Origin of the sequence: Lujinxingia vulgaris (assembly GCF_007997005.1) — a bacterium.
In the GTDB taxonomy this organism is placed as follows: Bacteria; Myxococcota_A; Bradymonadia; order Bradymonadales; family Bradymonadaceae; genus Lujinxingia.
In genome coordinates this window covers 115,344-173,014 of sequence record NZ_VOSL01000044.1, presented here as the reverse complement: position 1 = coordinate 173,014, position 57,671 = coordinate 115,344, and the positions used below count along the sequence as shown (strand labels likewise).

General features: G+C 66.2%; 35 protein-coding genes (2 of these 35 cut by a window edge). 26 read left to right on the top strand and 9 right to left on the bottom strand.

What is annotated here, in order from left to right; translation table 11 throughout:
* Positions 1–437, top strand: the 3' end of a protein-coding gene (locus FRC96_RS09930) for a penicillin-binding transpeptidase domain-containing protein (protein ID WP_146974339.1). Its footprint begins 982 nt before the window's first position; only the last 437 of its 1,419 coding nucleotides appear in the window; its start codon lies beyond the left edge, outside the window; its stop codon occupies positions 435–437.
* Positions 438–544: 107 nt separating this feature from the next.
* Here FRC96_RS09930 and FRC96_RS09925 read toward each other — a convergent pair whose 3' ends face one another.
* A complete protein-coding gene (locus FRC96_RS09925) occupies positions 545–2,536 on the bottom strand; it encodes an ABC-F family ATP-binding cassette domain-containing protein (RefSeq protein WP_146974338.1) in 1,992 nt (663 codons plus the stop codon).
* 206 nt (positions 2,537–2,742) lie between these two features.
* On the opposite strand from FRC96_RS09925, the gene FRC96_RS09920 reads away from it, so the two are divergent.
* On the top strand, positions 2,743–3,822 hold the full coding sequence (locus tag FRC96_RS09920; protein ID WP_146974337.1) for a hypothetical protein: 1,080 nt from the start codon (positions 2,743–2,745) through the stop codon (positions 3,820–3,822).
* Positions 3,823–3,962: 140 nt separating this feature from the next.
* Here FRC96_RS09920 and FRC96_RS09915 read toward each other — a convergent pair whose 3' ends face one another.
* Entirely contained in the window at positions 3,963–5,831 is a 1,869-nt protein-coding gene (locus tag FRC96_RS09915) for a HEAT repeat domain-containing protein (protein WP_146974336.1), read from the bottom strand.
* A gap of 249 nt (positions 5,832–6,080) precedes the next feature.
* The gene (locus FRC96_RS09910; protein ID WP_146974335.1) at positions 6,081–6,371 is read right to left on the bottom strand and encodes a polyhydroxyalkanoic acid system family protein; all 291 of its coding nucleotides are present in this window, start codon (positions 6,369–6,371) and stop codon (positions 6,081–6,083) included.
* 310 nt (positions 6,372–6,681) lie between these two features.
* Between FRC96_RS09910 and FRC96_RS09905 the strand changes: the two genes are divergently transcribed.
* Positions 6,682–7,434, top strand: a complete 753-nt coding sequence (locus tag FRC96_RS09905) for an AMIN domain-containing protein (RefSeq protein ID WP_146974334.1) — start codon at positions 6,682–6,684, stop codon at positions 7,432–7,434.
* A gap of 22 nt (positions 7,435–7,456) precedes the next feature.
* Entirely contained in the window at positions 7,457–9,661 is a 2,205-nt protein-coding gene (locus FRC96_RS09900; protein ID WP_146974333.1) for a hypothetical protein, read from the top strand.
* A 3-nt stretch (positions 9,662–9,664) separates the two neighbouring features.
* On the opposite strand, the gene FRC96_RS09895 is transcribed toward FRC96_RS09900, so the two are convergent.
* A complete protein-coding gene (locus tag FRC96_RS09895; protein ID WP_146974332.1) occupies positions 9,665–10,402 on the bottom strand; it encodes a tetratricopeptide repeat protein in 738 nt (245 codons plus the stop codon).
* Positions 10,403–10,511: 109 nt separating this feature from the next.
* On the opposite strand from FRC96_RS09895, the gene queA reads away from it, so the two are divergent.
* The 11 genes from queA (at position 10,512) to FRC96_RS09840 (ending at position 38,508) form a co-directional block, all read left to right on the top strand.
* Positions 10,512–11,675 carry a tRNA preQ1(34) S-adenosylmethionine ribosyltransferase-isomerase QueA gene (gene queA / locus FRC96_RS09890; RefSeq protein ID WP_146974331.1) on the top strand — a complete coding sequence of 388 codons (1,164 nt, stop codon included), beginning with the start codon at positions 10,512–10,514 and terminating at the stop codon, positions 11,673–11,675.
* A 37-nt stretch (positions 11,676–11,712) separates the two neighbouring features.
* Positions 11,713–12,861: a tRNA guanosine(34) transglycosylase Tgt gene (gene tgt, locus FRC96_RS09885; protein ID WP_146974330.1), complete on the top strand. Its 1,149-nt coding sequence runs from the start codon at positions 11,713–11,715 to the stop codon at positions 12,859–12,861.
* A gap of 232 nt (positions 12,862–13,093) precedes the next feature.
* A complete protein-coding gene (gene yajC, locus FRC96_RS09880) occupies positions 13,094–13,447 on the top strand; it encodes a preprotein translocase subunit YajC (protein WP_146974329.1) in 354 nt (117 codons plus the stop codon).
* A gap of 147 nt (positions 13,448–13,594) precedes the next feature.
* Positions 13,595–15,409 carry a protein translocase subunit SecD gene (gene secD / locus FRC96_RS09875; RefSeq protein WP_146974328.1) on the top strand — a complete coding sequence of 605 codons (1,815 nt, stop codon included), beginning with the start codon at positions 13,595–13,597 and terminating at the stop codon, positions 15,407–15,409.
* Positions 15,410–15,492: 83 nt separating this feature from the next.
* Positions 15,493–16,683, top strand: coding sequence for a protein translocase subunit SecF (gene secF, locus FRC96_RS09870; RefSeq protein ID WP_146974327.1), 1,191 nt, complete (start codon positions 15,493–15,495; stop codon positions 16,681–16,683).
* Positions 16,684–16,893: 210 nt separating this feature from the next.
* Entirely contained in the window at positions 16,894–18,648 is a 1,755-nt protein-coding gene (recJ, locus tag FRC96_RS09865) for a single-stranded-DNA-specific exonuclease RecJ (RefSeq protein WP_146974326.1), read from the top strand.
* A 22-nt stretch (positions 18,649–18,670) separates the two neighbouring features.
* Complete coding sequence (locus FRC96_RS09860) at positions 18,671–19,036, top strand: hypothetical protein (RefSeq protein WP_146974325.1); 366 nt, start codon at positions 18,671–18,673, stop codon at positions 19,034–19,036.
* Between the two features lie 410 nt (positions 19,037–19,446).
* Positions 19,447–27,384: a PPC domain-containing protein gene (locus tag FRC96_RS09855; protein ID WP_146974324.1), complete on the top strand. Its 7,938-nt coding sequence runs from the start codon at positions 19,447–19,449 to the stop codon at positions 27,382–27,384.
* A gap of 370 nt (positions 27,385–27,754) precedes the next feature.
* Positions 27,755–36,457 carry a PPC domain-containing protein gene (locus FRC96_RS09850; protein ID WP_146974323.1) on the top strand — a complete coding sequence of 2,901 codons (8,703 nt, stop codon included), beginning with the start codon at positions 27,755–27,757 and terminating at the stop codon, positions 36,455–36,457.
* 873 nt (positions 36,458–37,330) lie between these two features.
* Positions 37,331–37,528 carry a ChaB family protein gene (locus FRC96_RS09845; protein WP_146974322.1) on the top strand — a complete coding sequence of 66 codons (198 nt, stop codon included), beginning with the start codon at positions 37,331–37,333 and terminating at the stop codon, positions 37,526–37,528.
* A 152-nt stretch (positions 37,529–37,680) separates the two neighbouring features.
* Positions 37,681–38,508 carry a metallophosphoesterase gene (locus FRC96_RS09840; RefSeq protein ID WP_146974321.1) on the top strand — a complete coding sequence of 276 codons (828 nt, stop codon included), beginning with the start codon at positions 37,681–37,683 and terminating at the stop codon, positions 38,506–38,508.
* Between the two features lie 33 nt (positions 38,509–38,541).
* Here the strand turns inward: FRC96_RS09840 and FRC96_RS09835 are convergent, their stop codons facing one another.
* Positions 38,542–41,436, bottom strand: a complete 2,895-nt coding sequence (locus FRC96_RS09835) for an ATP-binding protein (RefSeq protein ID WP_230470088.1) — start codon at positions 41,434–41,436, stop codon at positions 38,542–38,544.
* 258 nt (positions 41,437–41,694) lie between these two features.
* On the opposite strand from FRC96_RS09835, the gene FRC96_RS09830 reads away from it, so the two are divergent.
* The 3 genes from FRC96_RS09830 (at position 41,695) to FRC96_RS09820 (ending at position 45,051) form a co-directional block, all read left to right on the top strand.
* Positions 41,695–42,843, top strand: coding sequence for a hypothetical protein (locus tag FRC96_RS09830; RefSeq protein WP_146974319.1), 1,149 nt, complete (start codon positions 41,695–41,697; stop codon positions 42,841–42,843).
* A 141-nt stretch (positions 42,844–42,984) separates the two neighbouring features.
* Positions 42,985–43,734 carry a hypothetical protein gene (locus tag FRC96_RS09825; RefSeq protein ID WP_146974318.1) on the top strand — a complete coding sequence of 250 codons (750 nt, stop codon included), beginning with the start codon at positions 42,985–42,987 and terminating at the stop codon, positions 43,732–43,734.
* Positions 43,735–43,833: 99 nt separating this feature from the next.
* Positions 43,834–45,051, top strand: a complete 1,218-nt coding sequence (locus tag FRC96_RS09820; RefSeq protein ID WP_146974317.1) for a sialidase family protein — start codon at positions 43,834–43,836, stop codon at positions 45,049–45,051.
* A gap of 51 nt (positions 45,052–45,102) precedes the next feature.
* On the opposite strand, the gene FRC96_RS09815 is transcribed toward FRC96_RS09820, so the two are convergent.
* The 3 genes from FRC96_RS09815 to FRC96_RS22005 all read right to left on the bottom strand — a co-directional run bounded on the left by FRC96_RS09815 (position 45,103) and on the right by FRC96_RS22005 (position 46,597).
* Positions 45,103–45,630, bottom strand: coding sequence for a HugZ family protein (locus FRC96_RS09815; protein WP_146974316.1), 528 nt, complete (start codon positions 45,628–45,630; stop codon positions 45,103–45,105).
* A gap of 51 nt (positions 45,631–45,681) precedes the next feature.
* On the bottom strand, positions 45,682–46,335 hold the full coding sequence (locus tag FRC96_RS09810; protein ID WP_146974315.1) for a DUF6498-containing protein: 654 nt from the start codon (positions 46,333–46,335) through the stop codon (positions 45,682–45,684).
* A 118-nt stretch (positions 46,336–46,453) separates the two neighbouring features.
* Positions 46,454–46,597, bottom strand: coding sequence for a hypothetical protein (locus FRC96_RS22005; RefSeq protein WP_230470087.1), 144 nt, complete (start codon positions 46,595–46,597; stop codon positions 46,454–46,456).
* Positions 46,598–46,857: 260 nt separating this feature from the next.
* Here FRC96_RS22005 and FRC96_RS09805 point away from each other — a divergent pair, with 260 nt between their 5' ends.
* Genes FRC96_RS09805 through aroF form a run of 7 tightly spaced genes read left to right on the top strand, consistent with a single transcriptional unit; the run spans position 46,858 to position 55,571 of the window.
* Positions 46,858–47,760: a 1,4-dihydroxy-2-naphthoyl-CoA synthase gene (locus FRC96_RS09805; protein WP_146974314.1), complete on the top strand. Its 903-nt coding sequence runs from the start codon at positions 46,858–46,860 to the stop codon at positions 47,758–47,760.
* Positions 47,761–47,818: 58 nt separating this feature from the next.
* Positions 47,819–49,204: an isochorismate synthase gene (locus FRC96_RS09800; RefSeq protein WP_146974313.1), complete on the top strand. Its 1,386-nt coding sequence runs from the start codon at positions 47,819–47,821 to the stop codon at positions 49,202–49,204.
* Positions 49,201–51,072 carry a 2-succinyl-5-enolpyruvyl-6-hydroxy-3-cyclohexene-1-carboxylic-acid synthase gene (gene menD / locus FRC96_RS09795; protein ID WP_146974312.1) on the top strand — a complete coding sequence of 624 codons (1,872 nt, stop codon included), beginning with the start codon at positions 49,201–49,203 and terminating at the stop codon, positions 51,070–51,072. Before FRC96_RS09800 ends, menD begins: the two co-directional genes overlap by 4 nt.
* Entirely contained in the window at positions 51,069–51,959 is an 891-nt protein-coding gene (locus tag FRC96_RS09790) for a 1,4-dihydroxy-2-naphthoate polyprenyltransferase (protein ID WP_146974311.1), read from the top strand. The genes menD and FRC96_RS09790 overlap by 4 nt, the downstream gene beginning before the upstream one ends.
* A complete protein-coding gene (menC, locus tag FRC96_RS09785) occupies positions 51,956–53,110 on the top strand; it encodes an o-succinylbenzoate synthase (protein ID WP_146974310.1) in 1,155 nt (384 codons plus the stop codon). The genes FRC96_RS09790 and menC overlap by 4 nt, the downstream gene beginning before the upstream one ends.
* Complete coding sequence (locus tag FRC96_RS09780; protein ID WP_146974309.1) at positions 53,107–54,654, top strand: class I adenylate-forming enzyme family protein; 1,548 nt, start codon at positions 53,107–53,109, stop codon at positions 54,652–54,654. Before menC ends, FRC96_RS09780 begins: the two co-directional genes overlap by 4 nt.
* Positions 54,655–54,692: 38 nt before the next feature.
* Positions 54,693–55,571, top strand: a complete 879-nt coding sequence (aroF, locus tag FRC96_RS09775; RefSeq protein WP_146974308.1) for a 3-deoxy-7-phosphoheptulonate synthase — start codon at positions 54,693–54,695, stop codon at positions 55,569–55,571.
* A 114-nt stretch (positions 55,572–55,685) separates the two neighbouring features.
* Here the strand turns inward: aroF and menH are convergent, their stop codons facing one another.
* Positions 55,686–56,675 (bottom strand): 2-succinyl-6-hydroxy-2,4-cyclohexadiene-1-carboxylate synthase, encoded by a 990-nt coding sequence (gene menH, locus FRC96_RS09770; protein WP_146974307.1) that lies wholly within the window; start codon positions 56,673–56,675, stop codon positions 55,686–55,688.
* Between menH and FRC96_RS09765 the strand changes: the two genes are divergently transcribed.
* Positions 56,674–57,671, top strand: the 5' portion of a protein-coding gene (locus FRC96_RS09765) for a hypothetical protein (RefSeq protein WP_146974306.1). 547 nt of this gene lie beyond the right edge of the window; 998 of the gene's 1,545 nt are visible here — the first part of the coding sequence; it begins with the start codon at positions 56,674–56,676; the stop codon falls past the right edge of the window. The genes menH and FRC96_RS09765 overlap by 2 nt on opposite strands.

Genomic DNA, 57,671 nt, shown 5'->3' with positions numbered 1-57,671 from the left:
TGCGCCCTACCCTCATCGATCGCTATGAGGCGCCGGACGGGACGACGCTCTATGAGTTCGAGCCGAAGGTCTTTCGCGAAGTGATGGCACCGGAGACCGCGCGTAAGCTCAGTGAAATGATGGTGACCACGGCCGAGCGTGGCACGGCGCGTCGTTACTTCGGGCATAACCGCCTCTTCCCGCGATCGGTGGAAGTCAGCGGTAAGACCGGCACCCTCTCCAACCAGGATCCCTTCCTGCGCTTTACCTGGTTCGTGGGCTTTGCTCGCCATAAAGAGTGGGATGACGACCGTGGCGTGGCTGTGGCCGGCCTGATGGCCAACGACCCGGCCTGGCACCTCGTGGGCCCGCAGGGGGCCAGCGAGGGGCTGCGTCGCTACTACCAGCTCGCCAGCGAGCGCCGTCAGGATGTCGATGAGGCCGTCGCCTCGCGCTGAACGACGCAGAACCTATCGAACGATCCAAAAAGGCCGGCTCCCAGGTGGAGTCGGCCTTTTTGATTCATGTGCTGTGCCTTTCGCGAAGCCTGGAAAGCGGGTGTGGCTCAGGTCTCTCGCACCGCGGCTTCTTCCTCGGCGTAACGTTGCTCGATGGCCTCGACAGCCGCGCCCTGCTCCTCCCAGGCCATGAGCACCTCGGTGAGCTCTTCCTCCACCGCGTGGAAGCGCTGGTTGATGCGGGCGACCTCATCGCCGGCCTCATAGGTCGCCGGATCGGCGAGCCGAGCTTGAAGTTCGGCGTGTTCCGACTCCAGCGTCTCGATTTTTGCTTCGAGCTTCTTGAGCTGTGCGCGCATCGTGCGCGTCTCGGCGTCGCGTCGTTTGCGAATCTCCGCCAGCGCGCGGCGTTGATCTTTGCGAGAGACCAGGGGGCCATCGGCGAGCAGTGCCGAAGCGCCCGCAATGTTCGTCGCCCCCTGCCCCTCTTCGTCCGTCTCCAGCTCGCGCTCGCGGCGCCAGCGAAACTCCTCGTAGGTGCCCGGGTAGAGCTTGAGCTGGCCGTCTTCGACGAGCACGACCTTGTTCACCACTTCGTTGAGGAAGTAGCGGTCGTGGCTGATGACACAGAAGGCTCCCTCAAAGTGCTTGAGAGCGTGCTCCAGCACCTGGCGCGAGGAGATGTCGAGGTGGTTTGTAGGCTCATCGAGGAGCAACACGCCGGCGGGCTCGAGCAGCATCTTGGCCAGCGCCAGCCGGCCTTTTTCGCCACCGGAGAGCACCGAGATGGGTTTGTAAACGTCGTCGCCGCTGAAGAGGAAAGCGCCCAGAATGGAGCGCACTCGGCTGGCCGACTCCATCGTGGCGCTGGCCTCCATCTCCTGCAGCACAGTGCGGCCCAGGTCGAGCTGGTCGACGGAGTGTTGCGCGAAATAACGTAGCTGCACATTATGCCCCTCAACGACCTCACCATCATCGGGCTGAAGGCGACCGGCGAGCATCTTGAGGAGGGTGGTTTTTCCGGCGCCGTTGGGGCCAACGAGCGCGACGTGGTCGCCGCGTTCGAGCACAAAGTCGACGCCCTCATAGATGATGTTGTCGTCGAAGCGTTTGGAGACCTTTCGAGCCTCCAGGGCAACTTTGCCGATGCGCGGGGGAGCCGGAAACTCAAAGCCGATGGTCGCCTCGTAGTCGGGCGGCACGACGATGCGTTCGATCTTCTCGAGCTGTTTGATGCGGCTCTGCGCCTGGCGGGCTTTGGAGGCCTTGTAGCGGAAGCGTTCGATGAACTCTTCGATCTGGGCGATCTCTCTGGCCTGCTCGGCGGCCGCGGCGACGATCCGCTCGCGTCGCTCGCGGCGCTCTTTGATGAAGGTGTCGTAGTTGCCCTTGTAGAGCTGCACCTGCCCACCGCTGAGCTCGGCGATGGTGTCGACGAGGCGGTTCAAGAAGTAGCGGTCGTGGCTGATGACGATGATTGTGCCCTCATAGCCGCTGAGGAACTTCTCGAGCCACTCGATGCTCTCCAGATCGAGGTGGTTGGTGGGCTCATCGAGCAGGAGCACCTCGGGTCGGAAGAGCAGCAGGCGCGAGAGGAGCGCGCGCATCTGCCACCCCCCGGAGAAGGTCTGAATGGGGGCGTCCATCTCGTCGTTGCTAAAGCCCATCCCGGCGGCAATCTCGCGAGCGCGGCTGCGAAACTCGTAACCCCCGCGCACCCGGAACTGCTCCTGCAGGTCGGCGTAGGTAGCGTTGGCCTGCTCGCTGCTCTCCCCCCTGGCGAGCGCCTCCTCGGCGAGTTGCAGGTCCCGCTCCATGTCGAGGAGATCCTGGCGGCCACCCAGCACAAGATCGAGGACGCTGCCCTGCTCTTCGACAGCGAGTTCCTGGGGCAGGTAGCCCACGCGCACGCCGCGCGGCTGAGTCACCTCGCCGCGGTCGGCGTCTTCCTGTCCGACGATGATCCGAAAGAGGGTTGTTTTGCCGGCGCCGTTGGGTCCGACCAGGCCGATCTTCTGGCCGGGGGAGAGCTGCCAGCTGAGGTTTCGGAAGAGCTCGTCGTGGCCGTAGGCTTTGCTGATGGTATCGAGACGAATCATAGGGGGGATCTCCGCGAGGATGTTCCCGCGAGGTATACCGATGACGCGCGCTCCGGGCAACGTTGCCGGCGAGGACGCCTGACGGCAAATTGACACTCTTTTCAAGCCGCTGGTATCGTCCAGAGCACCTTCAGGATGATCACGTCCGGGTTCAGAGCGCGGCAAGAGACGCGCTCCGATCGGATACTTTGCGCCCAGGAACGACGATGAAACGATGGTTCTCTGGCATCTTCGCCATGGTGATGTGCACCGCCGCCCTGCCCTCGGCTTACGCGCAGGATGCGCCCGCTGAGCCTGCGGAGGTTGTGGTGCTTCGCTTTGCCAACTCCGAGGTGGATCAAGCGGTGATGGACCGCTTTTACACCGAGCTTCACGACGCGCTGGAGGCGACCGAGGCGATGACGCTTGCGCCCGGTGGCGAGGTCACCATCGACGACCTTGTGATGATGGGCGGCTGCAGCACGCCGGATGAAGCGTGCCTGGCCGGGCTGCAGGACTTCGTGGCTGGAGATCGGCTCGTCTACGGCTCGATCCAGCGCAGTGACGATGTGCACATGTTCTCGATGTACCTCTTTGACTTTAAGACGGGCGCGTTTTTGCAGCGCATCGAAGAGAAGACGTTGCGGGGCGATGACGCCTGGGTCTCCCGCGGGATACCGGCGGTGGTCGAGCATTTTGTCTGGGGCGAGAGCGCCGAGGTGGAGATACGGGTCAGCGGGGGCGCCGAGGTGGATGTCAGTCTCGATGGTGAGGTCGTCGGCCAGGGCTCACAGTCCCTCGATGCGGTGGCACCGGGTGAGGCTGTGATCAGCGCGAAGACGCAGGATGGCGAGCAACGCATCGAACGGGTGATCCTTCGCCGAGGCGAGAACCCGGCGGTGTTCTTCACGTTTGAGAGCGCGATCGATGAGGCGTCGGCGGTCGCCTCGCGGGGCTCGCTGCTGCCGGGTGTGGGGCTGGCCGCGCTGGGCGTGGCCGGGGTGGTGTTGGGCGTGGTGGGTCAGTCGCAGCTGAGCGGCCTTGAGGCCGACGCCGAGGCGTTGGTGAACGGTCGACGTGCCCTGGCACCCGGCGAGGTCTCGCGGGCGGAGGAGCTTCAGTCGCAGATGGATCAGGCGCACACCATGCGCGTGATTGGCTTTTCGGCCGGTGGGCTGGCGCTGGCCGCCGGCGGGTACTTGATCGTGCGCGCGCTGGGCGCCGAAGAGAGCGAGCGTGACGCTTTGAGCTGGGATGTTGGCGTGGGGGCCGACCACGTGGGTGCCAGCGTCCGTCTGGACTTCTGAGGCCGCCGTCAACGAGATAAATTAGGGGATGTCGCTCCCCTTATCACCACGCACCACGTACAGAAAAAGCGCCCGCCTCGCAAAAATGCGAGGCGGGCGCTTTTGGTTTCGATGATGCGGTAGCCGTCGCTTGAATCGCCTCAGTCGATGCGCGCCAGACCGTAGGCTGCGATGGCCCGCATCAGCGGGTTGTCGCGACCGAGATAGCCCCGGAAGGACGCCTCCAGGTCGGCCTGCCCTTCTCGCGCCAGCGCCCATGCCGCCACGATCGCTGCGGGCTCTTCACCGAAGAGGCGTACGACGCTCTCGAGGGTCGCGATGTTCTTCGCGTCGCCGGCGCTGGCCAGCTGATAGACGAGCTCGGCGCGCACCTCCGGGTTGATGATGTCCGCCGAGGTGGCCAGGGTCTGGGCCAGGGGCAGCAGCGTCTCCCGGTAGCGTTCCAGCTGCGCGATCGCCGCCTGGCGAACGCGGGACGAGCTGTGGTTGAACATCGCGGTGTAGAGCACCTCGCGCATCTGGGAGCTGAGCTGCTGCGGGTTGAGCGCGTCGGTGAACTGCTGCGGCGGGTTACGAAGCGCGGTGCTGATGTGGCGTTGCGCCGAGTCCGGCGCGAGCTTGAGCAGCCCCACAAAGGCGTCCCATTGCACGTCGAGGTTGCGGTCGCGAAGAAGCATCTCGAGCGCCTGGGAGGCCTCGGGAACGCCCGTGTCGATCAACGAGGCGACAAGCTGGCGCTTGATCTCCGGATCCTGGTCGGTGGTCAGAAAGCGCATCACCTGGACCGAGCCGCGATCTTTAATCTCCCCGAGCGCCTCAACGGCGGCCAGGCGCACCTCTTTGTCCCGTTCGTTGGTGACGGCGCGGCGCAGGCCAGTGAGCGCCTCGGGGTTGGCGATCTGGCCGAGGCCACGTGCGCTGTGAAGGCGAATCTCGCGCTGGCCTTCAAAGAGACCGCGTCCCAGGTGCTCGAGCGCCTCGGCGCGGCGGGTCAGCCCGAGGGCCTGGACGCCGACAAGACGTTGGTCGAACTGGTCACTGCGGAACATCTCCACGAGCTCCTGGTAGACCGCGTCGTCACCGGTGATGGCGGCGAGCTGGTAAAGGAGCTCGCGGTCGCGCTGATCTTCGGTGGCCTCAATCAGCGGACGAATCGCGTCGAGGCGCACGCGGGCGCGGTGCTCCACAAGGAAGCCGAGGATCTCGGCGCGCTCGGCGGGCTCAAGCGCCGAGGCGTGTTTAAAGAGCGGCGCTGCGCCCTGGTCTTCGCCCAGACGCACAAGCTGGCGGGCGGCCTCGAGTTTGACCGCCTCATCGCGGTTCTCAAGGGCGTTGTTCAACACCTCGATCAGCTCGACACGGGCGTCGGGCTTGTCGAGAAACGCCGCGGTGATGGCCGTGGCGTCTTTGCGAACGCCGGCGTCGCGGCTGCGCAGCATCTGCTCGGCAAACTTCAGCGCTTCGGGGCGGGCCGTATACACGGTGGCCACGCGCGCATCTTCGCGCAGTTCAACGTTGGTGCTCGTCAGGGAGTCTTCGAGCAGGCCGAACAGGTCTCCGCTCTGCTGCGCCAGATAGCGGAAGACGTCGCGGCGGGTAGCCTGATCGGCGTCGTCCAGCGTGGCGGCGAGCAGGGTCTGCTGGACCGACGCGGGCAACGCAAAGACCAGCTCACGCAGGTGCGCATAGGTCGTGGCGCTCTCTTTGAGGAGGGACGCGCTGTAAGCGGTCGCGCTGCGATCGCCGGCGAGCATCAGGGCCAGGCCCGCCGCCAACTTCTCGCGCTCAGCCTCGGCGCCCTTTTTGGCCTCGAGATCGCGGCGGCCGGCACGGTCCGCGGTCTCACCGAGGGTGAGCAGCGCGGCGACGCGCACCTGGGGGTTGGCATCTTCCTCGAGCTGCTGCGCAAGCTCGCGGGCCTCATCCCCGAGCTCGGCGGCGTAGCTCGCCGGGGCCGGTGCTACAATGGCGGTCGCCGTCATGGCGGTCAGAGCGTGTTTCCACTTCATCGCTGCGTCCTTTCCAAAACGTGTGCTCAGACAAAAGCGCCGACCCGAAAAAGGTCGGCGTGTGTATGACGCCGTGAGCTATTGTTGACGCCGCGTCTGCTGCATCGAGAGCACCGCGCGCTGCGTTGCAAAGCCTCGACGATGCTAAAGCATCGCCTGCGTCTTGCGCCTTGCCCGCGTCACTCTCAATCTCGCATCCAGCGGCGTCAACTGCTGCTCAAGGCGTAGTGGCCGGCACATCAGGGTGTCTTAGCCGAAGTATTCGTTCATACGGGAGAGGATGCGCTCCTCCACCTTGCCCTTGAAGGGGCGGGTAATGAGGCTCAGGTCGATGTCGATCATCACATCCGACTCGGTCACCTGGAACTGCCCGGTGAAGCCTTTGCCTTTGATCTTGGCGTGCGACTTGTCGTCGTTCCAGCTGATGTTATTGACCAGCGCGGGGAACTCGCCCTCGATGTCGGCGACGATGCCGTGGACTTTGGCTTTGGCTTCTTCGGGGTTCATACCGTGCGGGCGCTTGATGGAGATATCCGACATAGGTCTGGCTCCTTTACTGGCGAGTCGGGTGAAGGCCCGCTCGTCATGGGTTGGATGGCCGAAGTGGCCAGAAATTCAAACGTAAGGCGCGCAGACGGTAGCAACCGGCCTTTTCGCTTGTCAATCTGGCCCTCGGTCGGAGTGGGCCGTTCGACCCTGCGCGCTGCAGGAGCAGCTTAAACGCGACGGAGCTGAAGCCACGGCGTTGGCGCGATGTGCGGATTACTTGCTCCCCCTTTTGATAGGGTGTTAGTTTGACGCGACGTCTTACCCACCGGCTCAATGATGTGCCCCGCTCTTCGAGGTCAGGATGAAAACGCCCAGGATGCTGATGATCGCCGCCACGCTTGCTATGACCGCCGCGTCGGTGGACGCGCAGGCGCAGACGATCAAGCGCTACGATGACGCCGGTGACGGCAGTCAGTCGCAGATTTACATCCCGGGGATGCCGGTACCTCAGCCCGCCCAGCCTGCCAGCGGCGGTGAAGGTGGCGGTGAGGCGCAGGAGGAGGCCGCAGAAGAAGGCGAAGATGTGGGCTCGTACCAGATCTCGCTCTACGGCACGCGTAGCGAGAACATGCGCCGGGCCGAGGCCGCCCAGATGGCCAACCGTCCGGCTGGTGAGCTCTACCGCGGGGTGATTCCCGGCACGCGTGATGAACTTCCGCACCTCTCGGATGCGCGTCGTGAAGGCGCCCGCTCGGATCGCCCCAACCAGCTGACCTGGGTGGGATTTCAGCCGGAGGAGGCGCGCACGCGCGTGTTTTTCCAGAGCCCGCGGCCGATGCGCTACCGGGTCAATCGCGGTGCTGGCGAGGGCCCGTCGGTGGTGCTGGTGTTTGAAAACGCGGAGATTCCGGCGCGGAACTTCAGCCGATTTATCGACGCGAGCTACTTCGGTCGCGAGGTGACCCGCATTGACGCGCGCGAAGTGGGAGGCGATGTCGAGGTGACCATTTCCCTGCGCGAGCAGGTCGAGCCGCAGGTCAACACCCAGGGGGAGTACCTCTACGTCGATTTCCCCTACCAGGGTTCCGAGAGCGAACAGGCGAGCGCGGAATAGTCTCAGGGCCGGGTTCGACACGATGACGCGACGACGGGCAGGGATCGTAGCCGCAGCGCTGGCGCTGAGTTTTAGCCTGGCATCTGCAGCGGCAGCTGAGCAGCCCGAATCCGATCAGGGCGCCGGCGGGCTTCAACTCCCGCCGGCGTTCGCAGTTCTTGAGACGCTGGAACGCGTGCACAACCGCACGCGCTCGGCACTCTGGCGCTGCGCTGGCGAGTCTGAGGCGATCTGCCCCTGCGTCGCCCTCGACAACGAGCGCGAAGATGTGAGCCTGGTGGGGGTCGACGTGCGTGATGATGAGGTTCGCATCGCCGAGCTTCGGGTGCGCTCCCCAGACACGCTGTGGGTGGCGCGCGACGTGGTTTTGGAGCGTGGGCCCGAGAGCGGTACGCGCGCACTTCTGGGCGAGCTGCGCTGGCGGGGGACGCGCGACCCTTCGATCTTCCACGCGGAGCGCACAGTGGCGGACTGGGGGCAGTCGCTCCTGGTGAGCGAGAAGGTGAGCTGGCGGCAGGGCCTCAGCGACATCGCACCGCATGAGCTTTCGCTCTGTGATGCGCAGAGTGTCGGCGCGCTGGATGAGCGATGGCCGGATCGCTCGGGGGTTCGCCTCGATGAGGTTCGCTTTTCGCGCGATGAAGGCTGGGAGCTAAACGGCGCCGATGTAGCCGGACGGCTTCCTGTGGCCCGGCGTCTGCCTCCTGGCGAGCGGGTGGGTGGGCTTGTCCCCCCCGCGCTCCGGGTGGCGCCGGGAGGCGCGCAGCTTGAGCTTGGCTACTTCTTAGCCCTCCCTTCACTTCTGATGCGTGCCTCGATCGACAGCGCTCGTATCGCAGGGGTAGGCCTGAGCCGGGTGGCGCAACCGGTGACCTGCGCGCCGGATCGTTGCCGGTTGCAGGCGCTTCACCTCGACGCGGCGTTTGGCAGCGGGTTGCAGACGGCGGTCGGGCTCGACGGTGAGCTCAGCGTGGGGGATGCGCGCCGGCACCTGGGCGTCTCGCTGGAGACCTGGCGCATCTGGGGCGATTCGGAGGCCGCGGCCTGGCGACGGCGACGACTCGAGCGCAACGCCCTGCTCCGTGACTGGCGCCTGCAGCGGGCCGGAGTGAGCTGGGCCGGTGAAGCCTCCACCCTGCAGATCAGCGCAGCCCACGCCGACCTCCCCTACGCCGGCGCAGACGCCAGTGTGGAGATGCCCGCAGCCTCGAATCTCGACCTCGTCTACGGGGGGCTGGTGAATCTGGGAGCGGCGCGCGCCGATCTTCGCCTTCATCACAGTGAGCGGCGCGACGCGTTGATGGACGGCCGCGTCGGCGGGGCGTTTTTAGGCGTGCACCGCAGCTTCGGCGACGCCGGCCGGGTGTGGGTTCGCCCGCGCCTGAACCTGCATCTGGGCTGGGCCGACGGCGTGCTTCACACCGGTAGCGACTCGCCGACCGGTCCGATCAGCCGGGCCACAGCCGACGCCATCGTGGACGCCGGCATCTCCCTGCGCGCTCGGCATGGCCGGGTCGCCCACGCCCTGGCACCAAGGCTGGTGGTGGGGCGACGCTCCCGCGCCGGCGATCGTCTTGAGTTCGACCGGGTGGCTTCGACCACCGAGGTCCCTGAGCTTCGGCTGACCCAACGCGATGATGACTTCAACCTGGCCGGCGCGGTCGTCGACCAGGCGTTGCTCTTTGGGAAAGGCTGGGCGCTGGCGCTGCCTCTCGGCGTCATGCTCTCCGACGATGGCCGAGGGCAGGACTGGCAGACGACCTACCAGGGGTCGCTGCGTCTTGTGGCGCCGGTGCTTCGCCGTCTTATTGTGCGGGCCGACGCGATGTGCCACGGGCGTTGCGAGCAGCTGAGCTTCGGCGCCCGGGTGGAGATCGCCTGGTTCGGCCCGATTCGCTCCCGCCACGTGCTCTGGCGAGGGCACGGGTATCAGCCGGCGTCGCCCTTTTATGATTCGCGATTTCGCACCGGCTACGTGCAGGGCTGGCAGCCGGAGCTCGCCCGGGAGGATTCGTCGATCTTTCACACCTCAGCCTTCGTCGCGACCTGGCGGCGCTGGGGCGCCGAGCTGCGTCTGCACGGCGACGTGCAGACGCCCACCGAGCGTGGCGGCGAGCTCACCCTGCGCTACGGCTGGCCGGAGCTGGGCTGGGCGTTGAGTGCCAAAGCCGCAGCCTGGCCGGTGGTCGGTCGCTGGGCGGGGTATGTGGGGTTCTCGCTGCTCTAATGCTCAGAGACGCGCGCGTCGGCGCAGGCGCTCCAGCCGCGGATGATCCGGCTTAAGCGTCTCCAGGCGTTCGATGGCGCGGCGGGTCATGGCGTTGTTCTGCGTGTTGATCGCAAAGCGCGCGCAGAGCACGAAGACCTCCGGGTTATCCGGCTCCATGCTCATCGACTGCGTGAGCAACCTGCCGGTCTCATCGACCACCTCCCGGCTGGTCGGATCGAGCTTGAAACGCGTATACGCCAGATTCGCCAGGATGATCCCCCGCGAGGGATCGTAGGCCACCGCGCGCGTGAGCACATCGTTGGCGGCGTTGAAATCACCCAGGCGCAGGTAGGTCAGGCCGTCGCGAAAATAGATGTCCCCCATCGCCGCGGCGTCCGGGTCGACGCCGGGGACCTCGACGCGCGGGGGAGCGGCGGCCGCCGCTTGCTGCTGGGGCTGCTGCGGTGCGGGCTGCTGACGCGACTGGATCTCGACGACCGCGCGACCGATCGCCCGGCGTATGTCGAGCGCTTTGCGCGTCAGGTCCATATCCCCCAGGCGCTGGAAGTTCTCGGCGCGGTAGAAGCGTTCGTAACGCTCGTAGCGGCTGCGCACCTCGTCGATGTCGGAGCCCGGCGCCAGGTTGAGCACCACGTAAGGATCGGCGGTGCTCTGAATGCGCTCGTAGTCCTCATGCACAATCGTCTGGATTCGGCCCAGGCGGCTGGCGCGGTCGTCGCTCTCGTCGGGATTACCCATGAAAATGCACTTTTAATCTGGACGGAAGTGTGTTTTGAGTCCGGAAAAGTCGTCGCTGGCGAGTGTATCAGGAAGAGCGCGCGGCACAAAGGTTGTGGCAGGGAGAAGGATGAGCATCGAGACAAAAAAATCGGGTGAGACCCCCGACATCTGGGAGCGTCCGGCTGGCGAGGTCTCGCTGGGGGACGTGGACGCCTACGATTATGCCCTGCCCCCCGAACTCATCGCCGAGACACCCGCCGCCCGGCGCGAGCACTCGCGCCTGCTGGTCTACAAGCGCGCGGGAGAGAGCCTCACCCACACGCGTTTTGACGGCATCGGCGACCATCTTCGCCCGGGCGACCTGTTGATCTTCAATGACACACAGGTGGTCCCCGCGCGTCTGGAGGCGTTTAAAGAGACCGGGGGGCGCGTGGAGCTCCTGGCTCTGGAGGTGGAGCGGCCCGCCGGTGAGCATCGCTGGAGCTCTCCGGCCGATGGCGAGCTGCGGCTGCGCTGCATGACGCGCAGCTCCAAGCCGCTGCGCCCCGGGATGACGCTGACCGTGAGAGCCGGCGACGACGCCCACCCGGTAAAGCTTTTGGAGGTCTCACCGGGCCGTGCGCTGGTGGCGATCGCGTGGCCCGGCAGCGCGCTGGCCTTTCTGGAGCGCTTCGGGCGTATCCCGCTCCCGCCTTATATTGAGCAGCGTCGTCGCGAGTCGCAGGAGGATGTCGCCGTCGATGATCGCGTGCGCTACCAGACGGTGCTCGCCAGCGAGCCTGGCGCGGTCGCCGCGCCCACCGCGGGACTTCATTTCTCTAAAGCATTACTTCAAGAACTCGAGAAGCAAGGTGTGCAGCGGGCCACGCTCACACTGACCGTGGGGCCCGGGACCTTTAAGCCGGTGACCACCGACACGCTCGACGCGCACCCGATGCACGCCGAGGCCTACCGCATCCCCGAGGGACTTAAAGCAAAGGTTGAAGAGTGCAAGGCCCGGGGAGGTCGCGTGATTGCAGTCGGCACGACCTCGGCGCGAGCGCTGGAGGCGGAGGCCCGCCACGCCGATCCGCTTGTTCCCGGCTGGCGGCAGACGGACATCTTTCTGCGTCCGGGCGACCCGTTGAAGATGTGCGACGGGCTGATCACGAACTTTCACCTCCCCCGCTCCACGCTGCTGGCGCTGGTGACCGCGTTTGTCGGCTACCCGGCAGTTCGCCGCATCTATAACGAGGCGGTCGCGGGCGGCTACCGATTCTACAGCTACGGCGACAGCTCATTGCTGCTCTGAGCCCCCTGCTCTACCGGGCTCGAAGGACCCTGTTTTTATGACGTCGATCTCCAACACAGTGCGTTGCGAGACCTTCTCGTTTCGGGAGGTTGCTCGTGACGGCGCGGCACGCGCTGGCGAGTTAAAGTTGACCCACGGCACGGTGCAGACGCCGATTTTTATGCCGGTGGGCACCGTGGGCACGGTCAAAGCGATGCGCCCCGACGAGCTCGCCAGCCAGGTGGAGGCGCAGATCATTCTGGGCAACACCTACCACCTCTACCTGCGCCCCGGGCTCGATGTGGTGCGCGCCCACGGCGGGCTGCACCGCATGATGGGCTGGGACCGCCCGATCCTCACCGACTCCGGCGGCTACCAGGTCTTCAGCCTCAAAGATCTTCGCAAAATCCGCGAGGAAGGCGTGGAGTTTCAGGACCATATCTCCGGCTCCTACCACCTCTTTACGCCGGAGAAGGTCATCGAGATCCAGGAGACCCTGGGAAGCGACATCATGATGGCCTTCGATGAATGCCCGCCGGCCGGTGCTGAGGAGCGCTACATGCGCGAGAGCATGGCGCGCACCACCCGCTGGGAGAAGCGCTGCCTGGAGGCGCGCACCCGCCAGGACTGCGCCCTCTTTGGCATCGGCCAGGGAGGCACCAGCGAGCAGCTGCGCCGCGAGCATCTCGAAGAGCTCGGCCCCCTGCCCTTCGAAGGCATGGCCATCGGCGGCTTGAGCGTGGGCGAGGAGACGCAGGCGATGTACGACACCGTCGAGTTCACCACGCCGATGATGCCCGACGAGAAGCCCAAATACCTGATGGGCGTGGGCAAGCCCGAAGACCTGGTGGAGTGCATCGCCCGGGGCATCGATATGTTTGACTGCGTGATCCCCACCCGAAACGCCCGCAACGGCCAGTGCTTCACCAGCCGCGGGGTCGTCGTGGTGCGCAACGCCGTGCATAAAGAGGATCTTCGCCCGCTGGACCCGGACTGCGATTGCTACACCTGCCAGAACTTCTCCCGGGCCTACCTGCGCCATCTGCTTAAAAGCGGGGAGATGCTCGGCCCCCAGCTCTGCACCCTGCATAACCTGCGCTACTTCCTGACGCTGGTCGGCCAGGCCCGGGAGGCGATCGTCGAGGGGCGCTTTGAGGCCTTCCGCAAGCGCTTTCACACCCTGCAGGCCGAGGGGGGCTCGCGCTGAACCCGGCCCGGGGAGGATGCACGGAGGTCCTCCCGGGGGGCGCAAGGCGGCACCGGCGCGCGCTTGACCCGCCCCCGGAAGGCTGCTAATTCACAGCGTCCTTGCGAGCCGGAGAAATTGCCCTTTTGCTGCTGCCGGGAAATAAAACCCTCGCCGCGCCGGGCTATGGCCTCGCCATTGCCGCTGGCTCGAACCCTATTCATCTCTCTGCGGTCTGGAGACCTCGCCAATCATGCAAAACCCCGAACTTTTGATACTCGCGCAGGCTGCCGGCGCGCCGAACCCGATGATGAACCTGGTCTTTATCGGCCTGATGGTGCTGATCTTCTGGTTCATTGTGCTCCGCCCCCAGGCCAGAGAGGCTAAAGCGCACCGTGATTTTGTCGCGGGGCTTAAAGCGGGCGATGAAGTGGTCTCCGCCGGCGGGCTCTACGGCAAGGTGGTGAGCATCGACGGAGCCATCGCCCACGTTGAGCTGACCCGGGGGACGAAGGTCCGTTTTGACCGCAATAAGCTGCACCCGATCCCCGGCGCCGCCATCACCGCTGGTGACGCTGAGGCCGATAAGAAGAAGAACGACGACTGAGTGGCGGCGTCTCCGGACGCTGGCCCCAAGAATGTGTCCGGGTCCCGAAGATGGGGGGCCCGGCTCGCGAATTGACGACAGAGCGCGCGTGAACCCCCGGACCAGGACGGCCCGGGAGTCGGCGCGCTCGAACGGAGTTTCGGTTTTATGAAGAGCTCACTGTACCGCTGGGGAGTTGTTGTCGTGGCCTTTCTGGTCGCGCTCTACCTGCTGACCCCCACGATCATCGACTGGTCCGATGGCAAACTCGACGGCGCGCCTGGCTCGACCGATGGCGTCGCCTCGCTGTTTCTGGAGACCAACGAGGCCACCGGTCAGGTGACCTGGGAGGGCATCCAGCCTCTGACCCTGGGCCTGGATCTGCAGGGCGGGCTGCTCTTGCAGTACCACGTCTATGTCGACCGCGCCGTTCAGGACCGGCTCACGCGGATGGCGTCGGACCTGGAGGAGCGCCTGGCCCAGGAGAAGGAAGGCCTCGAGGTCGAAGCGGTCCACCCCCCGGGTGAGACCTACATCGACGTCACGCTGGCCGACCCGGCGGATAAGGATCTCTTCACCGAAGAGTTCATGACCTTCTTCCCCAGCATGTTGCTCACCGACACCGGCAGCAACACGATGCGCCTGGAGATGGACCCGAACTACATCGACGAGACCAAAGACTTCGCGGTGACCCAGGCCATTGAGACCATCCGCTCGCGTATTGACGCGCTGGGTGTGGCCGAGCCTTCCATCACCCGCCAGGGCATGAGCGACATCGTCATTCAGCTCCCGGGTATTCAGGAAGAGAACATCGAGCGCGCCAAGGAGCTCATCGGCCAGACCGCGCAGCTGCGCTTCCAGATGGTCGACGACGACGGCACCAACCAGTTCTTCGGTCAGTTCCGTGGCCAGCTCCCGGCAGGATTTGCGCTGCGCAGCATCGACGGCGGCTACTTCTCGGTGACCCACCAGAGCAAGGACGCGCTCAAGGAGTTCTTCGCCGGCCGCGCCCCGGACGACCGTGCGATTGGCTACCAGTTCCACCCGGTCTATATCGACCGTGAAAACGGCGTCATCGACGAGCAGCAGTCCTACTGGAAGACCTACCTGGTCTACCGCGAGGCGGAGCTGACCGGCGATTACATCCAGGACGCCCGCGTGGCGGTCGACCAGCAGTTCAACCGCCCCTACGTCTCGCTGAACTTCGACGCCAAGGGCGCCGAGCTCTTCGGCAACACCACCACCGAATACACCGGCCAGCGTTTCGCCATCATGATGGACGACGAGGTCAACAGCGCGCCGGTCATCAACGAGCCGATCCTTGGCGGTCGCGCCCAGATCACGCTGGGTTCGATGCAGTCCTACACCGAGATTCAGAAAGAGGCGCAGGACCTGGTCATCGCGCTGCGCCACGGTGCGCTGCCCGCGCCGATCGAGCGTCAGTTCGAGACGATCGTCGGCCCCACCCTCGGTCAGGACTCCATCGACTCCTCGATGCGCGCGCTGATGGTCGGTAGCATCCTGGTCATCCTCTTCATGCTCATCTACTACCGTCGCAGCGGCTTCATCTCGACGATCGCGCTGACGCTCAACCTGGTGCTGATCATGGCCGGCCTGGCCGCCATCGGCGCCACGCTGACGCTTCCGGGTATCGCCGGCATCATCCTCACCGTCGGTATGGCCGTGGACGCCAACGTCATCATCTACGAGCGCATCCGCGAGGAGCTGGTGGTGCGCAAGAAGCCCATCCGCGTGGCGGTCAAAGAGGGCTTCGACCTGGCGTTCTCGGCGGTTCTCGATGCCAACATCACCACCGGTATCGCCGCGCTGGTCTTGTTGCAGTACGGCACCGGCCCGATTCGAGGCTTTGCCATCACCCTGCTCATCGGGATCGTCTCGACGCTCTTTACCGCCGTCTACGTCACGCGCATCCTCTTCGACGACTGGATGCAGCGCAGCAAGAACGACACGCTGAGCATCTGAGCGAGGCCCCTTTTACGCGAACGCGCCGCCTGTCGACTTGAGTCGGCCCCGAGGCGGCGCCCTCGAATAGCAGTGAGACACCCATGAAGATGTTTCAAATTTACCCATACGATGCGCAGAACGACATCATCGGCAAGCGCAAGATCGCCGGGATCATCTCGATTATCGCGATGATCGCCAGCGTGGTTCTGCTGGTGACCATCGGCCCCAAATGGGGCATCGACTTCCGCGGCGGCACCGAGCTGATCATCAAAGTCGACCCCAGCGTCACCGACGATGAGGTGCGCGAGGCGGCTGCCGGCATCGGCCTGACCGATGCCTCGGTTCAGCGTTACGGCGCCGAGAGTGAGGGCCGCTTCATGATCCAGACCCAGGAGGTCTCGGTCGTCGATGAGGTCAAGGTCGAAGAGATCCGGGGCGCGCTGGAAGCCCTCGGTGACCTGGACGCGGCGCTCTGGAATGACGAGCAGCCCGACCGCATGGACCTTCGCTTTAGCGCCCAGAAAGATGTCGCGCAGATCGAAGAGGCCATCCTCGCCACGGGCCTCTCGCGGGTGACCGTGGAGACGGCCGGTCAGGCCGAAGAGGCCTTCTACTCGGTGCGTTTCCAGGATCTGCAGAACATCATCCGCGAGGGCTTCGCCGCAGCATTTGGCGAAAAATTCACCGAAGCCGGCGGCCTGGAGCGCCTGGAGACGGTCGGCCCTCGTGCCGGCGAACAGCTGCGTAACAGCGGACTGGTCTCCATCATCGTCGCCATGCTGGCGATCCTCGTCTACATCTGGTTCCGCTTCGACATCCGCTACTCCCCCGGTGCGGTCGGCGCGCTGGCGCACGACGTCACCATCGCGCTGGGCATGTTTGTCGTGCTGCAGATCGAGATCAGCCTGCCGATCATTGCCGCGGTCCTCACGATCATCGGGTATTCACTCAACGATACGATCGTCCTCTTTGACCGTATCCGCGAAGACCTCGACAACGCCGGCACCAAGCCGCTGATCGAGGTCGTCAACGAGGCGATGAACGAGACGCTCAGCCGTACCCTGATCACCTCGCTGACCACCCTGCTGGCGGTGACGATGATCGCGGTCATCGGCACCGGTCTGATTCAGGACTTTGCCATCGCGCTGATTATCGGCATCGTCATCGGTACCTACTCCTCGATCTTCATCGCCGCGCCTCTGATGGTGCGCATGGACGGCTATCTCAAGGAGCGCCGTAAGGCCCAGGCGCTGCTCGATAAGGCCGACGCCGATGAAGGTGCCATCGTCTGAGGCCATGGCCTGACGCGCACATCGAGAAGGTCCGAGAGCCCCACGGCAGCTGCCGCGGGGCTCTTTTTTTGAGCGCTGAGCCGCAGCGCAAGCGCTGCGCGATGAATGACGTTGGGGGGAAACTTTGTTAGGCTCAGCGTCGCCCGGCGCGCCTTTTTAACGAGTGACCCCGCGCGCCTCTTTATCGCGTAAGCCGCAGGCCCAACGACCATGGAACAGACCTCACCCGAATGGGTTGTCACCCGAGCTCAAGATGTCAGCGCCGAGGCGCTGGCCGGGGAGCTCGGCGTGCACCCGCTGACCGCACGCATCCTCTTGCAGCGCGGCATTGGCGATGTCGACCAGGCCGCGCGCTTCTTGAACCCCTCGCTCAAGCAGATGGCCGACCCTTTTGGCATGAAGGGCATGGAAGAGGCCGTCGTCGAGGTGCTCACCGCCATCGATCGGGGCGAACGCATCATGATCCACGGCGACTACGACGTCGACGGGGTCTGCAGCGTCGCCCTGCTCTACCAGTTCTTGCGCCAGCTGGGCGCTCAGGTGGAGTACACGATCCCCCAGCGCGACCAGGACGGCTACGGCCTCAATGCGCGCAGCGTGCGGCGCTTTGCGGAGCAAGGGGTCTCGCTGGTCATCACGACCGACTGCGGGGTCTCCAACGTCGAGGAGATCGGGCTGGCCCGGGAGCTCGGGCTCAAGGTGGTGGTCGTCGATCACCACACCGTGCCCCCGGTGCTTCCTCCGGCCAACGCGATCTTAAACCCGCTGCAGCCCGGCTGTGACTTTGCGTTTAAGCAGCTGGCCGCCGTGGGCGTGACCTTCTGCCTTGTGGTGGCGCTGCGCGCCACATTGCGCGACCACGGGGTCTTTCAGCATATCCCGGAGCCGGACATCCGCGAGTACCTGGACCTGGTGGCGCTGGGCACGGTGGCCGACGTGGTGCCGCTGGTCGATCTCAACCGCATCTTTGTGCGCCACGGGCTTGAGGTGCTGGCCGGGCGCCGCCGGGCGGGCATCTCCGCCTTGATGGAGCGGGCCCGTGTCGACCAGGGGCCCATCTCACCACAGACCATCAGCTTTCGGCTGGCACCGCGGCTTAACGCCGCCGGGCGTATGGGCGATGCCTCGATCTGTGTGGAGCTTCTGACCACCGAGAGCTACGCCCGCGCCATCGCTCTGGCCCGGGAGCTCGAAGCCCAGAACAAGGCTCGCCAGGGGCTGGAGCGGGAGCTTCTGGAGCTGGCCATCCCCCAGGCCGAGCGGGAGGTGGCCCTGGGTCGCCAGATGCTGGTGGTGGCCGGTCGCGGCTGGCATCGCGGCGTACTGGGCATCGTCGCCAGCCGGCTCGTGGAGCGTTTTCACCGCCCGGTGGCCATGGTGGGTATCGATGAGGAGGGTGTGGGCAAAGGGAGCGTGCGCAGCATCGAGGGCATCAACGTCATCGAGGTGCTTCGCTTCTCCACCGATCTGCTGGAGACCTTCGGAGGGCATACGGCCGCGGCGGGCCTCTCGCTGCTGGAGAAAAACGTTGAGGCGCTGCGCGAGCGCCTCGATGAAGGGCTCTGCCGGGGGCTGGAAGGTCGCGTGCTGCCGCAGCGCAAGCTCACGATCGACTGCGAGGTCTGCCTGGGTGAGCTCGACGATCGTTTCGGGCGAGATTTGAGGCGCCTGGGGCCCTTCGGTACGGGAAATCGGGAGCCTGTGTTGCTCTGCCGCCAGAGTCAGGCCTCGCATGTGCGGGTGGTGGGCAACAACCACCTCAAGGCGAAGTTTCGGGGCGGCGGAAATGCCCTCGACGGCATCGGGTTCTCTATGGCAGAGGAGGCCGCGCTGCTCAATGTGCCGGTCGCCGTAGCCTTCGTTCCCCGCTTTGCCACCTTCCGCGGGCGCACTCGCCTGGAGATGCATATCCGCGGCCTGCGGCGCGCCGACGAGCGCTGCCCCGACCGCGTGCTCACCCCCTGAAAGATCTACCCCGGTTCTCGCTATGCCTCGTTACCGACGCCCTCGAAGGCGTGCGCCCAACTGGCGCGCCGCCGCGGTTCAGATCGCCGTGCTCACGCTGATGCTCGTGGCGCTGCTCTCGTTTAAGGATGTCATCGGCACCGGGACGACCGCCTTTGTGGAGTCACTGACCGCCGAGGACGTGCGGGTCGCCGCCCCTGAGGCGACCGGAGCTGAGGCCCCCGGAGCCAACGCGCCGGGCCGGGCGGATCAGGCGCAGGCCGACGGCGATACGTCCGACTCGGCCGAAACTGCCGACTCGGCAGACCTGGCAGACCTGGCCGAAACTGCCGACTCGGCAGACCTGGCCGATACGCCAGACTCCCCGGGCAACTCCGACACCGACTGAGCGCATCGAGCATCGCCTCGAATCTCCTAAAACGCGACAACGTGGCACAGTCGATGCCCTGCCCCCCCCACCTCAGCGTGGTAATTTGCAACAGTGCATCGCATCGCCCCCCACCTGAGCGTGACATGTTGTCATAGTCGATGCCCTCGCCACCCACCTGAGCGTGGTGTTTTGCAACATGCCATCGCTTCCAGCGCGCTTTTGGCCCGCTGAAGGGCATCCGGCATCGATCCGGACCCGGGTGAGCCCGATGTGGCACGATGCCCCCCCCTCATGCAGACATGGGACGCGATCGACGATGACCGACCGGTCAGCCCTACCTTGACCGCAGAGCGCCTTTTCGCGACGGTGGTAGCGTTTCTTACGTCGATGATTTGGGCGCCCTGCCCGTCGCTTCAAAGGCCTGTGCCATGCGTGTCTGCCGTCTTCTCGTGTTCTTGAGTGTGTGGGTGTTTCTGGTGAGCTGTGGAGGCGACGAGCCGCAGCTGGAGTGCAGCGAGAGCGCGCCCTGTGAGCGGGGCGCCTGCACCTCGGAGAACGTCTGCGACAACGCGCCGGTCTGCGAGCAGCCTCAGGACTGCCTGGAGGGGTTCAACTGCATCGATGGCGCCTGCACCGACGCGGAGGCCGGCCTCTGCGAAGGCGTCAGCTGCGCGCGGGGCATCTGCGACCCCGAGAGCGGCCAGTGCGTCAACGACGTGGCGTGCAGCTCGCTGACTCAGGAGACGGCCTGCCTGGAGGCGCACCTCTGCGTGGAGGGGAGCTGCGTGAGCGAGGCGGATTTCTGCGCCGGGCTGGGCTGTGAGCGCGGCACCTGCGCGATCGACGAGCGCGCCTGTGTCAACGCCGAGCGCTGCGACGGGGATGACGCCCGCTGCCTGGCCGGGTTTTACTGCGCCGACGACGCCAGCTGTCAGCCCAACGTCTGCGACGACGATGGCATCACGTGTGCCCGGGGCGTCTGCGATCCGGCCTCCGGGGAGTGCGTCAGCGCAGAGGCGTGCCAGGCGCAGTCGGAGTGCCTCGACGGGCTCTGGTGCGTCGAGGGCAGCTGCGAGGCACCCGAAGACGCCTGCCGGGGGTGCGCGGGCAACCAGAGCTGTGATGTGGACGGGGCCACCAACGCGCTGATCTGCCGTGAGAACGTGCTCGGCTGCGAGCGCTCGGTGGACTGCCTCGACGGGCGGGTTTGCCGCGCCGGGCGGTGCGCGCCGGTTGAGACGTTGAGCTGCCTTCAGGACGGCTATGAGCCCAACGACGGCACCGACGAGGCCACCGATCTGAAGAGCGCGCAGTCTGATGGTGGCGAGGTGCGGGCGTCGGTCTGCGCGGGCGATGTGGACCGCTTCACCTACAATGTGCAGGGCCAGGGGCTGATCCGCGGCGTGGCGATCTTTGAGCTTCGACTCGTTGCAGAAGACCTGGGCGCGGGCCGCCTCGACGTGCGTCTGCTTGATCCGAATGGCGACGAAGTCACCCGCGCGCAGAGCGACGATCAGGGTGTGGTGCGGCTGGAGAAAGACGTGCGCGCCTTTGAGCTGGGAGTCTACAGCCTGGAGGTCCGTCAGGCCGAAAGCGCGCCGGCCTCCGGGCTTCGCTACAGCCTTTACGGGCGCTTTGTCGAAGAGAACACCGCGGCGTTCTGCGCCGAGGCCGAGACGATTGAGCCAGGCATCCACCCCGGCGACACCACCGACGCCCCTCAGGGCATCGAGGCCGGCGAGTGCCTCGACGCAAGCTCGCCGGCCCGGGCGTACCGCTTTGTGCTGGAGCGTCCGGGGCGCGTGGTGTTGAGCCTGCGCTCGAACTCGAGCGCCGCGCTGGGCCTGGTGCTGCGAGAGGGGTGCGATCGCCCGGACGGAGCGCTGGCGTGTGCGCTGGCGGAGGAGGTCGTGGCCGGTGAGACGCTGGAAATGACCCTGCGCGAAGGGGTCTACCACGCCATTGTCCAGGGGGAGACGGCCACCGAGCGCGGCGCCTACGACCTGACTCTATCCATCGAGGAGCTGCGCTGCACCCCGGGCCAGAGCCGTTGCGTGGGCGATGATCAGGCGGAGGTCTGCCTGGAAGACGGCACCGCCTTCGCGCCGCAGAGCTGCGAGCAGGGCTGCTCCGCCCAGACCGGCGCCTGTGAGGTCCGCGAGGGCGACCGCTGCTCGGCGGCCATCGACGCCACCGGCGGCTTTGAGGGGGCGGTGAGCTGGCGCGATGTCTCGCCAGACTACGATCCGGGCGCAGCGAGCTGCCTGCCGGATAACGCCGCGTCCCGCTCGACCTCCGAGGCGGACTCGGTCTACCGCGTCACGCTCGGCCCCGGGCAGGCCGTGGAGGCGTGGCTCAGCAGCAACGTCGCCAATACCTCGCTCTACGTGATGGAGAACTGCCAGCAGCCCGCCGCAAGCTGCCTGGCCGGGGCGGATAGCCGCCAGGCCGAGCTCAACGGGCGCTTTGAGCAGAGCGTCGTCTACGTCAACCGCTCCGCGGTGGAGCGCACCGTCTTTGTGGTCGCCGACAGCGGTGAGGCCCAGATCGCCGAAGAGGCCCCGCTGCGCATCCTCGCCGGCAACGTGATCTGCGAGCCGGGCGCGACCCGCTGCGACGGCGACAGCCTGCAGGTCTGCAGCCCCTCGGGCGTGGCGTATCTGACCGAGCGCAGCTGCCCCTTCGGCTGCCAGGAAGCCACCCTTCCCGACGAGCTGACCCGCTGCGCGCCGATGCAGAACGACGTATGCAAGGGGGCCGTGGCGCTTCGCGACGGCTCGATCTTTGAGGCGTTGATCGACGACTACGCCTCCAGTGTGGGCGCGCCGGGCTGTGACGTCGGGCTCGAAGGCCCCGGCGCGCTCTTCTATGCCGATTTACAGTCCGAGCAGGTGCTCGACCTGCACCTCGACGCGCAGTTTGAAGCGGCGATCGAGGTGGCCACGCGCTGCGATGATTTCGCCGGGAGCTGCGCCGCCTCCCAGCTCAACGCGATACCCGGGGAGCAGGAGCTGCGCTTTGTCGCACCGAGCTCCGGCCGCTACTTCGTGCGTGTTGGCGCGCAGCAAGGGGCGGCCGCCGGCGCGTTCACCTTGAGCGCAACGGTGCGCTCTCCGAGCTGCGCCCCTGGCGAGCTTTTGGGCTGCGTCAGCCCCACCGAGCTCGGCTTCTGCGACGCGTTTGGCCAGCCCCAGACCTACGCCTGCGTGGGCGGCTGCGACCAGGGCGCGTGCGCTGAGCCTTCCGGCGATATCTGCGCCGACGCCCGCGTGATCGACGTTGGCGAGCAGGTCACGGGCGACTTCCGCGGCATCAACGCGCTGGATCTGGGCACCGACGCGGTGGGCAGCTGCCAGCTCGACGCGTCGGGGGCCGGCCCCGAGACGATCTTCGCGGTCGACGTGCCCGCCGGGCAGCGTCTGGACGTCGAGATCGCCTCGGAGAACGCGTTTACCCTGGCCTACCTGATGACCAACTGCGAGGTCGCCGCCAGCTGCCAGGACGGCAGCGGTCAGGGCCGCGACCACACGCTCTCGTATGTGGCCGGCAGCAGCGATGAGCGCGTCTTCGTGGTCGTCGACCGGGTGATCGGCGCGCCGAGCTCCTCGGAGTTTGAGCTGACGACCTCCTTGCAAACGCCGGGTTGCGCGATGGGCGCGGTGGCCTGCATCGACGACGCCACGCTGGGGGTCTGCGACCCGTCCAACTTCTATGAGCCCTACCGCTGCGAGGGGGGCTGTGTGGATGGCGCCTGCGCTGAGCCCCGCGGGGACATCTGCCAGGACGCGATCGTGCTCAGCGATGGCGAGTCGGCCACCGGCACCTGGGTGGGAAGCGACAGCCTCAACCCCACCGAGGGTTGTGACGAGGTGGCCGGAGAGGCGGTGGGCGTCGACACGCTCTACGCCGTTGATCTGCAGGCCGGCGACGTGCTTCGGGCCGAACTCGACACCACCGCCACCACCGCCCTGCTCTACCTGGTCGACGGTTGCGCCGGCACCTCGAGCTGCGTGAGCGCGGCGTCCGCAGCCGATGACTTCTTGTATCACGTCGCCGAGGAGGCCGAACGCGTCTACCTGGTGGTCGACCGCACGGTGGCAAGCCCCCTGACACAGAACTTTGACCTCTCAGTAAGTGTGGAGCCCCAGGTGTGTACGCCTGGCACCCAGACCTGCCGCCCGGATGGGGCGACGCTGGCCTACTGCAACCCGTACGGCACCTACGACGAGTACCGCTGCGGGGTGGGATGTGCGGAGAGCGCCTGCACCTTCCCCACCGGGACCTCGTGCTGGGAGCCGGTGCCCCTGACCGACGGGGAGGTCGCCACCGGCGATCTTGTTGGCGAGAGCGACTTCGATCTCGGCAACGATCCACCCGCCGCCTGCATCGGAGGTGGGTACAGCCGGGCAACCCCGGGGGCCGATCGTTTCTGGGAGTTAAGCTTACGCGCCGGCCAGACCCTGACCGCTTACTTCGAGAGCCCGGCAGCCGACGCCACCCTTTACGTGCTCGATGACTGCCGCAGCCCGGCCGGCTGCCGCGCCCGCAGCCAGACCAACGGCCGCCGCGGCGAGCTGCGGCTGACGGCGGAGCAGGACGAGACGATCGTGATGGCGCTCGACCGCACCTCCACCTTCCCGAGTGGGAGCGCCCCCTTCACCTTCTATTACACCTTGGAAACCGGCCCCTGCGCCATCGGCGCCCCGGTGTGCGTAGGCGACGACGTGCTCGCCTACTGCGACGCGCAGGAGCGGCGCCTGCGGGCCATCCCCTGTGAGAGCGGCTGCTCCGAGGGCGCCTGCACGGTGCCCGGTGGCGATATCTGCCAGGACGCGATCCTGATCGGCGCCAACACCACGCTCAGCGGCGACTTCTCGGGCACCAACCACATCGATCCGCCCGAAGAGCAGGCCGGCCAGTGCGACGTCGGGACCGGCGGGACCTCCGGCGTCGATACGATCTACGCCATCGATCTGGAGGCCTCCCAGGTGCTTCGGGCTTCGCTTACGTCGTCGGCCTTTGGCGAGACCCTCGCGATCCTGGAGAGCTGCGACCGCGGCGCCAACGCGTGCCTGCGCTTTGAGAGCGGCTCAAACCCCGACCTGGAGTTTGTGGCTCCCAACGCCGGGCGCTACTTTTTGGTGGTCGACCGCACCTCCACCTCCTCCACCACGCTGACCTTTGGTCTTGAGGTCGAGGTGCTCGACCCGCAATGCACCCCGGGTCAGGAGCAATGCTCGGCGGACGCCAGCGCGCTGGAGCGCTGCGGGGCCAATGGCCTCTGGGAGAGCTACCCCTGCTCGGGGGGCTGCGCCGACGCGCGCTGCACCGCCCCCGATGGCGCAAGCTGCGCGGAGGCCATCGCCCTGACGAGTGGCCAGGTGGTCAGCGCCTCCTTGGCCGGAACATCCGCCATCACGCCGGGCACCGGAGAGGTGGGCCAATGCGACTTCGGCTTTAACTCCGGCGCGGGCCCCGAGGGGGTCTACACCGTCTCGCTGAGCGCTGGCGAGGTGTTGCGCGCCGAGCTCAGCACCACCCTGACCAGCGCGCTGCTCTATGTGCTCGACGACTGCTACGACGCCTCAACCTGCCTGAACAAGCTGGCCGACGCCGGGCCGGGCACCCTCTACTTCCAGGCCCCGGAGAGCGGCACCTACACGCTGGTCGTCGACAGCCGATTTGCCAGCACCACCGCCGACTACACCCTGGCGGTCGACGTGCAGTCGCCGGGCAGCTGCCAGCCCGGCTCCACCACCTGCGCCGACAACGACCAGAACCTCGCCATCTGCAACGCGCTGGGCGTCTACGATTACATCGGCTGCGACGGAGGCTGTGTGGATGGCGCGTGCGTCAATCCCACCGGCGACCGCTGCATCGATATGATCGACGCCACCGCCGGCGGCACCTTCAGCGGCGGCTGGGCCGGCACCGTCGACATCAGCACCCCGGAGAGTCAGGTGGGCCTCTGCGACTTCGAGAGCCGCCCCCCGCGCGGTCGCGACACCTACTACCGCGTCTCGTTGCAGGCCGGTGAGGTGTTGCGCGCGAAGATGACCACGACCAACGCCTCCGCCCTGCTCTACCTGCTGGAGAGCTGCGGCCAGATCGAGAGCTGCCTCTTCGCCGAGCCCAACCCCCGCGACAACGAGCTCTTCTTCGTGGCTCCCGAAGCCATGGAGGCGGTGCTCGTGGTCGACACCACCAGCAGCTGGTCGAGCAGCGCGACCTACGAGCTGACCATCAGCACCGAGGTCCCCGGCTGCACCTACGGTGCGCGACAGTGCAGCGCCGATGCGGGCTCGGTGGAGGTCTGCAACGCGTACGGTGTCTGGGAGTCCTTTGACTGCACGGGACCTTGCCTGGGCGGTTTTTGCGAGGTCCCCTCGGGCGATATCTGCCTCGACGCCATCGCGCTCAACCCGGGCGATGAGTTCTCCGGGGAGTTCATCGACTTCAGCGCGCAGATCGACCCGCGCGACGCGGACTGCCTCTACGCGCAGGCCACCGGCGGCGCGGGGCGAGATGCGGTGTTTGCGCTGGACTTAAACGCCGGCGACATCCTGGAGGCCAGCGTGGTCAGCCCGGTGAGCAACCTGAGCCTCTATCTGCTCGGCGACTGCCAGCAGTCGGTCGATGAGGCGTGTGTGGTCGGTCGCACCCGCACCTCCCGCGAGTCGTTTACCATCCCCGAGAGCGGCACCTACCACCTGGTCGTCGACACGCCCTACACCTGGTCGAGCGGCGCGTTCACGCTGCGCACCAGCATTGTCAGCGGCGGGGGCATCTGCCAGCCGGGCCAGCCCTACTGCCAGCCGGACGGCCAGACCCTGGCCTTTTGCAACGATCGCGGCACCCAGATCGACGCGCTGGTGACCTGTGAGTACGGCTGCGACCGCGGGCGCTGCGCCTCACCGCCCATCGAGGAGCTCAATGACAGCTGCGATGTGGCGATGGTCATCGATCAGTCCCAGCGCGTCAGCGACACGCTCACCCGCTTTAGCGACGCACTCACCCTGCCCTCGTCGAGCTGCACCGGCATCAACAGCTACGGCAACGACGCGTTTTACGCGGTGCCCCTGGAGGCCGGTGAGGTTTTGAGAGCGTCGATGAACGTGACCAGCGGCTCGGCGATGCTCTACCTCTTTGAAGACTGCGCCGACGCCGAGGCCTCCTGCCAGTCGGCCAGCGGTATGGGCACCCAGAACGTGGTCGAGTACGCCGCCGACAGCGCGCGCACCGTCTACGTGGGCGTCGATACGACCTTCTATGCGTCGGTGTTCTACACCCTGGATTTTGAGATCGGTCAGGCCGAGTGCGTGCCCGGCCAGAACGTCTGCGAAGACGGCGACACCCTCCAAGTCTGCGATGGTCTGGGGCGCTATGAGGAGCAATCCTGCTACTTCGGCTGCGCGTCGGGCGCCTGCCAGCCGCCTCCCAACGACAGCTGCGCCGAGGCCATCGACGCCACAGAGGGCATCGGCTTCGTGGCGGACCTGGGTGCCTACACCCCCCTCTACTCGCCGCAAGCCGCTTCGAGCTGCACCGGCAGCGAAGAGCTCGGACCGGAGGCGGTCTTCTCGGTCGACGCTCAGGCCTATGAGCGCATCATCGTGGCGATGCTCTCCGATCAGGCGGACCGCTCGCTGTGGATCAGCCAGGGCTGCGCGATCGAAGGCGACGCCGGCGGTGAGTGTGTTGCCGGCGTGCGCGGCTCGGCCGCCGGAGAGGTCCAGATCATCGAGTTCCTGGCGCGCGAAGCTGGCCGCTACTACATCTACGCCGACGCCGGCGCTCCGGCTGCCACTGGCGAGTTCAGCGTGGACATCTGGGTGGAGAGCCCTCAGTGCCAGGCCGGTGAGACCGCCTGCGTCGACGCACAGACCCTGGGCGTCTGCAACGACGAGCGCAGCGGCTTTGTCGACTACGCCTGCGAGGGGGGCTGCGTCGAGGGCGCCTGCACCTCCCCGCGCGGCGACATCTGCGATGATCGGATCACGCTCTCCTCCTCCGGCACCACCACCGGCGATCTGGCCACCCTCACCAACACCCTCAACCTGGCCTACCCCAGCTGCACCGGATTCGACACCCCGGGCCCGGAGGCCCTCTTCGAGCTGACGCTTCAGGCCGGCGAGGGCGTCGACGCCGTCGCCCGCAACATCGAGGGCGCTCAGGCCGACCTTGCCCTCTATGTGCTCGACCAATGCGGCGACGCCGAAAGCTGCCTCGCCGGCCAGGATGCCTTTGGCGGGGTCGATGAGACGCTGAGCTTCACCGCCCCGGAGAGCGGCACGTATATCCTGGTGGTCGACAGCTACGACGCCGAGACCGCCGGACGCTTTGAGCTGGAGGTGTCCTTCTTCTAAGGCTCTCACGACGCCTGGGACGCGATGCGTTTTATGCGCTCCGATGCGCCGGCGAGGGATCGCCGGCGCAATTTTTTTCCAGCGCTTCTTTACAAAACATCACATCACCCCCTTCCCCGACCTCGCGCCCGAGCGCACTTTCGCTGCGTACTACGGTGGGATCGGCGGGATCGCGTTACGTTATTCCTGTAAAAATACGTCAATACTGCAATCCCCTTGACATGGATATTCAATTTCCTCATCGTATTCGACGCGACGTATTCCCGCTAACATAGCGAAAGTTAAGTGTTTCACAGGTTCTCTGGCGAGCAGGCTTCCCCCTGCTCGGCGATTTGTGGTCACAGGCGCACCCTTTACGTGAGGAGTCAACATGCAGCGGCCCCCCCTTCGGAACTGGACCCCGGACGCGCAGAATCTGCGCCGGTGGTTCACGCTCGTGATGCTGAGCAGCTTCACGCTTTTTGCCGCAGCCTGCGGCCCCGACGACGACCCCCAGGTGACAAACCTCTGTGAAGACGTCACCTGTGAGCGTGGCGTCTGCGAGGCCGGTGAGTGCGTCAACGCCGGCGAATGTGCCATCGACGAGGACTGCGTCGATGGCTTTTTCTGTGGCGACGAAGGCGTCTGCCAGGAAGCCAGCTGCGAGGACGTGACCTGCGATCGCGGACAATGCTCCGAGGCCACCGGCCGCTGCGAAAACGCCCCGGCCTGCGCCATCTCCACCCAGGACGAAGACTGCCTCGACGGCTTTGTCTGCGCCGAAAACCTCTGCGTCACCGAAGAAGCCTTCTGCGAAGAGCTCGCCTGTGACGAAGGGCGCGGGGTCTGCTCGGTGGAAGAGCGCGCCTGCGTCAACGCCGAGAACTGCGAGGGCTCCGATCAGAACTGCGCCGACGGGTTCTTCTGCGCCGAAGACAACACCTGCCAGGCCAACCTCTGCGACGAAAACGACGAATGTGCCCGCGGCGTCTGTGACCCCGCCAGCGGCCAATGCGTCGACCCGGAAGTCTGCGCGGAAGCCGACGACTGCACCGATGGCTCCTTCTGCGTGGCGGGCAGCTGCCAGCCCGAGGCCGACGCCTGCGCGCCCTGCGAAGGCAACCAGATCTGCGATTACGACGCCGACGCGCTGAGCGTGAGCTGCGAAGAGAACCCCGCCGGCTGCTCCAGCGCCTTTGACTGCGCCGGCGACCGCGCCTGCCAGGGCGGCATCTGCGTCGACCCGGTGGCCTGTGTGCCCGACGCCCTTGAACCCAACGACGACGCCGAGAGCGCCACCGACCTGGCTCAGGCCGAAGAGGGCGTGACCGCCGCGGGCATCTGCGCGGCCGATGTCGACGTCTTCACCTTCAACACCCTGGGGCGCGGCCTTGTGCGCGGCACGCTCGTGGTGGACGTGCGCACCGCCTCCGAAGATCGCGGCCTGGGCCAGCTCGAAGTCGCCATCTTCGGCGTCGACGGCGCCGAGCTCAGCCGCCAGACCACCAATGAGGTGGGCGTGGCCTCCTTCGCCCGCCTGCGCAACGCCGCCCAGATGGGCGTGCACCGCATCGAAGTTCGTGACGCCGGTGAGGTGCGCGACCCGGGCGTGCGCTACGAGATTTTTGCCGACGTGGTGCCCGAAGCCGTCGCCAACGTCTGCGCGGCCGCCGTCCTGCTCGAAGACGGCGACACCGCCAGCGGCGACACCTCCGACAGCACCAGCTTCCAGATCCAGCCCACCTGCGCCGAGGACGGCAGCACCGCTGGCGAGCGTATCTTCACTTTTGAGGTCGAGGAGCGCAGCCGCGTTGAGCTCAACCTCCGCCCCTCCTCGATGGTCGAGCTGACCCTCTCGCTTCGCACCACCTGCGAGTCCGCGTTCAGTGAGCAGGCCTGCCAGTTCACCCCCGGCGCCGGTGTCATCCAGCGCATCCGCCAGACGCTCGCCCCGGGCACCTACTTCGCGGTGGTCAAGGGACCGGCCAACAACACCGGCGGCGGCTTCAACATCGACCTGAGCATCGACCCGCTGATCTGCTCCCCGGGCGCGGCCGTCTGCCTCGACGAGGGCACCTCCCGGGTGTGCAACGCCCAGGGCACCGGCTTTGAAGAAGAGACCTGCCTCGACGGCTGCGTGGCCGAGAGCGGGCTGTGCGAGCGCCCCGACGGCGACACCTGCCTCAACCCCATCGACGCCTCCGCCGGCTTCAGCGGCATCATTGACTGGGCCAACTACGAAGACGAAGTCAGCCTGGACGGCGGCGACGTCGAAGCCGGCGAGAGCTGCCTCAGCGTCGCGCAGAGCTCGCGCACCTTTGGCCCCGAGGTCGTCTACTCGGTGAACCTCCCCGCCGGCCACGCCCTGCAGGCCAACCTCATCAGCAACAGCGACCACGCCGCCCTGCTCGTCGTCGAAGATTGCGCCGACGCCGACCTGAGCTGCCTCGCCGCTCAGGTTGACGCGACGGAACTTCTCGACGGGCGATTTGAGCAAGAACTCGTCTACACCAACGAGACGACCGGCATTCAGAACCTGCTGGTCGTCGCGTCGTCGTCGACGACGCCGACCGGTGACTCGGAGATTCACATCACCTCGGGTGAGGTTGTGTGTACGCCCGAAGAAACCGCTTGTGACGGCGATGCCTTTGTGCGCTGCAACGCTGCGGGAATTGAGTTGGAAACCGTGCGCGAGTGCAACTTCGGGTGCAATCCAGACGCCGTCCTCAAGGAAGCTACCGAGACCGATCCGGAAGAACGTGGTCCCGCCTGCAACCTGGGCACCAACCAGGTTTGCCGCAACGCCATCGATATTCTCAATGAGGGCGGCAGCTTTGAGGGCGAGATTCTGGACTACACCAACGACCTCGACCCGGACGACAGCGCCAACCCCACCGGCTGCACCGGCCGCCGGGCCACCGGGGGTGACGCGACCTTCTTCGTCGACGCCTCCGCCGGCGACGTAATCACCGCGCGTCTCAACACCGAGTTCGACGCCTCGCTGTGGATCACCACCGACTGCAGCCGCGCCGCCGAGCGTTGCCTCGCGGGCAGCGACTCCGGCGTGGCCGCCGAAGAGTTCGTTCAGCTGACCGCGCCTCAGGACGGCCGCTACTTCATCATCGTCGACTCGCAGTCGGGCGAAGAAGGGCTCTTTAACCTGGAAGCCACCGTCGCCCTGCCCACCTGCACCCCCGGCGAGCTACTGGGCTGCGCCGACGCCGACACCCTGGCCTACTGCGGCCCCGAAGGCGCCCCGGCCAACTTCGCCTGCGTCGGGGGCTGCACCGGCTCGACCTGCAACTCGCCGCGCGGCGATGCCTGCTTCGACGCCATCCCGGCCGCCGACGGTGACGTCTTTGCCGGCTCCTTCAACGGCCGAACCAACACCCTGGAGATTCCGGGTGAAGTGCTCGGCGCCTGTGACTTCTCCAACGCCGACGACACCTTCTACGCCGGCGACCCCGTGCTGGGCCCTGACGCCATCTACTCGGTGGACCTCGAAGCCGGTCAGGCCCTGGAGGTCGCCGGTGTGAACAACTCCTTCAGCGGCGTCTACTACATCCTCACCGAGTGCGGCGCGGCCGAGAGCTGCGTGGACAATTCCGTACGCGGCGAAAACCCCAGCCTGGTGCACTTCGCCGAGCAGGATGAGACGGTCTACGTCGTGGCGTCACGCTACAACCAGCGCACGAGTGCCTCCGAAGGCTACGTCCTCAACTTCAAGGTGGTCGACGTGACCTGCACCCGTGGCGAGCGTCGGTGCATGGACAGCGTCACCGCCGAGGTCTGCACCGCCGCCGGCTACTGGGAGAGCTACGACTGCCCCACCGGCTGCACCGATGGCGTCTGCTCCAGAGCCCCGGCCAACTCCTGCAACACGGCTCAACTTGTGACCGAAACCAGCACCTTCACCAACAGCTTCGCGCAGCTCGAGAACGCCACCGAAGAGCGTTTGCGCGACGCTCCCGAAGGCTGCTTCGACGAAGTGACCTCGTCCCTGGCGACCAGCGGTCCTGACGCGTTCTACGAAGTGCGCCTGAGCGCCGGTGACAAGCTCGATGTCCAAAGCTCCGGCGGTTCGCACTACCTTTACGTGCAGAGCACCTGTGGCGAGCTCAACTCCTGTCTGGCGAGCAACGCCGGCGCATTTACCTCGCTCAACCAGAACCTGACGTATAAAGCCGAGCAGGACGAGACGGTCTTTGTGGTGCTGGATACGTCCATTAGCTCCACCAGCGATTTTGAGGTCTACTTCGGCATCACCCCGACCGGCACCGGCTGCACCACGGGCGACGCCTACTGCATGGCAGATGGCGAGACGCTGGCGGTCTGCGACAGCAACGGCGACTACAACGCCTACCGCTGCACCGACGGCTGCGCGAACGATCGCTGCGGCACCCCTGACGCGCGCATCTGCGAAGATGCGGTGATGCTGACCGCCGGTCAGACCTACCGCGGCGACTTCAACGGAACCGCGTCGGTGCCCCTTGACCTCGCGGCGCAGGGCCAGTGCGACTTCACCTCACTCGTTGGCGAAGCCGAAGACTACGGCGACTGGATCACTCGCGTGCACGCTGTCGACGTTCGCCAGGGCGAGCTGCTGACGGCGAAGCTGCGCAGCCGTGCCGACGACTTCTTCATGTACATCACTGGCGAGTGCGGTCAGGGATCTGCGGCGTGCGAAGCGCTCTCGGCCACGGGCTACAGCCCCGAGGTCAGCTACCTGGCCGACCAGGACGAGACGGTCTACGTGGTCGTCTCCCGCGCCGATGACGCCTCCAGCGGTTATTACCTCCTCGATGTCGCTACCCAGACCCCGGGCTGTTCGCCGGGCACCTCGCAGTGCCTTGCCGACGGCCGCACCCTGGGGCGCTGCAACGATGAGGGCGTCTTTGATATCTACCCCTGCGAGGGCACCTGCTCCAACGGCGCCTGCGACCAGCCGGTGGGTGATGCCTGCTTCGACGCCATCCCGCTTGTCACCGGCCAGCCCACTACGGGCACCTTCATGGGCACCAACCAGATTGAGCCCGCCGAAGGCGAAGCCGGAAGCTGCGAGTTCGCCAACACCTTCGCTGGCCCGGAGACCATCTACAGCATCTTCGTGCCCGCCGGTCAGGCCCTGACCGTGGAGCTCGATACCCCGGTCTTCGGCGCCTACGTCTACATCCTGGGTGAGTGTGGCGAGGCCAACTCCTGCATCGCTCTTGCTCGCAACGACCGCGAGAGCACCACGACCTTTGTGGCCGACCGCGACCGCACCGTTTACGTGGTGGTCGACAAGACCGGCGCGGTGATCGACGAGCGTGAGTTCACCCTCACCGCCGACTACCAGACTCCGGAATGCACCCCGGGTCAGCAGCGCTGCAGCGGTGATGGCACCTCGCTTCAAATCTGCAACGAGTTCAACTTCTTTGAGACCTACGCCTGCAACAGTGGCTCCTGCTCCGCCGGGCGTTGTGAGACCCCCAACGGTCAGAGCTGCCAGGACGCCCTGCCCCTGGAACTCGACCAGATCACGACCCTGACTCAGGGGTCGGTTAACTGGCTCGACTCCGGCGACAGTGATTCGGGTGCCTGCTCGATCTCCGGTAGCAACCCCGTGGGCGAGGCCTACCGCTACGTTGACCTCGAAGAAGGCGATGTGCTCGACGTTGTCGTCGACCGAGCCACCAACTTCTTTATGGAGCTGATGATTCTGGAGGACTGCTTCGATCTGAACAGCTGCCAGGTCTCCGATGCGCTCTCCACCTCAAGTGGCGGAGAAGTCCGCTACGTCGCCGACCGGGCTCGCCGCGTCTACGTCGTCCTCGACGATGACTCGGAGTGGGGCTCGCAAGAGCTCTACGCCACCGTCACCCCGGCGGAGTGCTCCGAGGGTGAGCGCCGCTGCAACACCGAGAGCGGCAACATCCAGGTCTGCAACGAGTTCGGCATCTATGAAGATGACTACCAGTGCGACGGTGCCTGCACCGAAGCCCTGACCTGTGAGACCCCGAAGGGCGACCGCTGCTTCGACGCGATTCCGCTGCCCGGTGACGGCGTGGCGGTGAGCGACAACGTCTCCGGCCTCTCCAACGAGATCGGCTTCAGCTCCGGTGCTTACGGTGCCTGCACCTTCGACCACAGCGCCACCAGCGGCTACGACCGCATCTACTCGGTGCAGGCCTCGGCCGGCGATGTGCTGCGGGTGAACTACAGCACCACCGACACCTCGAGCTTCTTCTACGTACTCAGCGAGTGCGGCCAGATCGAGAGCTGTCTGGCTAACGGTCACTTCCGCGCCGGTGCGAAAGACGTCTTCATCCCCATCACCGAAGACGGCACCTACTACATCGTGGCCGACCGTCAGTCCTCCTCGACGAGCACCAACTACAACCTGGAGGTTGAGATCACCCAGCCCGACTGCATCGCCACCGGCGTCACCCGCTGCACCCCCGACGGCACCGGTGTCGAGTACTGCAACGAGTACGGCGTCTTGGAAGTTACGGACTGCAATGGCCAATGCGTCAACGACCGCTGCGAAGCGCCCACCGGCCAGACCTGCGGTGACGCCATCACCGTGGTTCCCGGCCAGGTCTACACCGGAGACTTCAACGGGCAGAACAACCTGGGCGCCTACAACACGGCGAGCACCGGGGTCTGCGAGTTCTCCTCGACCAATGAGACCCACGGTGCGGACACCTTCTACGAGGTGAACCTGCGCGCCGGCGACGTGATGCTGGTGAACTTCACCTCCAACGCGTCCGAGGGCATGGCCTACCTGGTGGAAGACTGCCGCGACATCGGCACCTGCCTCGCGCAGGGGGTTTCGTCGGGCACATCCAGCACCCCGCGCGGCTTTGAATACATCGCCGAAGAAGACAAGACCGTCTTCATCGTGGTGGACCGCCGCGCTACCAGCCTGAGCTCGAGCACCTACGAGCTGAGCGTGGATCTCACCGCGCTCAACTCCTGCACCCCGGGCGCGACGAGCTGCTCGGCGGATGGAAGCTCGATTGAGTACTGCGACGATCGCGGCATCCTGCGCTCCTACGCCTGCGCCACCGGCTGCGTGGCCGGCCAGTGCTCGCCGCCGGAGGGCAACCTCTGCTTCGACGCCATCCCGGTGACCAGCGGCGAGACCGTGGATCATGAGCTTGCCGGCGCTACCAACTCCTTTGAGTTTGGCGTCAACTCGGGCTGCTACCTCTCGGAGCGTTTTGAGCCGATTGGCCCGGACCGCGTCTACAGCATCGAGCTCACCGCCGGCGACCGCCTGGACGTGGACTTCGAAACCTCCTCGTCGTTCAACGCCGACAACATCCTGATGTACGTGCTCGACAGCTGCACCGGTCAGGTCGACGCCACCTGCCGCACCGCGGCCTTTGGCAACTGGGATCTCTCCTTTGTCGCCGACCAGTCGCAGACTTACTACGTGGTCGTCGATGAGCTGCGCTCCAGCCCCTCGACGAGCGTCTCGCGCTCGCTGACCTTCAACGTGACGCCGGCGCAAAATGGCGAGGTCTGCCTGCCGGGTGAATCGCGCTGTGAGGGTGGCACCGTGAGCATCTGCAACGCTCAAGGTACCGGCTTTGATACCCAGGCCACCTGTGAGTTCGGCTGCGAGCGCGACTTCTGCGCGGGTCCGGCTGAACCCAACGACACCTGCGCCGACGCCCTGCTCATCAGCGGTCCGACGGTCATCTACGATGACTTCAGCGAGTTCGAAAATGACTTCGGCGGCTTCTCCAACCGCTGTGGCAGCTCCTCGGCCTCGGGTCGCGACGCGGTCTACCGCCTGGAGATGGACCCGGGTCAGATCGTGCGTGTGCGGGCTCGCTCGACGCGCAACACGGTCGAGCCTCAGGTCTCTATCGTCGAAGACTGTGAGAATATGGAGGCGTGCCTCGCCAACGACCGCAACGAGCCCGACGCCCGCGCCGAGTTCTTCTCGGCCACCGGCGGCACCTACTACGCGGTGGTCGACGGGTCCTCCAGCCTTCAGGAGATGTACATCGTCGAGTTTGACTTCGATGTGGCCGAGTGTTCTCCCGGTGAGCAGGTCTGCCTGGATGCGACCACCCTGGAGTTCTGCACCGACACCGGCGTCTTCGACACCGTGGAGTGCCCCCTGGGTTGCTCCAGCGACGCCTGCAACCTGCCGGCGAACAACACCTGCGAGGGTGCCATCGACGCCGGCGAGGGCCTGGAGCTGACGGTGGATATGGATGACTTCACCCGCAACTACGACTCCGACCTGGGCAGCGGCGTGGCCTGCACCGGACGTCAGGGTGACGGCCCCGACATGGTCTACTACGTCGACGCCCAGAAGAACGACGTCATCAACGCCACCACCGGCAACTCCGACTTCTGGCGCGTGCTGTGGATCACCACCGACTGCTCCGACCCGGCCACCATGGCCAACGAGTGTGTCGCCGGCACCAACGCACGCTTCAGCAGCGACGCCTCGCTGAGCTACCGGGTCCCCACGGCCGGTCGCTACTACATCATCGTTGACTCCTACGACTCGGTGCTCGACGAGGTCACCGGCACGCTGGACATCGACATCAGCGTCGACCGTGCGATCTGCCAGCCCACCGAAGGCTTCTGCGATGAAGACGGCAACCTCAACTTCTGCGCCGCCGACGGCTCGGGCTTCATCACCCAGACCTGCGCCTCGGGCTGCGCGGACGGGGCCTGCACCCCGCCGGTGGGCAACGTCTGCCCCGACGCCGTACCGCTCACCAGCGGCGTGGCGTACGTCGGTGATTTCGCCAACTACACCAACCACTTCGACCCGGGCTACGAAGGCTGCACAGGCTTCGACGCCCCCGGCGCCGACGCCGTCTTCTCCATCGCCCTGGCCGCCGGTGAAACGGTGACCGCGACGGTGAGCAACGTCGCCGACGCGACCAACGACATGGCCCTCTACCTCATCAGTGATTGTGGTGATGAGCGCGCCTCCTGCCAGGCCGGCTCCGACCTGCCCGGCGAGGGCGCGGAGAGCGTGACGTTTACGGCCACCGAAGCCGGCACCTACTACCTGGTGACGGATACGTGGATCGAAGGCGTCACGGGTCAGTTCGAGATCACCGCGACGGTGAACTAAAGGTTGGTGCCCTCCCCTGCCGCATGAAGGCGTGTGGTGGGGGGAGGTTTGGGCGTGAAAGCGTGTGGTGCGAAGAGGCTGGAAGGAAGAGCGGTCTCTTGAAGTAAAAAAGCCCGATCCCTGTGAGGGGGTCGGGCTTTTTGTGCTTCAGGCACAGCCCACCACGCGGGCCAGGCTGCCGTCGGTGGTGCGCAGCACCGTCCCGACCTCAAGCTCCCCCATCGCCACATACTCGCCGCGCGCCGGCACGAAGAAGGGATGCTCGGGGGTGCCCGAGATGGTGGTGGGTTCGGCAGCGCCGGCGGTGGGGGCGTAAGCGACTCGGAGCGCTTACCTGCCGATCTGGCTGGCGAGATCGCCCACTCAGGAGACTTACCTCCCGATCTTGCTGTCGAGATCGCCAACTCAGACGCCTTACCTGCCAAACTGACGTCTCGAGAACGCCAACTAAAGAGCCTTACCTGGCGATCTGGGTCGCGAGATCGGCGACTAAGCCGGCTGACCTGCCAGACTGGCGTACCCAGAACACCAACTAAGGAGGCTTACCTCCCGATCTTGCTGTCGAGATCGCCAACTCAGAAGCCTTACCTGCCAGACTGACGTCTCAAGATCGCCAGCTAAGGAGGCTTAGCTCCGGATCTGGATGGCTCGATCGGCGACGAAGGAAGCTTACCTGCCGATCTGTCGCGGTGAGTTCGTCGCCTGAGAAGCTTACCTGCCGATGTCGCCGACCCGATCGCCAACTCAGCCTTCCGAACTCATAGTTACCGGGCCTCACCGTACCGCCCCCAACCGTTGCGACCTCCTCTCTCGCGTCTAGCTTTCGCCCATAGAACTCGCCAGTTTCCGGCACTCTCAGACCAGGAGAATACGATGCCCTACGAGCGAAACGCAGACCTTCCGAAATCCGTGCGCGATAACCTCCCGAAACATGGGCAGGAGATTTATCGCAAAGCGTTTAACAGCGCTTGCGATCAGTACGAGGAGGAGGAGCGCGCCCATAAGGTGGCGTGGTCGGCGGTGAAGACGACCTACGAGAAGTCTGACGGGGAATGGAAGCGTAAGGACTAAAGTGGCGCCCCCGGGCAGTCACGCGATAACCATCGTTATGACAACTCATCGACACACCTCCCTCGCCAAACGTCGGCGGCGCGCGTAGCGTGGTCGTGATTCGAGGCGCCTTTCCGTGCGCCGCCCTGCCCTCCCCCCCCTGCCCTTCATTTATGCCACTGACTCGTCGCACCTTCCTTAAACAACTCGGCACTCTGGCGCTCGCTGCAGGCACCGTGGGCGCGGCGGACCTGCTGCTGGTCGAGCCGGGCTGGCTGGAGGTGACCGGTCACCGCGTGCGGGTGCCGGGCCTGGCCAGGCATCTGCGCGGCTACCGCGTGGTGCAGGTCACCGATGTGCATATGGCGGGTTTTGGCGCGCTGCACGAGTCGATGCTGCGCGCCATCGACCGCTTTGATCCCAACCTGATCGTGCTCACCGGCGATATCATTGAGCGGGGCAGCGAGCTTAACGACTTTGACACCCTCTGCGACCACCTCATGCGCACGGGGCGGCGCGTGGTGGCGACGCTGGGAAACTGGGAGCACCGGGCGGGGTTCGGGGTGGAGGCGATCGCGCAGATGTACCGTCGCCACCGCATCGAGCTCTACGTCAACGAGCACCTCACCTTGCCCGGCGGTGTGGTGCTGGCCTGCACCGACGACTCGAGCTTTGGTCAGGGCGACATCCTCAAGACCTGCCGAAACCTGCCCGCGGGCGACCTTCGTCTCCTTCTCACCCACGCCCCGGGCATCCTGGAGCCCTACCCTGTGGGCGCGCCCCGCTTTGACCTGACGCTCGCCGGCCACACCCACGGCGGCCAGGTGCGCGTCTTCGGCTTCGCGCCGGTGCGCCCCCCGGGGAGCGGGCGCTTTGTGAGCGGCAGCTACCAGACCGAAGCGGGCCTCACCTACGTCAGCCGGGGTATCGGCCTGAGCACCCTGCCCATCCGCCTGGGATGCCGCCCCGAACTTGCGTGTTTTGAGTTCGTTGAAGCCTGAAGACGCGTTCGGCGGATCCGCGCGTCCAGAAAATCAATCGCTGACCTGCTCCACGATCAGCACCCCCTCCGCCACCCGATACCCCACATCATCGGTCACGATGACGTCTCCCAACCCGAGATTCCGCAACATTCGCACCGTGCTGTAGACACGGTTGGCCGCGGAGCGGGGCTCGATGTGCTCGCCGGGCCAGCCGGCAGCGATTACGGCGTCCATATCGGCCGAGGGCTCTCCGGCGCGGGCACGCTCAATGAGCGCGAGCAGCAGGCGGCGCAGGGGCGCGCGGCTGGAGAGGTCGATCGGCTCCCCATCATCGAGGCGCACCGTGTCGCCCCCTTCGCTGACGCGCAGCATGTGCTCGGGGCGCTCGTCGGGCAGCGCGAAGCGCCGACGAGTGGCGCTGGCGAGCTGAAAGGCATGACGCATGTAGACGGTGACAAAGGGGTCTTTGAGCCGGGGCTTCAGCGTCTCGAGCTTCTCCATGGCGTCGTAGAGCATGTGGAAGTCGCCCTGCTCCAGGTGCCAGGCCGCGGCATGAAGCTCAAGGCAGGCCTGCCAGGTATTCGCGAGCATGATCCACCGGGGGTAACTCGACGGGCGGCGAAGCTCGCCGGCCTGGCTCAGCGGTTGGATGCACTCCGGGAGCTGCGCGCGCGCCTCGACGATCTTCGGATCTTCAGGCGACTGCGACACACGGTAGAAGAGTTGGTACGCAGAGATGATCCCCACATGCACCTGCGAGCCCACGCGCTCGGCACGCGCCAGAGCCCGTTGGCTGATCGCGGGGAACGCGTCGGTGTCGCCGCGCTCCCAGGCGCAGAGGACGGCCTGATTGTCGGCGATGAGCGCGCTGTAGTCCTGCGCGTGGGCGTCGCAGAGGCTGATGGCATGGTCGATCAGCTCGCTTGCCTCCTCCACACGGCCCGCCGCCATCGCATAGGTTGCCCGTGAGGATGCGTTGCGGGCGCGCAGCACAGCGAGCCCCATCTGAGCGCAGCCTCGGTCGAGCTCGGCGCTGATCGCCAGGGCCCGGTCCATGTCGCCGAGGTAGTAGTTCAGGAGGGCCTGATAGTAGGTCAGGTTGAGCACATTGGTGCGGTAGCCATGGGCCTGCTGGGCGTCGATCGCCTCGCGCAGCACACCCAGCGCCGCGCCGGTTTTGCCCTGCTCATGAAGTGCGACGGCCCATCCGACGCTGATGCGCGCGCGATAAAAGATATGCGTATGTTGATGGCTGGCCTCGTAGGCCACGCGCAGGCGTTGCACCGCCTCGTTGAGCATCGCTTCGGCGTCGGCTTTGTCGCGAAAGTACCCCAGGCGCGCGCTGTTGAGCTGGTAGCGTCCCCGCTCATGCTCGAGGTTGAGTTCGACAAATGGCTCTCCCGGCGTCTCGGAGACGGAGAGCAATGCTTCCCCGGACTCTCGCATCTGCCCCAGGTCCGCGAGGATCAGCCCCCGCTCCAGTATCACCTCGGCAGAAGACGGGCACTCCAGGCGGCATTCGACCTCGTCGGCGTGATCGCCATGATCGGCGATGAGTGATTGAGAGGTCTCAACGGCCTCCAGCGCGCTGTTGAGCCGACCGGCGGTGCGCAAAATCCGCGCGCGAATCAAGGCCTCGCGCGCGCTCATCGGGAGCTCCGGGTGCAGCGCACGAATCGACTCAAAACGCTCCAGATAAGCCCCCAGAAGCCCCCGCACCTCGAAGGTCGGGAGCATCGCATAGAGCAGCCGCCGCGCTCGCCAGGGAGCATGAGGGCAAAGGCGATCGACCGCCGCGCTGAGGTTGGTCGAGGCCATCAAGAGCCGATGAAGTGCGCGCTCCCCCTGCGGGCCACGAACCCGGCCGTCGAGCTCCGTAGCGAGCCGCTCGTAGTAGTCGCTATGTCGCTCCGACGCGTCCTCCAAAAGCTGCGCGTCGACATGTTCGCGGCCATAGTCCGCAATGCTCTCCAGCAGGCGAAAGCTCAGCTCGCCACGGGCTTCATCGTGACGGGTCTCGACAAGCGATTTCAGAACAAGCGACTGCAGCACATCGCCGACCCAGGCCTGCTCGTCGCCGGTGTGCACGATGGCTTCCGCCGCCTCCAGGTCGAAGGGGCCGGCGAAGACCGCACACTGGGAGAGCACTCGCCGCTCAACCTCGTCGAGGAGCTCCCAGGACAGGCCGATCGCCTCGCCAAGCGCGCGTCGGGAGCGCTCCCCGGGTCCGTGAGCGGGGCGCAGGATCTGAAAGCGTTTCTCCAGGCGTTGCAGCAGCCCCTCGGTGGACACGATCGTCTGCCGGGCGGCCGCCAACACGATGGCCAGCGGGAGATGGTCCAGGCGCTCGAGCAGAGCGTCGAGGACGCCCTCAGGAACCGCCTGGGGATCGTAGCCCTGGCGAGCGCGCTGTGCCGCGTCCACAAACAAGGCGCGCGCATCCTCCGGCGACAGTGGTGAGAGCTGAAACGCCTGCACCGGCGCATCGGGAAGCACCACCCGCGAGGTGAGCACGACGCGAAGTTCGGCGCAGTCCGACACCCGTCGGAGAAGCGCATTCACATCGGAGGCGACCCGGTCCGCATCGTCGATGACGAGCAAGAGCCGCCCTCGCTCCCGCAGCACGTGCGCGATTTGTTGGAGAACCCCCTCACGCTCGAACTCCGTCACCGGTGCCAGCCCTAACGCATGCACGAGCGCATCGAAAAACGAGGCGCCGGGGCGGGCCGCCCGGGCATCGACCCATGCGACCGGAGCGGGCGTCTTCTCGGTGGAGGTCGCCCAGCGCTCAGCCGCACGATCCGCAAGATGGGACTTGCCCACGCCGGGTGGGCCGTACACCGCCACACGCGCAGCGGGCTCCTGCAGCATCGTCACGAGCGCTTCGGTCTCACGCGCTCGAATCATCGTATGTGGTGCTCTGCTCGTGTCGGATGACGTGGTCATCTCCGCTCCCGTGACTGCGGCGCGCCCCTGCTCTCGGTCCCCACAGCGCGTCCTGAACGTCGAGCGCGCATCATACGCCATGGCGATGCGCAGGCAACGGCGCCTCGCCGCGCGCCGAAACAATTCGAGGACCGCACCCCTGATTTCAGGCGATTGCGCGAGATTTCAGACGAACTTCAGTGGTGTGTGACTCGGCCCTTTGCTAGCGCTGGGGTAGGAATAAGCTGGCCGCATGACCTGAGACCGCCGAGGCACCGCATGAAGCGCAAGTACCCTGTAGGGATTCATCTGATATGTCTAACGCTGGCCTGTTCCCTGCCTGGCACCGGGTGCGGCGACGTAGCGGACCGCCCCCTTCCCTCCTCAGACCGTGCCACGCCGGATGCACCGCAGCATCCCCGATGCGCCGAGACTGAAACCGACTGCGACGACCGTGCCACCACAACCTTTCAGGGGCGCTATCACGAGATCTTCGTCTCGAGCGACGCCAGCGCGATCTATGCCGTGGGGCGTAGCGACGATGAACTCCGGCTCTTTCGCGCGCCTATCGCCTCGACGCTGATCTGGGAAGACCTTCCCCTTCCTGAAGCGATGGTGCACCAGACCGGGGCGCACCTTGCATCGATCTATGAAGCTGACGATGCGCTCCTGATGGCGACGCGAGAGCACGGGGCCTGGCGGCGTTCGGCGTCAACCGGCACCTGGGCGCGCTTTCATCCCGAGTTTGTCCCGGAGCAGGGCCGAATCACCCGCATCACGTCGCATCAGGGGCACCTTCTGGCCTACGTGGTCTACACGCCGCAGGTCGACGAAGCCTCGACGACGAGCTCGCAGCCTCATGTTCAGGTCTGGTCGGCACCCGCCACATCGCGGCTTGAAGGCGATTGGGAGTTGAAGCACGAGGCGGTCCACATGCTCATCGACTACCTGCCTCAACACGCCACCACGGTGCGCTCCACGATGTACGGCACCGTCGAGATCGCCCAATCACCGACCAGCCCCTGGGAACAACTCGACGAGCTCTCGGGTCACGCCAACCCGCGCCTCGCGGCGTGGGGCGAGGGCCTGGCGGTGGTGAGTCAGGCCGAAGTCTGGCGAAGCGATGCTGATTCCCGGCGTTGGGAGAAGGTCAGCGACACCGGCGCCTGGGACTTCGCCCGCGCCGGCGACAACCTCGTGCTGAGCCACCCGAACCAGACGTTGACCATGCTCCACCCTGACGGCCAACACCAGGCGCTTCCGCCGCTCCCCGGTGACCCTCATCGCCCCGCCGAAGTCGCCGCCAGCGGCGACGCAGTCTTCGCGACCGCCTACGACGCGTTCGTCTACCGGCTCGCCGCTGATGGCAGCACCTGGGAGCGGCTCTCGCCCGGTGTCGATCAGAACACGGTCCGGGATTTCAGATAGATCGGCCTGAGCTCCGCATCGTTTCAGGGGCTTTTCGTGGGAACTCGCCAGGGGGCTTGAGAGGCTTGATGCAGGTCGGGAGGTTCCCGGCCCGGTCTGTTCAAGACCTTAAGAACTCGACACGTTCCGAGGAGTTCCACGATGCTTACCCCAACGCTTGATCCACGCTCCGCCCTGCCCGGCCGATCCTCGCCATTGCTCGTCACGTTGATTCTCGTGGGCTGGCTGGCGGGTTGCGGCAACGACGAGGGCAGCCCTCCCGATTCGCCTTCGTTGGAGATGAACGAGCCGGATGTCGAGGTCGACCCCGACACGTCCGCCCCTCAACCTGACGTTGACCCGAGCGACCCTCGATCCCCCGATCAGACGCTGCGCGTGCTCCACAGCACGCACGCCTGGGGCGCTCCCCGGGGACCAATGGGAGGCGACTTCGCCGACGTGTGGTCGACCTCCCGAGGCTACTTCGCCCTGGAACGCGGCGCACACCGCCCGGCTTCGCTCTGGTACTCCGAGGAGGGCCGCGCCTGGTCGCAGGTCGCCACCTCGCGAGATGTCTCTGCGATTCGAGAGGTCATTGCGCATGATGGCGAAGTGTACGCCTTTGGCGCCGACGTGCTCGCATCCGACGATGGCCAGTACTTTGAGCCCATTGAGATCGACGGCATCAACGCCGTCGATGTTCTGGCGGCTCGCATCTTCGAGGACGCGCTCTACCTGAGCCTGCGAACGCCCGGCTTCACCTCACGCATCGTGCGCCTCGACGCCGAGGGCATCACCACGGTTGCCGAGAACCTGCCGGTGCTGGCCAGCGACTTTATTATTGACGGCAACCGCCTGCTCGTCACCGAAGGCAGCTACCACGGTGGCGTTTATACTGGCGAGTTGGGCTGAGAGGTCTGGACGCCCGCGCACACCCCTTCGCACCTCGTTGAGGGAGGGCTCGATCTTCACCTGACCCCGCAGGGGTATCTGGCGACCTCCTCAGAGGGGGTGTGGTTCTCGGAGGATGGCGCGAGCTTTGAGACGACGCTTGGCCAGCACGCTGCTCAAGCCGCCATCGCCCACGACCGGCTCTACTTCGGCACGCTGGAACCCTGGGGCTACGTAGCCCACGTCGATCTTGAGGCGCTTGCTGGTGACGCCGCCAACGCCCACGTCAGCTACCTTGAACCCATGCACGTCGACGGCTTCCAACTCGTAAGCGATGGCAGCTCGGTGGTGGGCGCGGCGATGGGCGCCGGACTTTTTGCTCATGATCCTGGCAGCGATCGCATGGTCAATGTCAGCCCGCTTCGACGAGCACTTCAGGAGGTTGAGAGCGCCGGGGGAGGCGCGTGGGTGGTGGGCGATGGGGAGCTCTTCGTTGCGGAAGATAACCTGACGGAAAACCCGATGTGGGTGCACCTCGCCAGCGACGAACATCAGTTTGAGCGCATCGCGGCGCTGCCAGGGGCGCTCTTCACGCTGACCCGCGACAACCTCTTCGTCCCCCTCTTCGATGACGGCTCTCAGTGGCGCATGGGCCAGAGTGTGGCGCTGGGCAAAGGCCGCGCTTCGGCCTTGCATGTGATCGGCGACGAGGTCTGGGCGGGGTTTGCGCCGGTGACGCTCTACGGTGAGATGGACATCGCCCTCCACGGGGGCGGACTTTTCGTCGCGGATCGTTTTGCGGAGCGCCCCACCGACTGGTCGCAGCCTGACGGCGGGCTCCCCGACCTTGCGCCGGGCCGTGGCACCCCGCCGGTCTATGCGCTCTTTGCCGACGAGGTGCAGGCGATCGTTGTGGGTCAGGGCGGCATCTTCCTCCAGGCCGACGATCGGTGGGTTGCCGCCAGCGATGACGCCGGCCTGAACGCCGACGCGCTGCACATCGGCCAGGTCTGGCTGGCCGGCACGCCCGGGGGAATCTACCTGGCGACCACCACGCAGAGCGGCAGCGAGCTTCGACGCTCCCTCGATGGCGGCAGCACCTGGGAGTTGGTCCGCTCGGGCTCACCACTGGGACGCATCACCACGATGGCAGCCCTGGAAGGCGCCTTGTTAATCGCCAACGAGAGCGGCGTCTTCAACATTAGCGCAGACGGCATTCTCATGCCCCTTGGCGCCTCCTCGCCAGCGGGCAGGATCGAGGCGTTGACCGTCAACGGATCGACGATCCTGGCCGCGGGGAGCCACGGCCTTCAGTCCATTGAGCTCGAGTCGTACTGAGTGAGCTCGTCGCCGAAGGGCCGCGCAGTGTGGGCCCTTCGGTGATTTGGGCTAGTCATCGCCGGAGATTGTCTTGCCCTCAGATGGCGAGTGTTTTGTGAGGTCGCGCCACAGCTCGTTATCGATCCACCCCATCCGCCCGAACCCCGCGATAAAACGCACGCGCTCTACGCCCAACCTGTAAAAGTTGAAGTCGGCAAAGCCCACGTAGCCCTTCGCCTGCGGGTGCACCTCCAGATAACGCGCCCTGGCCTCCTGCGCCTTATCGTCGGCCAAAGGCTCGATGCGCCCCTGAAAGCTCGCGCGGCCCCGCTCCAGAACTTCGCCTTTCCCTTCCGTGGCAGCGACCACCAGCGAGACCCGGTCGTCGGCGCGCAGGTTTCGGGTATGCTCGGCCAGATCGCTCAGCAGCAAGAGGAGGTCCCCCTCCTCAAGCCCCGCCACATCCACCACCGACGCGTAGGGGAACCCGTTCTCCGCGCTCAACGTCGCCAGCACACCGTGGCGGGCGTCGCGCAGCAGCGTGCGGGCCTCCTCGGCCAGCTCATTAAGCGCGCCTGCTTCCTTCTCCCTCACCATCTCATAACCTCCTTACATCGGGGCAACCCGGGCTCAACCCTTACCTTCACGTCAACGCGTGGCTGCGACTTTCGCACCTTCGGCCGATTCGCTCGCCACGCCCTCCTGACCTTTCACCTTCGACTGCAAGGGGAAAAAGTACACCACGTAGACCACAATGAAGATCCACAGTGGCGAGAGATCGAGGAACGCGGCGCCCGCGAAGAAGAAGATCAGCAGATGCATGCGAACCACGTTCGCGTAAGGCGCCATAGGCTCGAAGTGACGGACGGAGTGCAAAAGCCGCTCTCGCTCGCCAAACGCAAGCATAAGCACAAAGGGGAGCATCGAAGGCAGATACGCCCACACGAGCTGCGGCGAAGGCTCCTCGGCCAGGGGCAAGAACGCCCAGACGAAGACGGCGTGGATGGCGTGAAACATCCCGAAATGAATGCTGAAGAACACGATCATCGCCACCGCCTTTGCCACCCGAAAGAGCGGACCCGGCACCCCATAATCCTCGATCGGCTCCGGCCAGATGGCGTCGTGAAGGATCATCGTGAACAACGTGCCGCCCCCCACCAGCAGGCTGGCGAGCCAGAGGCTCCACACCAGCTCCTCGGCGCGCCACTCGCTGTAGAGCGCCAGCCCCAACCCGAACGCAAACGCCAGGAGATCCATCACAATGGTGCGGAAGGGTTTCAGCCGCAGCGCGACAGCGTTCATGCGTGCCTCAGAGGTCAAAACGTACGTCGAAATCGCCAGATCACAGCCACCATAGCGCCAGATGCGCCTCAGTACGACGCGTGTTCGCGGGCAATGCATCATTTATAGCGCCATCGACTCAGAGGACACTGCCCTTTGGAAGTTCTTCCTCCGGAGGAAGTTCGTCCGGCAGCAGCCGGCGTAAGAAGAGCTCCGGCTCCTTCGGCGGCGGCAAGTCCGGAGGCGGCGGGGCCGGCTCCAGCTGGTAGACTCGCCAACCCACGTCATCCCCACGTGCCCCCCGACGCTGAGCCGCCCCCACCCGAGGGCGGCTCAGCGCCCTTCAGGCTGCGCAGCGCCTTCCTCACCTGAGCAGCACATCGCGGGGAATGCCACGGTGTTCAAACCGTTTTGAACACGACCGAGATCGTGGTAATCCCTCCCCGATCCGGGCCGCCTGCGCGCGCCCTCGAAACGACGCCGAGACGCCATCTACGTGCTCGGCCTCATCTGCATAATGACGTTGCCAGTGGAGCTGTTGCCATGATCTCCGACATCTTTGATCCCGACGCCTGGGCCCCCGTCGAGGGCTTTGACTTTCAGGACATCACCTACCACCGCGCGGTGGACCAGGGCACGGTGCGCGTGGCCTTCAACCGGCCCGAGATCCGCAACGCGTTTCGCCCCCAGACTGTCGATGAGCTCTTCACGGCGCTGGAGCACGCCCGTCAGTCGGCCGACGTCGGCTGCGTGCTCATCACCGGAAACGGCCCCTCGCCAAAAGACGGCGGCTGGGCCTTCTGCTCCGGCGGCGACCAGGCCGTCCGCGGCAAAGATGGCTACCAGTACGCCGGTCGAGAGCTGGCTGACGACCCCGTCGCCCGCGCCCGCCTCGGTCGCCTGCACATCCTGGAGGTGCAGCGCCTGATCCGCTTCATGCCCAAAGTGGTCATCGCCGTGGTGCCCGGCTGGGCGGTCGGCGGCGGCCACAGCCTGCACGTGGTCTGCGACATGACCATCGCCAGCAAAGAGCACGCTGTCTTCAAACAAACCGACCCCGACGTCGCCAGCTTTGATGGCGGCTACGGCTCCGCGCTGCTCGCCCGCCAGATCGGCCAGAAGCGCGCCCGCGAGATCTTCTTCCTGGGCCTGAATTACAGCGCCGACGAGGCCTTCCAGATGGGCATGGTCAACGAAGTCGTACCCCACGCCGAGCTGGAGAAGCGTGCGCTCGAGTACGGCAAGCTCATCAACTCCAAGAGCCCCACCGCCATGCGCATGCTCAAGTACGCCTTTAACCTCCCCGACGAGGGGCTCGTCGGCCAGCAGCTCTTCGCCGGCGAAGCCACCCGACTCGCCTACGGCACCGAAGAGGCGCAGGAGGGGCGCGATGCATTTTTGGAGAAGCGCCCGCAGGACTACACGAAGTTTCCCTGGCATTTCTGAGGTTGAGGGCGCCCCGACGCGCCCGTTCTTCCAGGCTCATTGAGCCCCGGTGTACCCGATGTCCACCCACGCATCCCAGCAACCCGCGGACGGCTCCGCTGCGCGCCTGCGCCTAACATCGCAGATTGTCGGGGACGATCTCTGCCTGGCGGAGATCTTTGAACGTGCCCGCACACGCACCCGGGCCGTTTATATGCGCCTTCCGTTCAGCGAGGCTGAAGGTGGCGACGAACTCGTGGGCCTGGGATGCGCGTGGGAGGCCGTCTTCGGCGACACAGACGAGGGGAGCGGGTTTGCGTCCGCTCACGAGGCTTTGCGCGCGTTTGATGCGATGGAGGGCGATGTCGCCGATGCGCGCCTCTTCGCGTATGCCGCGTTCGATCCCCCATACACTTCACAGGATGACCCCACCTGGAGCGCGTTCAAGCGCCGGGCCCTCTACCTCCCTGAGCTCGTGCTTGTGCGCAGCGGCTCACAGCTCGTCGCGCTGACGGCGCACGGAGACGACGAGTCGCACACCGTGCTCGCACAGTGGCTGGCACGCCTTGGAGACGCTCCCGGTCCTGACCAACGCCCGGAGCCTGCCGCGCCGCGGCTGCCTCGTGATCTTCAAGACGAGGAGGCGCGCTTTACCGCCAACGTCTCCAACTTCGTCGCACGTGCGCGCGATACGTCCTCGATCCTCGAGAAGATCGTCTACGCCCGCCGCGCGACGGTTGAGCGCTCTTCTCCTGTGGCACTCGACCGACTCATCACCGCGCTCAACGCCGAGTTTTCCGCGTGTGCGACCTTCGCGCTGAGCCCCCACCCCGGCGCTCCGACCTTCATCGGCGCCACCCCCGAGACGCTGGTGAGCGCCCACCGGGGCCAACTTCAGACGATGGCGCTCGCGGGCACCACCCGGGGGCGAAGCACACCGCAGAGCCCGGAGCGCGCCGCAGCCGAAGAGGAGCTCCTGCGCAGCGCCAAAGATCGCCACGAGCACCGAGTCGTTGTCGACATGATCACCTCCAGCCTGGCTCGCCACGGGGCTCGGCCCACGTGTGACGAAACCCCGCGGATCCGACGGCTTGCCAACGTCTCGCACCTCGAAACGCCGATTCGCGCCGAGCTCACCAAATCCTTCGGGCTTCTGGAGGCCATCGACGCCCTGCACCCGACGCCCGCCGTCTGCGGTCAACCGCGTCAGGCGGCCCGCGAACGTATCGCCGCCGAGGAAGGCTTTGATCGCGGGCTCTACGCCGGCCCCTTCGGTGTGATGACCCCTGCCGGCGAAGGACGCATCTTCGTGGCGCTGCGCTGCGGGCTTGTGCAGCACAAGCGCGCCCTGCTCTTCGCCGGCGCGGGCATCACCGCCGAGAGCGACCCTCAGATCGAGTGGGCCGAGACCCATCAAAAACTCGCCGCGCTGCATAACGCGCTCGCCAGCGAGGACGCGTCATGAACACCGCACCGTCCTCCTGGCCCAACATCAACACGCTGTGGGCATACGCTCTGGTCGACGAGCTGGCGCGATGTGGGCTGAAACACGTCTGCATCAGCCCAGGCTCGCGCTCGACACCGCTCGTGGTGGCGTTTGCCAACCACCCGGACATCGACGACATCTCCATCATCGATGAACGCCAGGCGGCCTTCGTGGCCCTGGGGTTAAGCCTCGCAAGCAGCACACCCGTCGCGCTCGTGTGCACCTCGGGCACCGCCGCCGCCCACTACTATCCGGCCCTCTGCGAGGCTTCGAGCTCCGGCGTGCCTCTGATCGTGCTCACTGCGGATCGCCCCCCTAACCTCCATGACACCGGCGCTCCCCAGGCCCTGGACCAGACGCGGCTCTTCGGCACTCACGTGCGCTGGTTTCACCAGGTCGCCGAACCCGAACCCACCTCGGAGAAGTTGCGTTACCTGCGCGCGCTGGCCTGCCGCGCCTACCAGCGTGCAGGCGGCCCCGACGCCGGCCCGGTACACCTCAACCTCCCCTTCCGAAAGCCCCTGGAGCCCACTGCACTTCCGGAGGGCCACCGCGACGCGGTGCCCGCTGCGCTCGCTGCAAACGCCCCGTACGCTGTCGCGGGACGCCCCGACAACACGCCCTACCTGCGCACACCGCCCACACAGGCCGTCCTCGATGACGCCACGAGCGACACGATCGCTGGCCTGCTCGCGAACGCGGAGCGCCCCCTCATCCTGGCCGGCGCCGACCACCGGGGTAACGCCTACGCCGCCGCGCTGATCGAGCTCGCACAGCGGCTGGGCGCGCCCCTCATCGCCGAGCCCACCTCCGGCGTGACACGTCACGCCGAGCTCCACGACGCCCCCCTGCACTTCGGCGACGCGATCTTCGCAAGCCCTCTGATCGCGCGTCTCGGCAAACCCGACCTCGTGCTGCGCACCGGCAAAGCCCCCCTGGGTTGGGCGGCCGCCCGGGCGGTGAGAACCTGGCCCCTCGCCACCACGATCCTTCTCTCGCCAGACGCCGACCCCTCCGATCCCGATCAGCTGGCGAGCTGGCACCTTAAGGCTGATCCCACTGCAACTCTGCGCGCCTTCAATCAACGCCTGAACGCGACGCAGAGGACCGCAACGCCCGGCGAGTCCCCCTGGCTCCACGCCTTCCGCTCAGCTGAAGCCGACGCCGAAGCGTCGCTCCAGACCGCACTGGAGCGCTTCCGCCTGGCACGCCCCGATGCGCCGCTCACCGCCCCGGAGATCTGGAGCATTCTGGGAGATCGGCTCCCGGAACACAGCGCGTTGATGGTCTCCAACAGCATGCCCATCCGCGACGTGGACGCCTGGATGGGCAGACGCCGCGCCCCGCTGCAGATCTTTTTTAATCGCGGCGTCAATGGCATCGACGGCATCGTCGCCACCGGACTCGGGGTCGCCCTGGCGCGCCGCGCCGCCGGCCTTGAGGCGCCCACCATCATCGCGCTGGGCGACGTCGCGCTCCGACACGATCTCTCCGCCCTGGCGCTGGCACGAGAACTCGATCTTCCCGTGCTGGTGCTCGTCATGGACAACGAGGGCGGCGCGATCTTCGACGAGCTCCCGATCGCCGACTTCCCCGACGTGCACACCCGACACTTTCTCACCTCCGCGCGCGCCGACGTCACGCGCAGCGCGCCCTCGGCCACGCGCCTCGTCGAGGCGACCTCGCCAGACGACTTGGCCAGCGCGCTGAAGGCCTACACCGACGCTCCAGCCTTTCAGGTGCTCGTTGCGCGCAGCGACCGCGAGGTGGACCGCGACCTGCGTGCCGCGCTCCGCGCCGACGCCGCAACCCACATCGATCACGGCTCCCAGGGAGACCTCTCATGACCTCCTCCTCCCCCTCCACGCTTCACTCCTGGCTTTTGGCCTCGCGCCCCAAGACACTCGCAGCGGCGGCGGTCCCTGTTGTGGTCGGGAGCGCGGTGGCCTACGGGCAAGACCTCTTCGCGCCCGGTCCGGCCCTCGCTGCCCTGGTGGGCGCCGGGCTCATCCAGATCGGCACCAACTTCGCCAACGACTACTTCGACGCCAAAAGCGGCGCCGACAATGAAAACCGCCTCGGGCCCACCCGCGCCGTTCAGGCCGGGCTGCTCACCCCCAACGCCATGAAGTGGGCCACCGCCCTGACCTTTCTGGCCGCCGCGCTCGTCGGCCTCTACCTCATCGGCATCGGCGGCTGGCCCATCCTGATCATCGGCATCGCCTCCATCCTCTCCGGCATCGCGTACACCGGCGGGCCTTACCCGCTGGGTTACAACGGGCTGGGCGATCTCTTCGTCTTCATCTTCTTCGGCCTCATCGCCGTCACCGCCACGCATTACGTGCAGGCGCTGAGCTTTTCGCTCGAAGCCCTCATCGCGTCGATCCCCATCGGGCTCCTCTCGACTGCGATCCTCATCGTCAACAACTACCGTGACGTCGACACCGACCGCGTCGCCGGCAAAAACACCCTCGCTGTGAGACTCGGAAAGGCCGTCACGCGTAAGCAATACGCCGGTGTCGTGCTCGCCGCCTATCTGGTGCCCGTGGTTCAGGTCGCTGCGGGGCTCTCCCAGGCCTGGGTGCTCCTGCCGCTGGTAAGCCTGCCCCTTGCCATGAAGTGCATCCGCGCCCTGGGCGAACTGGAAGGCAGCGCGCTCAACGCCTTGCTCGCCAGAACCGCAGGTCTGCTCACCGTCTTCGGCGTGCTCTACGCCATCGGGTTCGCGCTATGAACGACGCCATCCTCACACCCCTCTTCGAAGATCCGCAGCTCTCGTGGGAGCGCGTCGAGCTCCCCCTGATGGTGCCCATTCGCACCAGCTCGGCGACCTACGAAAAACGCGACGTGCTCGCGTTGCGGCTGCGCGCGACCGTCGCCGGCGAGCCGGTGGAAGGGTTCGGGGAATGCTCGCCATTGCCGGAGTGGTCGGCGGAGACGATCTCGGAGGTTGAGCTCGCGCTGCGCGGGCTGACCCGGAACCCTGCGTTTCAGGAGGGGATCGGCCTCGCTGCAGAGCGCCTCGACGCCGCCCTTGGCAACCTGGCTGGCATGCCCACCCTGCGTTTTGGCATGGAACTGGCCATGCTCGACGCGCTCGCTCGTCAGCGGCGCGTCCCGCTGGCCACCCTCTTCGCGGGCGATGCGCCTGTGGATCTGACCTACGGCGTCCGCCTCCAGTCCACCCACGCTCTGGACCCGCCGGCCATCACCGCCGGCCGTGTCCGCGTCTCGGTGGGAGACAGCACGCGCGCCGCCAAGTTAAAAGTCGGTCTCGACCCGCTGGAAACCGACGTCGAGCGCATTCGATTGGTGAGGGAGAAATGCCCCAACGCCGCCATCCGCCTCGACGCCAACCGCGCCTTCTCTTTCGAGCAGGCGCTCGCGTTCGCCGAGGCGGTCGCCCCCTTCAACATCGACTTCCTCGAAGAGCCGGTCGCCTGCGAGAGCGTTGAGGAATTCGCCGAGCTCAGCGCGAAGAGCGCGGTGCCTATCGCCGCCGATGAGTCCTGCACCCCGCCCTCCTTCGCCCGCGAGCTCATCGCGGCCCGCGCCGTCAATACGCTCGTCCTCAAGCCGATGAGCCTGGGCGGGCTTCTTCCCACCCTCGAGCTCATCGAGCTCGCCGAGCGCGCCGGTCTGCGCGTGGTGATCAGCAACCTCATCGAGAGCGCGATCGGCCGCAGAGCCGCCGCCCACCTCGTCGCAGGCAGCGCTCACTTCAAGGCGCTCGAAGGAAGCCACGGTCTCATCACAGGCAACTGGCTCAAAGAAGACCTCGCCAGCGAACGCGACAAAAACCTCGGCGGCACTCTGCGCCTCGACGACGCCCCCGGGCTGGGGTTTGTGCCCCTCCCCTTTGCCTCCGGCAAGGAGTCGCCGTGACCACCGTGCCCATCGCCTCCCAATGGCTGGACACCGCAGCCAGAGAGCACCCCGAACGCCTCGCCATTGTGGCGGGAAGCGTCTCGCTCACCTACGCTCAGCTCCACACTCGAGTCGTAGAACGCGCCGGTCGCCTGGCCGGAGCGGGCATCGCCCCGCGCAGTCGCGTCGCGCTCATCGCCGAGAACAGCCTGGACTGGCTGCTCGCGGCACACGCCATCCTGATGTCCGGCGCAACCCTGGTGCCCCTGCATCACCAGGCGACCGCAGACGATCTCCGCACGCAACTCGACATCGTGCCCGTCGGCCTCGTTCTCTGCGGCGACCAGGTCGACCTCCCCGAGGGGCTCGACACCCCGATCGCCCCGCTGAGCAGCCTCCACCACCTCACACCCGAGACGGTGAACGCGCGCTCCTTCGAGCAAAGCCCCGCCGCAGAACAACGCGTTGAGACCGAAGAGACCCTCGTCATTCTTTTTACCTCGGGCACCACAGGCACCCCGCGCGCCGTTCCTCTGAGCGCCGCGAACATCTACGCCAGCGCAATGGCTTCCGCCGAGCGCCTGGGCTGTGAGGACAACGACCGTTGGCTCTGCTGCCTGCCGCTGTGCCATATGGGCGGGCTCGCCACGATGCTTCGCTGCCTGATCTACGCTACGACCCTGGAGCTCGCTGAAGACGCCGACGTGAGCAGCATCGCCTCGCTTCTGACCACGCGCCCGATCACCCTCTTAAGCCTCGTGCCCACGCAGGTGCACCGACTACTCGCTGCGCACTCCACCCCCCTGAAGACCGCCCTGCGCGCGGTCCTCGTCGGCGGTGGCCCGGTGGATGCACAGGATCTTCGTGCGGCGCGCGACATCGGCCTGCCTGTGCTTCCCACCTACGGGATGAGTGAGGCCGCAAGCCAGATCACCACACTCCCTCTCGAGGCCCCCCGGGATGCGTTAGATAGCGCCGGGAAGCCGCTCTCCGGCACCGAGCTCCGCATCACCCTGGACGATGGCTCAATCGCCGCGCCAGGCCAACCCGGCGCCATAGAAGTGCGCGGCCCCACGCTCACCCGGGGCTACCTCAACGACGACGCCGCGCCGCTCTTCGATGATGAGGGCTGGATGCGCACAGGCGACGTTGGCCACCTCGACGCACGCGCTTACCTCTACATCCATCACCGCGCCTCCGAGCGCATCGTCTCCGGTGGTGAGAACATCGATCCCACCGAGGTCGAACGCGTCCTGCGCGACCACCCTGCCATCGCAGACCTCGCCATCTTCGCACTCGACCACCCGGAGTGGGGCCAGCAACTCTGCTGCGCGCTTGTGCCCGCACACGACCCCATCCGACCGGCCAAAGATCACCCTGCGGCAACGATCGAGCACATGGATACGCCCCTGGTCCAGAGCCTGCGCGAGCACTGTCGCAGCCGCCTCGCACCTTTTAAGATCCCCCGGCGCTGGTTTCTCACCGACGCCATCCCCCGCACGCCCAGCCAGAAGGTGCGCCGTCGCAGGCTCGCGGAACTGGCGACGCGTGTCGGTCAGTAAATCCCCCCTTAGTCGTCTTACCCCCTGAGGTCACCCTCATGAGCACCGCCGATATCACTCCCACCCTCCCCTCCTCTTCCGACCCCGCCTCCGTCGATCCGCGCCTGCCCCGCACCGGTCGCCGCAAAGACGGCTCCCGTCACGTCGTGCATATTGGCGACGTGCCTTTTGGCGGCGAACCTTTCGTGGTCATCGCCGGCCCCTGCGCGGTGGAGTCCGCCGAGATGATCTCGCGTGCCGCGGAACGCGTCGGGAGCCTCGGGGCCAACGTCCTGCGCGGCGGTGCGTTCAAGCCGCGCACCTCCCCCTACAGCTTCCAGGGACTGGGGATGCCCGGCATCGAACTCTTGCAAAAGGCATCCCGCGACCACGGCCTGCCCTTTGTCACCGAAGTCCTCTCGGAGTCCGATGTCGAGGCGATGGCCGAGCGCGTTGACGCCTTTCAGATCGGCGCCCGAAACATGCAAAACTTCGCTCTCCTCGAAGCCGTCGGTCGCACAGGGCGCCCGGTCGTCCTCAAACGCAACTTCGGTGCCACCCCGACCGAATGGCTCCTGGCCGCCGAGCACGTCGCCCGCGCCGGATCCGACAAGATCATCCTCTGCGAACGGGGCATCCGCTCCTTCGGCGATGAAACCCGCTTCACCCTCGACTTAGCAGGCGCCATGTGGGCGCAAGATGAGAGCCGCCTGCCCGTCATCGTCGACCCCTCTCACGCCATCGGCCTTCCCCACCTGCTCAAGCGCGCCGCCGCAGCGACCCTGGCTGCTGGACTCGACGGCCTGATGGTCGAAGTGCACCCCGATCCCTCCCAGGCTCGCTGCGACGCCGATCAGGCCCTGACCCCGGACGACTTCGAGGCGTTGATGGCCCACCTCCAGCGATTCACTGTGGAGCGCCCGCTGCTCGCACCGTGATGATGACAGCGGCCTCGGACGTTTTCCTTATCAGGCGACGACGTCCCGCGCGGGCAGTAGCCCTTTCGACAAGCTGACACACCGGCGGCATCGCTGGCGCACCGCATGCCGCGCTTACACGCCGCTCCAAAACTCGGAGATCGCATCGGCCACCGAGCCAGGTGCCTCCAGGTGCGCGTTATGCCCGGCCGCCTCGATGATCCGCACCTCCCCGCCACTTCGATGCGCCGCGCGCTGAGACATCGCCGCATAGCGGGCGTCCAGCTGACCTGCCAGCCACATCGTCGGCATCGACAGCTCCGAGAGCCGCGACCACAGGCTCTCCTGCCGTCCGGGGCTCGCCGCGGCGATGACGCGCGACAACGCCTGCACATCACCGCGGCTTCGCTCCCTCACCATCGCCTCAAACCCCGGGTGCGCCCTCAAGCTCTCAAAGAGCTCCAGCTGGTACCAGCCCGCTAAGAATCGCTCCAGCCCCTCCTCACGCATCGCTCGGGCTCGAGCGTCATCGAGCCGCGCGCGCTCCGCGCGCTCCTTCTCCCCTTCAATCCCCGGACTGGCCGACTCCAACACCAGCGTGCGCACCCGCTCCGGATGCCGCATCGCAAGCAACATCGCCACACGCCCCCCCATCGAATACCCCAGCACATCCACCGCCTCGAGCTCGAGATGATCAAGCAGGCCAACAACCTCCTCGACCATCGCGCCGATCGTCATCGGCGAACTCCTCAGCGCCTCAACGCTGCGGCCATGACCGGGAAGATCCACCCGCACGCACCGACGATGCGCGCTCAGAACCTCACACAGAGGACCAAAGTCTCGACTGCTCCCCATAAAACCGTGCAGAAAGACCGCCGTCGGCAACCCGATCTCAACGTCGTTTCCTGACTCAAAATGAATCACCGCACCATCCTCACCGTACTTTGTTGCTGAACCTCGCTCGCTCGACGCAGCGACCGCGTCTCGCAGACTCTGGCAAACGCGCGGGCTTCGCGCTAGCGTCTCGCACCGTATGCCCGCCGCATCCGCTTTGATCTTCTTGCCTGAGACTATGGATATGCTGCTCTTCCGATCCCGAACCACACCCCCGGCTGCGTGCCTCATGGCCTTCGCCGCAGCCTCGCTCCTCGGTGCCTGCACCGCCCCCGCTCAAAACAGCTGCACCGACGAGCGCGACTGCTTCGAGGGAGAGATCTGCGTGCAGAACATCTGCGCGCGCACCCTCGATGATCCGGACAGTGGAGCCGGACAACCGGATGCCGACACCGACGCGCCCGACACCTCGGGCACACCCGACTCAGGGGACGACACCGACACCTCCGAGCCCGATCCGATCGACGCCGGCAACGACAGCGACACGGACGCCACCATCCCGGACGCCGACGACGAGCACGACGTCGGCACCTCCCCTTGCGACCCTAACCCCTGCACAGAGCCGGGCCGCAGCGTCTGCACCGTCGAGGGCCAGGACGCCGTCTGCAGCTGCGATGAAGGACGCGTCGATCGCCTTGATGTCTGCGTACCCTTTGCCTGCGAATCCTCCGGACCTGGACCCGTCGTCGAGTTCTCCGGCGCTCAGGCCAGTCGACAGGATGTCGAAGCCTCGGTGGTCTGGGCCGACGACGCCTACCTCATCGCCTGGAGCGACGACCGTGCGTCCTCCAATCAATCTCCCAGAATCTACGCCGCACGCTTTGATCGCGAGGGCAACCCACTCGGCCAGGAGCTCCAGCTGACCTCCACCCCCGGAGGTTCCCACATCTCCACGACCAGCCTGGTCAAGGCCGACGATGGCTACGGGCTCATCTGGCGCGATGGCCGCGGTGGCCCTGGCCGAAACGACGCTTACTTCCAGCGTCTCGACGACGCCGGTCAGCCGGTGGGATCTCCCCTTGCCTTGACCGATGGCATCTGGGCCGACCGCGTCGCGCTGACCTGGACCGGTAGCCATTTCATCGCGCTCTGGACCCGCGTGTCTGAAGCCGAGGCGGCCGTGAACCTCGCGACGATCACCTCCAGCGGCGAGCTCAACGGCACCCCCGTCAACATCGCGACTGACACCCCCTCCGGCTGGGCCAACCTCGCCTGGAGCGGCTCCTC

What these genes read in the sequence shown, in the direction of transcription:
- FRC96_RS09925 (WP_146974338.1), bottom strand. Translation starts at nt 2,536, where the DNA reads ATGATTCGTCTCGATACCATCAGCAAAGCCTACGGCCACGACGAGCTC.
- FRC96_RS09920 (WP_146974337.1), top strand. Translation starts at nt 2,743, where the DNA reads ATGAAACGATGGTTCTCTGGCATCTTCGCCATGGTGATGTGCACCGCC.
- FRC96_RS09915 (WP_146974336.1), bottom strand. Translation starts at nt 5,831, where the DNA reads ATGAAGTGGAAACACGCTCTGACCGCCATGACGGCGACCGCCATTGTA.
- FRC96_RS09910 (WP_146974335.1), bottom strand. Translation starts at nt 6,371, where the DNA reads ATGTCGGATATCTCCATCAAGCGCCCGCACGGTATGAACCCCGAAGAA.
- FRC96_RS09905 (WP_146974334.1), top strand. Translation starts at nt 6,682, where the DNA reads ATGAAAACGCCCAGGATGCTGATGATCGCCGCCACGCTTGCTATGACC.
- FRC96_RS09900 (WP_146974333.1), top strand. Translation starts at nt 7,457, where the DNA reads ATGACGCGACGACGGGCAGGGATCGTAGCCGCAGCGCTGGCGCTGAGT.
- FRC96_RS09895 (WP_146974332.1), bottom strand. Translation starts at nt 10,402, where the DNA reads ATGGGTAATCCCGACGAGAGCGACGACCGCGCCAGCCGCCTGGGCCGA.
- queA (WP_146974331.1), top strand. Translation starts at nt 10,512, where the DNA reads ATGAGCATCGAGACAAAAAAATCGGGTGAGACCCCCGACATCTGGGAG.
- tgt (WP_146974330.1), top strand. Translation starts at nt 11,713, where the DNA reads ATGACGTCGATCTCCAACACAGTGCGTTGCGAGACCTTCTCGTTTCGG.
- yajC (WP_146974329.1), top strand. Translation starts at nt 13,094, where the DNA reads ATGCAAAACCCCGAACTTTTGATACTCGCGCAGGCTGCCGGCGCGCCG.
- secD (WP_146974328.1), top strand. Translation starts at nt 13,595, where the DNA reads ATGAAGAGCTCACTGTACCGCTGGGGAGTTGTTGTCGTGGCCTTTCTG.
- secF (WP_146974327.1), top strand. Translation starts at nt 15,493, where the DNA reads ATGAAGATGTTTCAAATTTACCCATACGATGCGCAGAACGACATCATC.
- recJ (WP_146974326.1), top strand. Translation starts at nt 16,894, where the DNA reads ATGGAACAGACCTCACCCGAATGGGTTGTCACCCGAGCTCAAGATGTC.
- FRC96_RS09860 (WP_146974325.1), top strand. Translation starts at nt 18,671, where the DNA reads ATGCCTCGTTACCGACGCCCTCGAAGGCGTGCGCCCAACTGGCGCGCC.
- FRC96_RS09855 (WP_146974324.1), top strand. Translation starts at nt 19,447, where the DNA reads ATGCGTGTCTGCCGTCTTCTCGTGTTCTTGAGTGTGTGGGTGTTTCTG.
- FRC96_RS09850 (WP_146974323.1), top strand. Translation starts at nt 27,755, where the DNA reads ATGCAGCGGCCCCCCCTTCGGAACTGGACCCCGGACGCGCAGAATCTG.
- FRC96_RS09845 (WP_146974322.1), top strand. Translation starts at nt 37,331, where the DNA reads ATGCCCTACGAGCGAAACGCAGACCTTCCGAAATCCGTGCGCGATAAC.
- FRC96_RS09840 (WP_146974321.1), top strand. Translation starts at nt 37,681, where the DNA reads ATGCCACTGACTCGTCGCACCTTCCTTAAACAACTCGGCACTCTGGCG.
- FRC96_RS09835 (WP_230470088.1), bottom strand. Translation starts at nt 41,436, where the DNA reads ATGACCACGTCATCCGACACGAGCAGAGCACCACATACGATGATTCGA.
- FRC96_RS09830 (WP_146974319.1), top strand. Translation starts at nt 41,695, where the DNA reads ATGAAGCGCAAGTACCCTGTAGGGATTCATCTGATATGTCTAACGCTG.
- FRC96_RS09825 (WP_146974318.1), top strand. Translation starts at nt 42,985, where the DNA reads ATGCTTACCCCAACGCTTGATCCACGCTCCGCCCTGCCCGGCCGATCC.
- FRC96_RS09815 (WP_146974316.1), bottom strand. Translation starts at nt 45,630, where the DNA reads ATGGTGAGGGAGAAGGAAGCAGGCGCGCTTAATGAGCTGGCCGAGGAG.
- FRC96_RS09810 (WP_146974315.1), bottom strand. Translation starts at nt 46,335, where the DNA reads ATGAACGCTGTCGCGCTGCGGCTGAAACCCTTCCGCACCATTGTGATG.
- FRC96_RS09805 (WP_146974314.1), top strand. Translation starts at nt 46,858, where the DNA reads ATGATCTCCGACATCTTTGATCCCGACGCCTGGGCCCCCGTCGAGGGC.
- FRC96_RS09800 (WP_146974313.1), top strand. Translation starts at nt 47,819, where the DNA reads ATGTCCACCCACGCATCCCAGCAACCCGCGGACGGCTCCGCTGCGCGC.
- menD (WP_146974312.1), top strand. Translation starts at nt 49,201, where the DNA reads ATGAACACCGCACCGTCCTCCTGGCCCAACATCAACACGCTGTGGGCA.
- FRC96_RS09790 (WP_146974311.1), top strand. Translation starts at nt 51,069, where the DNA reads ATGACCTCCTCCTCCCCCTCCACGCTTCACTCCTGGCTTTTGGCCTCG.
- menC (WP_146974310.1), top strand. Translation starts at nt 51,956, where the DNA reads ATGAACGACGCCATCCTCACACCCCTCTTCGAAGATCCGCAGCTCTCG.
- aroF (WP_146974308.1), top strand. Translation starts at nt 54,693, where the DNA reads ATGAGCACCGCCGATATCACTCCCACCCTCCCCTCCTCTTCCGACCCC.
- menH (WP_146974307.1), bottom strand. Translation starts at nt 56,675, where the DNA reads ATGAGGCACGCAGCCGGGGGTGTGGTTCGGGATCGGAAGAGCAGCATA.